Raw genomic sequence first — 57,671 nt, forward strand, 5'->3', positions numbered from 1 at the left:
TTCTTGGTGATAACTCGCGATAGTTCATAACTCATGCTTTTGAATAGCCGAAGTTAATTTCTTTCTACTACTTAACAAAATTTCAAAGAACTTTTTCAAAGACTAGTTTTTACACAGTCTCTCAAGAGGGGAATTGGTTACAACCAGTGCTATAAATAAAGATTCACTTCTGGCAATCATATTGACTATTTCTGGTCGTAAGGAGTTTAATAAGCAGCTTCGTGTACTCCTTTGATGGAACGTCCGCTCGGTTCGTTCATATTTCTGAAGGCGGCATCCCAAGCCAGTGCTTCGGCTGTCGAGCAGGCAACGCTCGGGACGGATGGTACGCTGCGTGCGGCACTCTCACTCGGGAAGTGTTCTTCGAAGATCGTACGGTAATAATATTCTTCCTTGTTTTGCGGCGTGTTGATCGGGAAACGGTCGGCGGCTTGTTTCATCTCTTCGTCGGTGATCAGTTCGGAAGTGATCTTTTTCAATGTGTCGATCCAACTGTAGCCAACGCCGTCGGAGAACTGTTCTTTCTGACGCCAGGCGATCTCTTCGGGTAGCATATCAGCAAAGGCTTCGCGGAGGATCTTCTTCTCTATCGTCTTGCCCGGACACATTTTGGCGGCCGGGTTCAGGCGCATGGCAACATCGAGAAATTCTTTGTCGAGGAAGGGAACACGGCCTTCCACACCCCAGGCACAGAGGCTTTTGTTGGCACGCAAACAATCATATAGATAGAGTTTACTTATCTTACGCAATGTCTCTTCGTGGAATGCCTTGGCATCCGGCGCTTTGTGGAAATACAGATAGCCACCGAACACTTCGTCGGCTCCTTCGCCACTCAAAACCATTTTGATACCCATGCTTTTGATGACGCGGGAAAGGAGATACATCGGGGTAGAAGCACGTACGGTCGTTACATCGTAGGTTTCGATATAATAGATAACGTCGCGGAGAGCGTCCAGACCTTCCTGGATCGTGTAGTTGATCTCGTGGTGGACGGTTCCGATCGCATCGGCTACCTTGCGGGCGGCGATCAGGTCGGGGGCACCTTTCAAGCCGATGGCGAAAGAATGAAGTTGCGGCCACCAGGCATCGGCTTTACCTCCGGTCTCGATACGCTTGGCGGCATATTTCTTGGCGATGGCGGAAGTAATGGACGAATCCAGGCCACCGGAAAGGAGCACGCCATAAGGTACGTCGCTCATCAACTGACGTTGCACGGCAGCTTCGAGAGCGTCATGGAGTTCTTCTATGCTGGCGGGGTTGTCTTTCACGTTTTCGTAATCCATCCAGTCGCGGACATACCATTTCGTAAGGTCCGTATCTTTGCTGTAAAAGTAGTGACCGGGCTTGAACTGGTCGTAGATGGTGGCGAAGCCTTCCAGACCTTTCAGTTCGGAGGAGACGAGAAGATGTCCGTGGTCGTCGTAACCCATATATAAAGGTATGACGCCGATCGGATCGCGGGCAATGAGATAGGTGTCGCTTTCTTCGTCGTAGAGGGCGAAGGCAAAGATTCCGCTTAACCTTTCCACGCAACCGGTACCGTATTTGCGGTAGAGGGCGAGGATGACTTCGCAGTCGGAGCCGGTCATGAATTCATATTCTCCTTTCAACTCTTCACGAATCTCACGGTGGTTGTAGATTTCACCGTTGACGGTAAGGATCAGTTTACCGTCTTTGCTTTTCAGCGGTTGGCCACCGGAAGCCGGGTCGACGATGGAAAGACGTTCGTGGGCGAGGATGGCGGTTTTACCCTGATAAATCCCGCTCCAGTCCGGGCCGCGGTGACGGATACGTTTACTCATTTCAAGCGCCTGTTGTCGGAGGGCGGAGGCTCCTTCACGAATGTTGAAGATTGCTGTAATGCCACACATAATCCTGTTGTTTTATTTTGTTAGATATTTGTCAATTGCTTTTGCAGCCTTGCGTCCCGAGGCCATTGCCCGTACGACCAGGCTGGCTCCGCTGACGGCATCGCCACAGGCGAAGAGGTTACTGCCGGCGATTTGATTTTGACTGTCGACGGCGATATTCTTACGTCCGTCCACTGCCAGTGAGAGTTCTTTTACAAGACCTTCCTGTTCGGGATGGACGAAACCCATTGCGAGGAAAACCAGGTCGGCTTCGATGATCTCTTTCTTTCCCGTCATTTTCATTTCGGGACGGCTTCCGTTTTCCGACGGTATCCATTCCACTTCTTCCACTTCCACCCCTTTCAGTATGTTTTTATCGCCGATAAAGCGGCAGGAAGCCAGGTTCCAGCGACGGATGCAACCTTCTTCGTGGCTGCTGCTGGTTTTCAGTACTTGCGGATACATGGGCCAGGGAGTTGCGGGATTGTGTCCGACAGGCGGCTGGGGCATGATCTCGATCTGGGTGACGCTGGCGGCACCATGGCGGTTGGCTGTCCCGACGCAGTCGCTGCCCGTATCACCACCACCGATTACCAGGACTTTCTTGCCTTTGCAATTGATGATGTTTTTAGGGGGAATGGCGATGCCTTCGAGGAGGCGGTTCTGTTGTCCCAGCAGTTCGAGGGCGAAATGAACGCCTTTCAGGTTACGGCCTTCGATCGGAAGGTCGCGCGGTATTTCCGAACCGATGGCGATGCAGACGGCATCGAAGTCCTTGACAATATCCCGGGCTGTCACTTCTTTGCCGACCATCGTGTTTACACGGAATTTGATTCCTTCTTTCTCCATCAGGCGGATACGGCGGTCGATGATGTTTTTCCCCAGTTTGAAATTGGGAATGCCGAAACGGAGCAGGCCACCCGGTAATTCATCTTTTTCAAAGACTGTCACTTCATAACCTTTACGGTTCAGTTGGTTGGCGGCGGTAAGTCCGGCGGGGCCACTTCCGACTACGGCAACGTGTTTGCCATTGCGCCGGGGTTGTTGCGGCTGGATATAACCTTCGCGGAAGGCGGCTTCGACGATGGCAGCTTCGTTTTCGCGGATGGTGACAGGTTCGTCGCAACTTAGTTTCAGTACACAGCTTTTTTCGCAAAGGGCGGGACAGACGCGGCCGGTGAATTCCGGAAAGTCGCAGGTCTGTTCCAGTACCTGGTAAGCCTCTTTCCATTGCCCTTTGTAGAGGAAGTCCTGCCATTCGGGTTGTTTGTTGCCGATGGGGCATGCCCAGTGGCAGAAAGGTACGCCGCAATCCATGCAACGGGATGCCTGGCGGCGACGGTCGCTGCTGTTGAGTGTTTGTTCTACTTCGCTGAAATCGTCGATACGATCTTCGACAGGCCGATAACCTGCCTCTTGTCTATGTATGGTGAGGAATGCTCTTGGATTTGCCATTGTTGTTTCGATTTTAAGAGTGAAAAGTGATATTTAATAATCCCGCTGCATCTCTGCGATCTTCTGTTGCAACTTCTTCATTTGTTCTTCCTGCAATACTTTCTTGTATTCGATCGGGACGATCTGGATGAATTCGTCTACCTGTTTGTCCCAGTTATCCAGCATCTTGCCGGCCAGGTGGCTGCCTGTATAATGATAATGCTTGCGGATCAGTTCATGCAGTTCTTTGCGGGTGGCACTGTCTTCGATCAGGGAAAGTTCGACCATTTCCATATTGCAATAGTAATCGAAATCGCTGGCCTTGTTCCATACATAAGCCACACCACCGCTCATGCCGGCGGCAAAGTTCCGTCCCGTCCGGCCGAGCACGACGACACGTCCTCCGGTCATATATTCGCAACAGTGGTCTCCGACACCTTCCACAACGGCGATAGCTCCGCTGTTCCGTACACAGAAGCGTTCGCCGACACGGCCATTGATATAGACTTCCCCGCTGGTTGCCCCATATAATAATGTATTACCGGCGATGGTATTATCTTCGGCAACGAAGGTGGAACGTACCGGAGGCATCAGGCTGATGCGGCCACCGCTAAGGCCTTTTCCCAGATAGTCGTTCGCTTCTCCTTCCAGGCGGAAATGAACGCCGTGGGCGAGGAAGGCACCGAAACTCTGTCCGGCTGAGCCTTTGAACTTGATGTTCAGAGTGTGATCCGGCAGGCCGGCATTCCCATAACGTTTGGCAATCTCGCCGGAAAGCATGGCGCCGACGCTCCGGTCGGTATTGGCGATGGCATAATCCAGCGATACTTCCTGCTGGAACTCGATGGCTCCTTTAGCATGAAGAATGATATCCGTATCCTTTACATTCTCTATATGATGCACCTGGTTTGTCGTATGATGAATAGGTGTATGAGCCGCCTGTTCCGGGAGGTGTAACAGATGGGAGAAGTCCAGTAAATCATATTTATGGCACGCAGATGACACAGATATGGGGGATTTACGCAGATTGTTTAAATTTTGATCTGTGGTCATCTGTTCGATCTGCGTCATCTGTGTGCCATGAATTCGTTTATCAACAATAAGATCCGTCCGTCCGATAATATCATCCAGCTTGCTGTAACCCATCTCTGCCAGGTATTCGCGAACTTCTTCAGCCAGGAAGGTGAAGAAATTCACCAGATATTCATGGCGCCCGTGGAAACGTTTGCGCAACTCTTCATCCTGTGTCGCTACGCCGACCGGGCAGGTATTCATATGGCATTTACGCATCATCACACACCCCAGTACGATCAGTGCGGAGGTGGCAAAGCCAAACTCTTCGGCTCCCAACAAGGCCATCAGCACGATGTCGCGTCCGGTTTTCAATTGTCCGTCTGTCTGCAGGCGGACCTGTCCGCGCAGACTGTTCATGACCAGTGTCTGTTGTGTTTCCGACAATCCCAGTTCGGGCGGCAGTCCGGCATAACGGATTGAGCTGACCGGTGAAGCACCTGTTCCGCCTTCGGCTCCAGAGATGACGATGCGGTCTGCTTTCGCTTTGGCTACACCTGCCGCGATGGTTCCGACGCCGCTTTCCGAAACCAGCTTGACACTGATTTCCGCTTTCGGATTGACATTCTTGAGGTCGAAGATCAGTTGTGCCAGATCCTCGATCGAATAGATATCATGGTGAGGAGGAGGAGAGATCAGCGAGATGCCCGGAATGGAATGACGCGTCTTTGCAATGATGTCGTTCACCTTGTACCCCGGCAACTGTCCGCCTTCTCCCGGCTTGGCTCCCTGGGCCACCTTGATTTGTATTTCATCTGCATTTACCAGATATTCCGTTGTTACGCCGAAACGTCCCGATGCCACCTGTTTGATGGAAGAGCGGAGAGATAAACCGTCTTCGCGCGGAGTGAACCGGGCAGGATCTTCGCCACCTTCTCCGGTATTGCTCCGGCCGTGTATCTTGTTCATGGCCATCGCCATCGTTTCATGCGCTTCCTTGCTGATCGAACCGAAGCTCATGGCACCGGTAACGAACCGCTTCATGATTTCTTCCGCCGGTTCCACCTGTTCGATCGGGATGGATTTTTGTTTCCTGAAAGTCAGGAAGTCACGGAGGAAGATGGGAGATTCCTTCTCGTCCACCATCTGCGAATATTCCTTGAATTTCTTGTAACTTCCCAAACGGGTTGCCAGTTGCAGGGTAGAGATGGTTTCCGGGTTCCAGGCATGTTTCTCACCGTCTTTCCGGAAACTGTAAATACCTTTGTGTTCCAACATGCCGTCTACCGGTTGGTCGAATGCCTGGTGGTGCGTAGCGATCGAATCGCGTGCAATCTCGTCCAGGCGGATGCCACCGACGTTGCTGGTCGTACCGCCGAAATAAGTGCGTGCCAGTTCCGCATCCAGACCGACTGCTTCGAACAATTTGGCTCCCCGGTAACTGCGGATAGTACTGATCCCCATCTTGCTCATGACTTTAAACAGTCCTTTACAGATGGATTTTATATAATTCTTACGGGCCGTTTCATAGTTTAATTGTATCTCGTGTTTGTCTTCTAGTTCTTTCAGGATGGCAAAGACCATATAAGGATTGATGGCGCTTGCCCCGTATCCCAGCAACAATGCGGCATGCATTACTTCACGCATCTCACCCGTTTCAACAACCAGGGCTGTTTGTACCCGTTTCTGTACGGAGATCAGATGGTGATGAACCGCACTGACGGCAAGGAGGGAAGGGATCGGTGCCAGCTTTTCATCGACATTTTTATCACTCAGGATGATGTAATTCACTCCGTCGGTAACGGATTGTTCCGCTTTTTTGCACAGTTCGTCAAGGGCCGACTTCAGACCTTCACGTCCTTTGGCTGCTTCAAACAGCATCGGGAGTTTGACGGCGTTGAAACCTTTGTACCGGATATTGCATAGCAAGTCCAGTTGTGTGTTGGTCAGGATCGGATGATTCAACCGTACCATCTTGCAATGGCTTTCGCTAGGCACTAGAATATTGTTACCTACCGCGCCGATATATTCTTCCAGGCTCATCACCAGTTCTTCGCGGATCGGGTCGATCGGCGGATTAGTCACTTGTGCGAACTGCTGGCGGAAATAGTTGTATAATAACTGCGGACGGTCGGAGAGGACAGCCAACGGTGTGTCGTTACCCATGGAACCGACCGGTTCGGCACCTCCGGTACACATCGGGACGATGATCTTTTCTATGTCCTCACGGCTGTAACCGAAAGTACGCAGTAATTTGTCGTAGTTGTCTACCGTATGCGGAACTTTGCGGCCGGATTTCAGTTCGTCCAGTTCCACGCGGTTATTTGCCAGCCATGTCTTATAGGGTTTGGCTTCAGCAAGTTGTTTTTTTAGTTCGCCGTCATAATAGATTTCCCCTTTTTCGGTGTCGACCATTAATATTTTTCCCGGTTGCAGGCGTCCCTTTTCTTTGATCTCATTTGCTTCAAAATCCATAACGCCGACCTCGGAAGCTACCAGCATCATATCGTTTTTAGTGATCAGATAACGAGCCGGACGCAGACCGTTGCGGTCGAGCATTCCGCCGGCAAACCGTCCGTCGCTGAAGAGCAGGGCTGCCGGACCGTCCCAGGGTTCCATCAATATAGAATGATATTCATAGAACGCTTTCAGGTCTTCCGATATCGGATTCTTTTCATTCGAACTTTCGGGCACGAGCATCGCCATGGCATGCGGCAGGCTCAACCCTGATGCCACCAGAAACTCCAGCACATTATCCAGCGAAGCGCTATCGCTCATCCCTGGCTGAATGATCGGACGGATACTCTCAATGCTGCCGATGGTAGGAGAGGTGAGTACACTTTCACGCGCTTCCATCCATCCCCGATTCCCGCGGATCGTATTGATCTCTCCGTTATGAGCCAGCAGGCGGAAAGGTTGTGCCAGGCTCCAGGTCGGAAATGTGTTCGTACTGAAACGGGAGTGAACCAATGCCAGCCCGCTTGTAAAGTAGTTATTTGTCAGGTCCGGGAAGTAGTGACGGAGCTGCATGGATTCCAGCATTCCCTTATATACAATATTCCTGGTAGATAAAGACGTTACATAGAAGTCATTCTTTGCTGCCAGGTCAGAAGCTGCAACCTTGTTTTCTATGCGTTTACGTATCACATACAACTTCAATTCCAACTCTTGCTGATTATCGCAGCCGGTGACGAAAATTTGTTTGATATCCGGCTCCGTTGCCAGTGCGTCTTTTCCCAGTATGTTACTGTTCACAGGAACTTTCCGCAGATGCATCAGGGTAAGACCTTCTTTTTCAATCTCCTCGATCATGATACTGAGGATGGCCGAGCGTTGTGCTTCGTCTTTGGGAAGAAAGACCAGACCTGTTCCGTATTTTCCCTTTTCAGGAACGGGAATCCCTTGCAACAAAATAAATTCGTGAGGGATCTGAAGTAAGATACCAGCACCGTCACCAGTCTTGTTGTCGGCACCTTCTGCACCCCGATGACGCATATTTTCCAATACTTTAAGGGCTGACTCTACAATGTCGTGCGACTTTCCTCCGTGAATGTTAACCAACATTCCGACTCCACACGCGTCATGTTCATTCGCAGGATCATATAATCCCTGCTTTCTGTTCAAATAGATCTGTTCTTTCATTGTTTGTTGACCTTATGTTTGCTTAATACCTATTTTGTTGTCAAATTGTTCGACAAATATAGTTTGTTTCTTGCATAATGATATGTGTGTCCGTGTTAAATACTGACGTTTTTTTTGTTTATTAGAGTGGTTGGTTTCTATTTGACATGATAGTGGCTGTTTTAATGTTAATATGAAATCAGTGGGCGGTTGTTTGGTTGTAAAATGAAAGATGTTATTTCTTTTGATAGTTTGAAATAACTATCATTTTGATAATGTAAACCCTGTATTTTGTTTATCTTTGTTAGAAATAAAATGAAATCTTTGTATGATTGATATTATTTACAATGGGAGAGTTCCGGCTTGCGGTGTCTTTTGTGGAGGCGGCAAATAAAAAAGTCTTCCGGGAATATCGGAAGACTTTTATTAAATGAGCTTTTCGTAAATAGCAGTTTCCTTTATATCTGTAATACCAGAATAAACCGGCATCCCTTTTTATAATCCATATCAATTGAAAGGCTGCCGTTCAGTTTGTTGGCAATCAGGGCACAGATAGGCAAACCTAGTCCGTCACCTTCTGCCAGGTCCTTGACTTCGCTGAATGGTTTGAAGAGGTTTTCTTTTAATTCGTCGGGAATGCCTGTTCCGTTATCTGTAACGATGATGTGGCAGAGGTGCGCTCCCTTTCTCTTGAATTCCAACCATATTTTACCAGTAGTTGTATATAAAGCAGCGTTATTTAGCAGGTGTAATAAAATACGTTCTAGTTGCTCTGCGTTTGTTTTTACTTCCAACTGGGGAGCATCAACAATAACTTCTACATCCGGATGGATTTTATCTTTTACCTTATCCATCGTTTTTTTGCAGAAACTACCCATATTGAACGATTGTACTTCGTAGGGTTCCATTAAAGAACTTTCAAGAGAAGATAATTCCTGGATGTTTACACTGAATTGCTTTAAGGCATTTACACGTGTCAGGATTGCTTCGGCCCGTAATTCTTCTGCCGATACATTGAGCATATCGAGAGTCGGTTTCATTTGCTCCGATATGCTTTGGATAAATTTAGTCTGCTGTTCGCTGTGCTCGTTGGTTGTCTGGATGATGTTTTTCAGTTTTTTGTTGAGCACAATGAAACGTAATAACAGGAATGCTACGAAAAGCAATCCGGCGATAAGGATGACAACCAGTGTGCAAAGACCTACTATCATGTATTGTTTGCCTGATAGTTTGTCATCTTTTTCCTGTATGGTTTTCAGGCTGTCGTCATACTTTAACTGCAATGCTCCCAGTTCATCCTGTGCATTAAGTGCTTTAACGGAATCAGTCCAGACGATATATTTTTCGTAGGTACGCTCCATTAACGGGGCATTATTGGCTGAGCGGGCGATTGTGATCAGGTGCTTGTAACATTCGCTTACCTTGTCGTACTCTTTTTTATCCTTATATTGGTTGATGAGTTTGCTGAAGCTGGCATCTCCTTGTTCGTTTTGTCCGAATGTATAATAATAACTTGCCTGGGTATATAAAAAGTCTTCGGCGAGTTTTTCGCTACCAGCCTGGCTTACCAGATTATCCAATGTGTTGAGTTGAAGCTGTGCCTGTGCCGCGTTTTTGAGTTTTATGTACATCTGCAACCGTTCTTTTGTCAATTGGAAACGTTGGTTGTAGAAGGTCTTTTGCGCTTTCTGTTCTTCGGTTAAAAGAAACTGCGTCATTTGCCGGCAAAGCTCGAATGCTTCCTGATAATAGTTTTCGCGATAGTAAAGATACGTCGCTTTTGTTCCGCAATCAATGGCTTGTGTATAGTCCCCTTCGTTCGAGAAGGCTTTATAAGCTTGCAGATAAAGATAACGGGCTTTGGTAAAGTCCTTTTGTTCCAGGCTACTTTGGGCCTGTTTCATGTAATCATTTGCTTTGTTTTCCGCATGGAGAGACATGCAGAAGCAAATCGCGAGGGTGATGATAAAATACGTGATTCTCATAAACATAATTTTTTATTAGAAGCAAATATATGTATTTATTCAAAATCAAAGCATGACTTATGCTGAAAAAGTTTCAGTATAATCATTGTTATTCGGTAGAATTATGTTTTTACCTCTATTTCATAGATGCGTGATTCGTCTTCCCAAGGATGGTAACCTTGACCTATATATTTGAATCCCAGCTTTTCATAGAATCCGATATGTTCCGTACTGAGGTATAATCTGCTAAAACCGGCTTTAATCGTATCTTCTTTGGCTTTCTCCAATAAAAGTGTACTGTAAAAATGTCCCCGGTGGTTTTCATCTATATATACGGCACAAACCCACGGGTACAAATCCATCCGGCTGATAAAATCATTGGTGATCAGTCCCGCACAACCGATTATTTCATTATCCTTTTCCAATAGATACCATTGAGGGAGTGGATTCGGAGAATCTATACTGTGATTAATAGAATCTTCATAGAGCACGGGGTATACGGAAGGCCATTTGCTTTGAAAATAGTTGATAGCGATATCCTTATAGGCCGGATTTTCTCGTATTGATATAATTTTCATGATGTTGAATTTAAATTAATGATTAAAGACTTTTCCATTGGAGCATGTTATTCTCAAAACTGACGGATAATTTACCGAGATCTTTGAGCCAGGAAAGATAGGAACGGATAGTACTGCCTACCAGTACGTATTGTTCAAAGTTCATAGATAATTCGTATTTATCGAAAAGCATCTGAAGTATGTTTTCGCTATTTTGAGGGGTGGAGCAGATTTCGAGTAGGGTATCGGCAATCTCGTAGATCTTGTTACGGTTGATGGCAACCAGCCCTTTGATGTCTGCCGTCATTTCCGCATGTGACGGAACAATACAGGCCGCCTCGATTTTTTCAACGAAATCAAGTGTTTCCAGATATTGGGCTACATTATAAATGAAAGAAACCTGATATTTGTTGAGGGTATTTTCACTACTGATACAGTCTGCCAGGAAAACAGTATCATCCGGAGTACGGAATCCCGCCATATCAAAAAAATGACCGGGCAGGGGAATGACTTCCAATTCTTGGGGAAAATCCTTGTCCGAAAAAGGTAATGTCTGACTTTCTTTAGCCATCAGAAACTTGTTACGTAAATCCTTACAAGGGTATCCTCCATATAAAAACGATGGCTCCAATATCGGATACTGTGTAAAAGCAGCCTCTATTCCATTTGCAAAGACAGGGCAGCCGACTTGTTGTTGCAAATAGGCATTCCCTCCGATATGGTCAGCATTGGAATGGGTATTGACAATTCCTTTTATCGTCCAGTTTTGTTGTGCAGCAATTTTAATGATTTTCTTGGCGGCTTCTTTGTCGTTGCCACTGTCGATCAGATAAATATCTGTCTCATTTTGCCGATAGATACCGATTTTCGCCGGAGAATTTATGTAGTAGCTTTTTTCGCCAACTTGCTGAAGTTCGTACATGGCTGTAGTCTTTAGATTGATATTGAAAATAACAGTTCAAATATACTATTATTCTAATGAAAAATTGAACTCTTCTGTTTAATTCCTGCTTTTTCATCCGGATGATAAGAACTGTCTCTTTAATGGATGCCAGTAATGTGAATATAGCTATCGACCAGATTGTTTTGATATTTGCAGTCATAACATATAGAATCTTTTCGTATATTTGACAAAACCAATAAATCATCTGTATCATGGACATACAAGTATTTCTCAATAACTATCGCGAAGCCTTCGGAGATAAAGTCGATCTTCCTATTGTCTTTTGGTATTCGGAGCAACCGGTAAACCCGGTCGATAAAATCGGAGGATGTTTATTCAAATGTATGAAAGAGGTTAGAGCCGGACAAACGGTTAGTTTGAGTGTGGAAACTATCGGTTGTGGTGGCGGAAAATTCTATACAGGTTTTACGGAGATGCCTGAACGGATTCCCGGATTTGTGTCTTTAAAAGAAAAATACAAACAAACACCCGAAGGTGTTTCTGAATTTTTGGAAGAGTTGCAGGTTCCGAGAGCAAAGATGAATTATCTGAATTTTGCCCGAATGGATAAAGTCGAGAGCTTTGACAATCTGGAAGGTATCCTGTTTTTGGCGACACCCGATATGCTTTCAGGTTTGGCAACCTGGGCCTTTTTCGATAATAACTCAGAGGATGCCGTTACCTCTCTATTCGGTTCCGGTTGTTGCTCTGTAGTCACACAAGCCATTATTGAGAATGCGAGAGGAGGAAAACGTACCTTCATCGGGTTTTTCGATCCTTCTGTACGCCCTTATTTTGAACCGGATATTTTAAGTTTTATGATACCGATGTCCCGATTTAAAGAAATGTATGATACGATGCGGAGTAGCTGTCTGTTCGACACACATGCCTGGGGAAAAATCAAGGAGAGATTAAATAAAAGATAAAAAACAACACCAAAGAGAATATAAAAAGTTGAATTTTGGCTTTAAAAAGAGATCGTCTCAAAATAAGAATGAGACGGTCTTTTTTTATTTTGTTTACATTGAAATAGTTGTTTTTAGATTACATTGATGTTGCTTATAAGCATTTTTATTGTACAGTCCCAACTAAATTATACTTGTAGTTGGGAAAATCGAAAACCTCCATTCCTTTGAAATTGGCTCCTATCAGGGTAGAGCGATAAAGTTTTTCTACATTAAGAACCTGATATTTATCTTTAGGTATAGTCATTTTCTGATCAATTAAAGTCAGGTATATAACTGTGTAGATCAAAGGTTTGACATATCCGTTGTTTCCTGTTCCTTTGCTTCGTTTCTCGTAAGCTTCGGCAGCTTCTATCGGTACAGGTAAAAATTTGGCTTTGTCAATATTGGTTATCATGAAGTTAAATCCATTGCAGGGAATGAAATTTTTTGTTACACTTGTCTCTTTTAAAGATGTAAAACTGATAGGATAACCTTTTTTATCGAAACTGTACTCCCCATGATAATTATTAACCTTAATAAAATATGTTTTGGAAAAATCGAAGTCGGCCATACTTTTTTCTAACCTGTTTTGGTATTCTTCTTTTATTTTCTCAAACTTGAATTTATCACTCGTACATGCTCGTCCAAGTTCTTTGTCGATAGCGGAAATGTAGTTCAAAACTACATTGTCGTTTACTGGGAGACTGTTTACCCGGACACAGCAGGCGAACATTTGCTCCTGTGTCAGTTCCGTGCTATTTTCAAATAATTTTTTATTAGCTATCCGGCTGACAACTTCTCCATGTTCGATAGATTTATTTATTTCTATATATAGTTTTTTTTTCGGATATTTAGAACTTTCAACAAATAAGATTACTTCCTTATTATAAAAAATCTCAGTAGAGGTCGGATGAATAATTTTTTTGATCGTAACCTGACTGAAAGGTAATTTACCTTCTTCCATGGCGTTATATTCCATTTTGCCATACTTGTTGATCAACCCTTCTTTGATCGTTGTGTATTTGCTGGAGGATATATAGTGGTTTCCCAACGTCAAAGTATCTCCTGGTTTTAAAGTTTGTCCGTCATAACTAACAAATGTATCTTGTGAGAACGTTGGAAAAGCTATTGACAACAGTAGCAATAATGTATATAAAAACTGCTTCATAATTACGTTTAAATTGTTTTAATATTAACTAGATGGGGACAAAGATAAGATTTTTACTATAGAGATGAATAAAAAATAGAGGCTTTGCTGAAATAATGAATCTCAGCGAAGCCTTGTTCTTGATCAATCATATGAATTATCTACTCCATGCTGGTCTTTTCTCCAATATCTTTTCGTATATAGGACAATCGGGAGTATGCGCCCCTTCGAGATAGCCTGTGCTTAACAGAAATTCATTGACGATCTCCCCACCAGTAAATTTGAATGTTTTCTTGAATAGTTTAGTCCATTCATCCTTGGTTTTAGGGTGATGGTGATCCAGCCAGTTTTTAAATGAACCATATTCACTTTTCAGTTCCATAATGGCCTGTGCATTGTGGATGGCGGCTTTTACTTTTAGTCTGTTCCGAATGATACCGGAATCGGCTAAAAGCCTGGCTTCGTCTGTTTCCGTATAGTTTGCGATGGTTTCGATATTGAAATTATCATAGGCTGTACGAAAAGCGGTTTCTTTTTTGAGTATGGTCGACCAGCTTAAACCTGCCTGATTGATTTCCAGAAGGAGCCTGCCGAATAATTCATTATCATCTTCGATAGGGAAACCATATTTTTCATCGTGATATGTCTTGTTAAGATCAATAGCCCAACCAGTAGTGGTCTTTATGTATTCGCAGTATGACATAATAATTTTGTTTGTATTGATTATGGCTGATAAAGATAATCAAATATCTTTGGTTCGAACTATAGGTATGGTTATTTGTTTTTCTTGTAACTTTGTAGTTTTAATAAAAAAGAACCGTTGATGTCCACGAACCATATATTAATCATTGCATTAAGTAACCATCCTGTTTTGGGGCCTTTACTTATTCCTTATTTTGCTAAAACTGTGTCTCAGGATGTGATCAGTGTGGAGGAACAGGCTACCCATGCGGGAAACGATACGGAGTTGTCTGAGATGGAGAAGCGGGTAATTGCTATTGCGCAAAGTTATTCCGAAAAGAACCTGATGCAGGTATATTCCAGGCAACAGACGGTGGCCGGCTTTTTGAGTTCGGTGACGGCGGAGATGTTGAAGAAGCAACTCCGTCCTTTCATTGATAAGAAAATAAGGGAGATGGTCCGGTTGATGCAGGCGAATCATTTGCCGGTATATATGAAAGAACCCGGTGTGAAACTGCTTTATGAACATGACCGGATAGGTTTTTCAGGGAATATTGCGGAGATCTCTTTCCGCTTTGAGATAACAGATCATTTTTTCCGTTATTCAGCCGTCTGTCGTATGGATGGAGAAGAGATTCCTTTACAGAAAAAGAGAAAGTTTATGGTTTTGTCTTCAAAACCGGCTATCCTCTTGTTGGATGATCGGCTCTTAGTTTTCAAGCGGATTGAGGCTTCGAAAGTCACGCCGTTTCTGACCCGGAAATATGTGGAAGTGCCGCTGGCCGATGCTGAAAAGTACCTGGAGATGGTCGCACTTCCTCTGATTTGCGATTATCCTGCCACCTCTTCCGGCTTCGATCTTATTCACGAAATGAGAACCTGTATCCCTGAATTGTCTGTGGAGCGGTCGATTAATGACGAGCCGGCACTTCAGTTGCGTTTCCGGTATGGAGACCGTTATTTCTCGCCGGGAAAGAAAAGTCAGCTGACTTATCCCCGGTTGGAAAAGGTCGACGGAAAACCAGCCATCTATTATTATATACGTGATTTGCAGTTGGAACAAATCTATATCAACTTACTGGAGAAATGGGGCTTCAAACAGATAACGGATGTTCAGTTTGTCAGGGTTGTCGAAACAGGCGGTTATACGTTTATCGACTGGTTGCAACAACATAAGGCAGAGTTGGAGTCTTGCTTTTCTTTTGTGAAGACGGACACGTCTCTCCGGTATTATCTGGGAGAAATTTCGCTGGCACAGGAGATTTCTCCTTCTCCTGACTGGTTCGATATTCGTATTACAGTGCGTATGGAGGATTTTCTGTTCCCTTTTATCCGTTTCAGGAAGCATATTCTGGAAGGGAAAAGGGAGTTTGTGCTGCCGGACGGACAGGTCGCCTTACTTCCTGAAGACTGGTTCGAGAAATATAGCGATCTGTTTACTTTCGGTGATGACAGGCCGGAAGAGATCAGGGTTCGTAAAATGCATCTGGGAGTTGTTTCCGCGTTGGAACAGGAGGATACTGTTTCGAAGGTGTATGTACAGAAAGAATCGGTTGTTGTTCCTCCGAAGATAAAGACTGTTTTGCGTCCGTATCAGCAGGACGGTTTTTCCTGGCTGGTCCATCTGGCTGCCAACGGCTTTGGCGGCTGCCTGGCGGATGATATGGGGTTGGGAAAAACGTTGCAGACGATTACGCTGTTGCAACATATCTATGATCCGGAAGAACCGAAAGCGGTTGTGCTATCTTCTCCCGCTCCGCAAAATATAACGGTTGATAGCAGCGGACAGTTCTCCTTTTTTGGAATGGATATGCCCGGTGAGATACCGTATGAAGAGGTGAAAAAGGAGAAGGAGGAAACGACGGTTCCCGCTTCTTTAGTCGTAGTGCCGACCTCTTTGTTGCCGAACTGGAAACGGGAGATCCGGAAGTTCAGCACATTGAGTGTTTATACTTATATGGGAGATCAAAAGAGGAAAGAACCGTGGAAGAGTTTCGACCGGTATAATATTGTATTGGTTACTTACGGGCTTCTTCGGAGGGATATCGAACTGTTGGAGAAGTATCGTTTTACGTATGTGATACTGGATGAAAGCCAGAATATAAAGAACCCGGCTTCCATGACATACCATTCGGTTGTCCGTCTGCAATGTGAACATCGCCTGGTGCTGACCGGGACACCGATCGAAAACTCGCTGAAAGATCTGTGGGCGCAATTCAACTTTATCAATCCCGGTCTGCTGGGTTCTGCGGACGGATTCCGGAAACATTTTATCCATCCGATAACAAAGGAAGGAAACGAGAATGCCCGCAAACGCTTGCAGCAGATTATCCGTCCGTTCTTTCTGAGGCGTACCAAGCAACAGGTGGCTCCCGAACTTCCCCCGTTGACGGAAGAGGTGGTCTATTGCGAAATGACACCGGAACAACGGGAAGTTTACCAGAAAGAGAAGAATGCGCTGCGGAATACGATTTTGCAGGAGCGCCATAAGAACTCATTTGTCGCATTGAACGGTATAACCCGTTTGCGCCAGTTGGCGAATCATCCGCACATGGTTTTAGCGGACTATGAAGGCGGTTCGGGAAAGATGGAGCAGATGTTGGATGCTTTTGAAACGCTGGTCAGTGAAGGGCATAAGGTGCTGATATTCTCGTCTTTCGTTACACATCTGAAACTGTTGGCGGATGCCTTCACCGAGCGTGAATGGCCGTATGCGATGTTAACGGGAAGTACCCTCGACCGGGAAAGCGAAATTACCCGTTTCTCCGCCCGCAGCGATGTTTCCGCCTTTTTTATTTCCCTGAAAGCCGGTGGGGTAGGACTGAACCTGACGGATGCCGATTATGTTTTCATCCTCGATCCATGGTGGAATCCGGCAGCCGAGTTGCAGGCGGAAAGCCGTGCCCATCGTATCGGACAGGAAAAGCAGGTCTTTGTCTACCGCTTTATTACTGCCGACACGATCGAGGAGAAGATACGCAACCTCCAGGAATCCAAGAGCGAACTGGCTGAAACATTCATCTCGGAAAACGATCCGCTAAAGTCACTGACGGATAAAGAGTGGGAAGAATTGTTGTGAATAAGTTGAGAATGTAACAGAATAATCCGGCTTCTTCTTACAAATTATCTGCATAATCCTTTATTTGGCTTTACATTTGTAATATTGTCGAAACAATACCGAAATATATAATATTTTAACCAAATGCCGGATAAAGTGATTATTTCTATTAATATGTCAATTATTTTGCATTAATATGAACAATGTGTTTGATAAAGTGCGTATCTTTGCAGGTGAAATAAACAAGATATAACCAGATGGAACAACTTAAACATGAGTGTGGAGTCGCCATGGTCCGGTTACTAAAGCCTTTAGAGTATTATCATCAAAAGTATGGTACCTGGATGTACGGTCTGAATAAACTCTACTTACTGATGGAAAAGCAGCATAACCGCGGACAGGAAGGAGCCGGTTTAGCCTGCGTGAAGTTAGAAGCAAGTCCCGGTGAAGAATATATGTTTCGGGAAAGAGCGTTGGGAACAGGAGCTATAACCGAGATATTCGCCGCCGTTCACGATCATTACAAAGATTTGCCACCCGGTAAATTAAACGATCCGCTTTTTGCCAAAGCAAACCTCCCTTTCGCCGGAGAGCTTTATATGGGGCACCTCCGTTACAGCACGACCGGTAAGTCCGGTATTTCCTACGTCCATCCTTTTTTGCGCCGCAACAACTGGAGAGCCAAGAACCTTGCTCTTTGCGGAAACTTCAATCTCACAAACGTAAACGACATTTTCAAAGAAATTACAGCTATCGGACAGCATCCGCGCAAATATGCCGATACCTATATCATGCTCGAACAGATGGGACACCGTCTGGACAGGGAAGTGGAGCGTTTGTATCGGAAATATGAAGAAGAAGGATTGCGGGGTATGGATATTACACATGCGATCGAGGGACATATGGACCTGTCGAATGTGTTGAAACGTTGCGTACCGACCTGGGACGGCGGGTTTGTGATCTGCGGCCTGACCGGTAGCGGCGAGTCGTTCAGCGTACGTGACCCGTGGGGCATCCGTCCGGCTTTCTATTATGCCGACGACGAAATCGTGGTGCTGGCCTCCGAACGTCCGGTGATCCAGACGGCAATGAACGTGCAAGCCGGGGATATAAAGGAGTTGCAGCGCGGCGAAGCGATGTTTATCAGCAAAGACGGCCGTTTTCGTACTTCGCAGATCGTGGAGCCGGAAGAGAATAAAGCCTGTTCGTTCGAACGTATTTACTTCTCCCGGGGCAGCGATGTGGATATTTACCGCGAACGGAAGAAGCTGGGGGAGAATTTGGTACACCCGATATTGAAAGCTGTCGATTACGACATCAAACATACAGTCTTCTCCTTCATCCCCAATACGGCGGAGGTCGCTTATTTCGGAATGCAGGAGGGGTTGAACAACTACCTGAACAAGCTGAAGAAAGAGTGGATTGCCGACCGCAGCCACCTACTTCAGGAAGAAGAACTCGACCAGATACTTTCCATGCGTGTCCGTGCCGAAAAAGTAGCGATTAAAGACATAAAATTGCGTACCTTTATCGCCGAAGGCAACAGCCGTAACGACCTGGCCGCCCATGTGTACGATATAACTTACGGAAGTATCGAACCATTCGTTGATAATCTGGTTGTAATAGATGATAGCATTGTTCGCGGAACAACCCTGAAACAAAGTATTATCGGTATCCTGGACCGCCTGCATCCGCGGAAGATCGTGATCGTGTCTTCCTCTCCGCAGGTACGTTATCCGGATTATTACGGTATCGACATGTCGCGGATGAACGAGTTTATCGCTTTCAAGGCCGCAGTCGCTTTGTTGAAGGAACGGGGCATGGAATCCGTTATCACCGAGGCATACTGGAAAGCCAAGAAGCAACAGGCGAAGGAGGAAGGTACGATCGTCAACTATGTGAAGGAGATTTATGCGCCGTTCACCGACGAGGAAATATCCGCCAAGATGGTCGACCTGCTTACACCGGCCGGTACACGCGCCAAAGTGGAGATCGTTTATCAGACGTTGGAAGGCCTGCACGCTTCTTGTCCGAACCATCCGGGAGACTGGTACTTCTCGGGCGATTATCCGACTCAGGGCGGTGCACGCATGGTGAACAATGCCTTCATACATTATATGGAAGAAGAATATTTAGTCAAATGACACAAGATACAGATTATATGCAAACAGAGAAAACAGCAACTTTGATCTTAGACGACGGGACTGTTTTTCGCGGCTTTTCTTTTGGCTGCGAAAAAGAGGTAACCGGCGAAGTAGTGTTCAACACTGCCATGACAGGTTATCCTGAAAGTTTGACCGACCCTTCCTATGCCGGCCAGTTGATGGTGTTAACTTATCCGTTGGTAGGTAATTACGGCGTACCTCCCCGTACATTCGATGCGGATGGGATTGCAACGTTTATGGAGAGCGAAAAGATTCATGCGGATGCCATTATCGTAAGCGATTACAGTCATGAGTATAGTCATTGGAATGCTGTCGGGAGTTTGGGAAGCTGGTTGAAAGAAGAAGGCATTCCCGGAATTTACGGGATCGATACACGTGCGCTGACCAAGAAACTGCGTGAGCATGGTGTCATGATGGGAAAGATCGTGATCGGTGATGCAAAGACCGACCTTACGAATTTCGGACAATACGGAAATGTGAATTATGTTGACAAAGTGTCTTGTAAAGAAGTCATCATTTATGGGGAAGGCGAAGGAAAGAAACGCGTTGTCCTGGTAGATTGCGGGGTGAAACATAACATCATCCGCTGCCTGCTGAAACGCAATGTAACGGTTATCCGCGTACCCTGGGATTACGATTTCAATACGCTGGAATACGACGGCCTGTTCATCAGCAACGGCCCCGGCGACCCGGATACCTGCGATGCGGCCGTTCAGAATATCCGCAAAGCACTCTCTGGAGACAAACCGATCTGCGGTATCTGCATGGGTAACCAATTGCTGGCAAAAGCCGGAGGCGCCTCCATCTACAAATTGAAATACGGACATCGTAGCCATAACCAGCCGGTCCGCATGGTAGGGACGGAGAAATGCTTCATCACCTCACAGAACCACGGGTATGCGGTGGATAACGATACACTGAGCGCAGACTGGGAACCGCTCTTTATCAATATGAATGATGGCACGAACGAAGGTATCCGGCATAAAACGAAACCTTTCTTCTCCTCACAGTTCCACCCGGAGGCTTGTAGCGGTCCGACGGATACGGAGTTTATGTTCGATAAATTCGTTGAGTTGCTGTAGCAACATACCTTTGCACGGTAAGGCAAAGACCCTTTGCGTGAGCAGGCAAAGCATCTTTGCCAACGGCAGCGACACCTTCTAGGTGGAGGCACTGACAATCCCTCTCCGGAGGCAGCGAGGCAAGCTCGCCAACGTTGGCGAGTCGATGCGCCTAAAATATGTTAACAAGAAAAATAAGGTAGATATGAAAGAAGATATAAAGAAAGTCCTGATACTAGGAAGCGGCGCCCTCAAGATCGGTGAGGCGGGCGAGTTCGACTATTCAGGCAGCCAGGCATTGAAAGCCATCAAGGAAGAGGGCATCCAGACGGTGCTTATCAACCCGAACATTGCAACGGTACAGACTTCGGAAGGGGTTGCGGACACGGTTTATTTCCTGCCCGTCACTCCTTTCTTTGTGGAAAAGGTGATCGAAAAGGAACGCCCCGAAGGTATCCTGCTGGCATTCGGCGGACAGACGGCGCTCAACTGCGGTGTGGCGCTTTATCAGAGCGGCGTGCTGGAAAAATATAATGTCCGTGTGCTGGGTACTCCGGTACAGGCCATCATGGATACGGAAGACCGTGAACTGTTTGTCCGCAAACTGGACGAGATCGATGTAAAGACCATTAAGAGTGAAGCGGTGGAGAACGCTGCCGATGCCCGTCGTGCCGCCGCCGAGCTGGGTTATCCGGTGATCGTGCGTGCCGCTTATGCGTTGGGAGGCCTGGGTTCAGGCTTCTGCGACAATGAAGAAGAACTGGACGTGCTGGTCGAAAAAGCCTTCTCTTTCTCTCCCCAGGTATTGGTGGAGAAGAGCCTGAAAGGGTGGAAGGAAGTGGAATACGAAGTAGTTCGCGACCGCTTCGACAACTGTATCACGGTATGTAACATGGAAAACTTCGACCCGCTGGGCATCCATACCGGCGAGTCTATCGTGATCGCCCCGTCACAGACACTGAGTAACACGGACTATCATAAACTGCGCGAACTGGCGATCCGCATCATCCGCCATATCGGAATCGTGGGCGAATGTAACGTACAGTACGCCTACGACCCCGAGTCGGAAGACTATCGGGTGATCGAGGTCAATGCCCGTCTGAGCCGTTCATCTGCTCTGGCGTCGAAAGCAACCGGTTATCCGTTGGCTTTCGTGGCAGCCAAATTAGGTCTGGGTTACGGCCTGTTCGACCTGAAGAACTCGGTAACGAAAACGACCAGCGCTTTCTTTGAACCGGCACTCGACTATGTGGTATGTAAGATACCGCGTTGGGACTTGGGTAAGTTCCACGGTGTAGCCCGTGAACTGGGTTCAAGCATGAAGTCGGTAGGAGAGGTAATGGCGATCGGACGTACTTTCGAAGAGGCGATCCAGAAAGGTCTCCGCATGATCGGACAGGGTATGCATGGCTTTGTAGAAAACAAAGAACTGGTCATTCCCGATATCGACAAGGCGTTGAACGAGCCGACTGACCGTCGTATCTTTGTCATCAGCAAGGCCTTCCGTGCCGGTTACACGATCGACCAGATCCACGACCTGACAAAGATCGACAAATGGTTCCTTCAAAAACTATATAATATCATCCAGACAGCCGGGGCCCTGGAAAGTTTCAGTAAGATAACCGATATTCCCGATGATCTGTTCCGCCTGGCCAAGGTACAGGGTTTCTCTGACTTCCAGATTGCCCGCGCCATCTTCAAAGATAAAATGGAAGACGGCGAAAGAGCTATCTTGCAGGTTCGCCAGGATCGTAAATACCGCGGTATCCTTCCGGTAGTGAAACAGATTGATACCCTGGCTGCCGAATATCCGGCACAGACCAATTACTTGTATCTGACCTATAGCGGAACGGAAAACGATGTGCAATATCTGGGCGATAAACGTTCGATTGTGGTACTCGGTTCGGGTGCTTACCGTATCGGTAGCTCGGTTGAGTTCGACTGGTGCGGTGTGCAGGCACTGAATACGATCCGCAAGGAGGGCTGGCGCTCGGTGATGATCAACTATAACCCCGAAACGGTTTCGACCGACTACGATATGTGCGACCGTCTCTACTTCGACGAACTGACTTTCGAACGGGTGATGGACATTCTCGAACTGGAGAATCCGCATGGCGTGATTGTCTCTACCGGAGGACAGATACCGAACAACCTGGCGATGCGCCTGGATGAACAGCATGTAAATATCCTCGGAACATCTGCGAAGAGTATCGACAATGCCGAAGACCGCGAGAAGTTCTCCGCCATGCTTGACCGTATCGGAGTAGACCAGCCGCGTTGGAAAGAGCTTTCTTCTATGGATGATATCAATACATTCGTGGAGGAGGTAGGCTTTCCGGTACTGGTTCGTCCGAGTTACGTGCTGAGTGGTGCGGCGATGAATGTCTGCTCCAACCAGGAAGAGCTGGAACGTTTCCTTCAATTGGCGGCCAATGTCAGCAAGAAGCATCCGGTCGTAGTGAGCCAGTTCATCGAACATGCCAAAGAGGTAGAGATGGATGCGGTGGCCGATCACGGCGAGATCGTGATGTATGCCATCAGCGAACATATTGAGTTTGCAGGCGTGCATTCCGGTGACGCGACGATCCAGTTCCCGGCACAGAAGCTGTATGTGGAAACGGTGCGCCGCATCAAACGTATCAGCAAGCAGATTGCGAAGGAACTGAATATCTCCGGCCCGTTCAATATCCAGTATCTGGCGAAGGGCAACGAGATCAAAGTAATCGAATGTAACCTCCGTGCTTCACGTAGTTTCCCCTTCGTGAGCAAGGTATTGAAGATAAACTTCATCGAACTGGCTACCCGCATCATGCTGGGCTTGCCGGTCGAAAAGCCGCATAAGAATGCGTTCGACCTCGATTATGTAGGTATCAAAGCTTCGCAGTTCTCCTTCAACCGCTTGCAGAAAGCCGACCCGGTGCTGGGTGTGGATATGGCATCGACCGGTGAAGTGGGTTGTCTTGGTGATGATCTTTCGGAAGCAGTGCTGACCAGTATGTTGTCGGTCGGACAGCGCATCCCGGCAAAGAATATCCTGCTCTCGACCGGAACACCGAAACAGAAAGTGGCCATGCTGGATGCAGCGAAGATGCTTGCCCGCAAAGGATACAGCCTGTTCGCTACCGGCGGAACACACCGCTTCCTGGAAGAAAACAATATCCCGAGTACCTTGGTCTACTGGCCGAGTGAAGAAGGCAAACAACCGCAGGCACTCACCATGCTCCACGAAAAGAAGATCGACATGGTGGTCAATATCCCGCGTGACCTTTCCGCCGGAGAGTTGGATAACGGCTATAAGATCCGCCGTGCCGCTACCGACCTGAATGTTCCTCTGATCACAAATGCCCGCCTGGCAAGTGCCTTTATCGAAGCATTCTGTACCTTGTCGATAGACGATATAGAGATCAAGAGCTGGCAGGAATATAAGTAAAGAACATAGATTTTACCGATGTAAAGTGTGCCCGGCTAATTCAGTCCGGGCACGCTTTTTTGTTTGCAGGAATAGGGGTTTTTATTAGATTTGTTGTCTTATCAGTAAAAACTAAAAATGAATAGATCATGAAAAGAAATGTGTGTTTACTATTATCATTCCTGATGTTCCTGTTGATGGCGAGTGCATGCGGTGATTCTGAATTTGATAAGGATTACAAAGATTATCAGGATACACTGGCAAAGAAGCAGGCTACTATTGAACAGTTTATCACGAAAAGCAAGAGTGAAAATCCGAATGCTAATTTCGGAATGTATCTGAACGATAAACTGTTGACTGCAACTACTTCTGTCCGAATAGAAAAGCATGTCGTTTATTTTGGAGATTACCAACTTGATCTGAAAGATTTTGTTGCTTGTGAACAAAGTTATATGACATATTCCATTTATTTCTGGAAGTAGATCCGGTTGTTGTCTAAAACCTAAATACCCCTTAGTTGTAATGGCTGAGGGGTATTTTTGTTTTCATTAAATAAAGTTACACAATCAGAGTGGAGAAGTTAAAAAGTAAATTTTACTTTTGTACACAGTTGTGAAACATATTCTAAATCGGAATAGTTATACTCATGTAATAATTCAACCAATATGAAGATAGGACTATTTATCCCGTGTTATATCAACGCGGTGTATCCCGAGGTTGGCGTAGCCTCTTACAAACTCTTAAAGCATTTGGGACTGGATGTCGACTATCCTTTAGACCAGACCTGCTGCGGCCAGCCGATGGCGAATGCGGGTTTCGAAAACGAATCGTTGAAACTGGCCCTGCGTATGGAAGAACTGTTCCAGCAATACGATTATGTGGTCGGTCCCTCGGCCAGTTGCGTAGCTTTCGTGAAAGAAAACCATCCGGGCATACTGAAGTCCGGAGGGCATGCCTGCCTGAACAGCGGAAAGATATACGATATCTGCGAGTTCCTCCACGATATAGTGAAGCCGGAAAAGCTGCCGGCCGTTTTCCCCCACAAGGTGAGTATCCATAACAGTTGCCACGGCGTGCGCGAACTGCATTTGTCTTCTCCGAGCGAAATGAATATTCCTTATTTCTCCAAGCTGCGCGACCTGTTGAAGCTGGTGGAAGGCATTGAGGTGTTGGAGCCGAAACGTATCGACGAATGCTGCGGTTTCGGTGGCATGTTCGCTGTCGAAGAACCGGAAGTCTCGGTTTGCATGGGACACGATAAAGTAAAGGATCATATGAGTACCGGAGCCGAGTTTATCACCGGAGCCGACAATTCCTGTCTGATGCACATGCAAGGTGTGATCGAACGGGAACATCTGCCGATCCAAACGATTCATATTACTCAAATATTAGCCGCAGGATTATGAGCACGAAACATTCTATAGCAGCTGCCCGTTTCATAGCTAACAGGAAACAGGAAGCCTGGCACGACGAAACCCTTTGGATGGTCCGTGCCAAAAGAGACAAAATGAGTCATTCGCTTCCCGAATGGGAACGTTTACGCGAATTGGCCTGCGATATAAAACTCTACTCCAACAGCCATTTGGATACACTGCTGGAAGAGTTTGAGAAGAATGCCACAGCCAATGGGGCAATTGTCCATTGGGCGAAAGATGCGGCGGAGCATAATGAGATCGTTGAAAAGATTCTTCAGCAGCATAATGCCCATACGTTGATCAAGAGCAAATCCATGTTGACGGAAGAATGCGATATGAATAATTACCTGTTCGGGAAAGGGTATGATATCATCGAGAGTGATCTCGGTGAACGTATTCTTCAATGGATGCACCTTCTTCCAAGCCATATCGTGCTGCCTGCCATCCATATCAAACGTGAGGAAGTGGGCGAGATGATGGAGCGCGTGCTGGGTACTGAAAAGGGAAATTTCGATCCTACCTATCTGACGCATGCAGTCCGTAAAAATATGCGCGAAAAGTTCCTGACGGCTGATGTAGCCATGACGGGAGCTAATTTTGCTGTTGCTTCGACCGGTGAGATTGTGGTTTGTACCAATGAAGGAAATGCGGATATGGGGACTTCGTTCCCTAAAGTCCATATTGCCACGTTCGGAATGGAGAAGATCGTCCCCAACCAGGAAGCGTTGGGTGTCTTTACCCGTCTGCTGGCCCGTTCCGGTACAGGGCAACCGATTACTTCTTATACTTCCCATTACCGTAAACCGCAGGATGGCGGTGAGTTCCATCTTATTATTGTAGATAACGGACGCAGCGATATCCTGGCAAAGCCCGACCATATCCGTACATTAAATTGTATCCGTTGCGGGGAATGTATGAATACCTGTCCGGTATATCGGCGGAGTGGCGGGTATTCCTATACCTATTTTATACCTGGCCCGATCGGCATCAATCTGGGTATGTTGAAGAATCCGGAAGAGTACTCCGATAATGTGTCTGCCTGTTCTTTATGCCTGTCTTGTTCGAATGTCTGTCCGGTGAAGATCGACCTGGGTGAACAGATTTATCGCTGGCGTCAGGATCTGGATAAGATCGGTAAGGCCAGTTCGGAAAAGAAAATAATGTCGGGTGGCATGAAGTTCCTGATGGAACGGCCGGGTTTATTTAATACGGCGCTGAAATTTGCTCCGTTGGTGAATAAAATGCCTCGTTTTATGATATACAATGGTTTGAATGCCTGGGGGAAAGGACGTGAGATGCCGGCATTTGCCAAAGAGTCGTTCAATGATATGTGGAAGAAAAATAAAGTAAAATAAGATGAGTACAAAAGATGATATATTATCCCGTATCCGCAGCCATACCGGGACGCGTTACGAGAAACCGGAAATAACGTTGGATGCAATCACTTATGCAGACAAACTCAAACAATTCTCCGACTCGCTGGAAGCAGCCGGCGGTCAGGTTGCCGTATGGCAGTCGGATGACGACATCAATGAATTGATCCGCCGGCATTTCCCGGAGGCAAAACGTATCGGTTCGAATCTGCCCGGAATAACCGTTGCCACCTTCAATCCGGATTCTCTTTCCGATCCCAGGGAATTGAACGATACCGACCTGGCCATTGTGGAAGGCTGTTTCGGGGTGGCGGAGAACGGTGCTGTCTGGATTACGCAGCAGGTGAAGTTCAAAGCACTCTACTTTATTCCGACAGCCCTGGTAATCATTATCAATAAAGATGCTTTAGTCAATAACATGCATGAAGCCTACCGGCAGCTGGAAGGAACCGACTATAAATACGGTTTCTTTGTCTCCGGCCCGTCCAAAACAGCCGACATCGAACAGGCCCTGGTGTTGGGAGCCCATGGACCGATGAAGGTGCTGGTGGTTTTGAAAGAGGGGTGAGTTCGTTATTTATCAAAGGTGAACTATCTTGTCCCCGTGTCAAGCACGGGAACGGGATAGCCCAATCTTTCCATACATTCTTTACTTCGCTTTCTTTACAGCTGCAATTGTAGCTTTGTAATCCGGTTCCTGGCTGATATCTTTCACATACTGTACATAAGTTATTTTGCCATCTTTGCCAATTACTACTACGCCGCGGGCAAGCAACTTATTTTCTTTTATCAGGAAGCCATAATTCATTCCAAACTCGCTTTCCCTGTAATCCGACAAGGTATAAATCCGGTCGATCCCTTCTGCCGCACAAAAACGTTCTAATGCAAAAGGAAGGTCTTTGGATAGTGTCAGGACAACCACATCTTTCCCTAAACCGGAGGCCTCTTCATTAAATCTTCTTGTCTGGGCGGCACAGACTTTGGTGTCGACGGAAGGAAAAACGGATAGAACAACGACTTTCCCTTTGAAATCGGACAATTTCACTTCTTTCATATTGCTGTCTATCCCGGTGAAATCAGGAGCCATCTCTCCGATATAGGCTTTTGTACCCAACAAGGTGACTGGCTTTCCCTTCATTGTAATCCCTTGATTATCTTCGGATGATTGAGCTGTTGCCATACCGGTGGAAATCAATATACACAATATTATGTAAAATAATCTGTTCATAATCTTCTTTTTGTTATGTTTTTATAGAAAATCTATCTAAGCAAATATAAAGAAATCAGAGGGGATAGGATGATATTTTCCAATTCATTTTATCTATCGGCTGATAGATATAGGTGATCGGATATATATTTAACGGATACCGCTGGATAAAAGGATAGAAAAGCTTGGCTTTTAAGTGAATAGTATTATTTTTGTGGAGGACTTAATCCGTATTCACGAACATAATACTCAATATTCTTTTACCATGAGCAACGTAGAAATGATGAATAGAAGAAAATTTATCCGGACAGGTGTTGCCGGAGTAGCCGGATTGTCTCTGGCGCAGGTGGGATGGGCTGATATACAGCGAGTGCTTCCTCCAGATGTGTCGGTCGATAAAGTAAAGCTAGGAAATACCGGGCTGGAAGTCTCACGGATCGCTTTGGGGACCGGGACGAAAGGCTGGAACTATGAATCCAACCAAACCCGTATCGGATTGGATAATTTTGTGAAACTGGCTCATCATGGCTATGAACGCGGACTCCGCTTTTTCGATATGGCCGATATGTACGGTTCACAACCTTTTGTCGGTAAAGCCTTGAAGGAGTTACCCCGTGAAAAGGTCACCCTGATGACAAAGATGTGGACGTATGACGAGGGTTCGGAGAAAAGGGAACCGGTCCGGAAAACACTCGACCGCTTCCGGCAGGAGGCCGGTACCGAGTATTTCGATATCCTGCTGATGCATTGTATGACTGACGGCAATTGGCCGGAAACGCGTAAATTTTATATGGAAGGGCTTGCCAAAGCAAAGGAAGAAGGCATCGTAAAAGCCGTCGGTATTTCTTGTCATAACTGGGATGCAATGGCTGAAGCCGCTCAAAATCCGTGGTGCGACATTATCCTGGGCCGCCTGAACCCATTCCAAAGCCATATGGACGGTACTCCGGAAGATGTAAACGCCCTCCTAGGCAAAGCCCGGGAAAACGGAAAAGGTATTATGGGCATGAAGATTTTCGGCGAAGGAAAACACGTTACTGATGAAGAACGCGAACGTTCGATACATTTTGCCGTCACAGAAAGCAATCTGCATTGTATGACACTCGGCCTGGAATCGATCGCCCAAATGGACGATGCAATCGAAAGGGTGATGAGAAATGTAAAAAACAGCTGATAATTATTCTTTCCAAATGGATAACTACCCGTGACCGGATGGGTAGTTATCCGTTGCTTAGCCGATGCCTGTTCATTTTTCAGTCAAATTTTGTGTGTTTATTCCGGGAAATACCTATCTTTGCCCCATCACATTATAAATACCTCCGATGAAAATATCTAAGTAAGCCGGTTTCAGAACATATAATTTAAAAGGTTCAATCTCTGTTGAGCCGATTTCTGTATAACCATCCCGGCTATTTCATGCGCTTATTCCTGGCGCTTTTTTTATTTCCAATTTTTAGTTTCTAACATTTTTAAAGCAGATAGACTATGTGCATATCAGTACAACAGCTTTGCTATATCCATGCGGATAAAGAACCACTATTCAGAGATATCAGTTTGACGGTAAATAAAGGAGAACAAGTTTCATTGGTCGGAAATAACGGGTCCGGCAAATCTACCTTATTGCGGATTATGGAAGGTAGCTTGAAGCCCTCTTCAGGTGAAGTCGTTTGTTCGTCCAAACCCTATTATGTACCCCAGCATTTCGGGCAATACGATGAATTAACCGTAGTGCAGGCCTTGCAGGTAGAGGCTAAAATCAAGGCATTGCATGCTATCATAGCTGGAGAAGCCTCGGTTGAGAACTTTACGATTCTGGATGATGACTGGAATATCGAAGAACGAAGCCTGGCCGCTCTTTCTTTTTGGGGATTGGAGCACATCCGGCTGGACCAGACGATGAATACGCTGAGTGGTGGCGAAAAGACAAAAGTATATTTGTCGGGCATACAGATACATTCCCCCGAAATTATCCTGATGGACGAACCGACCAATCATCTGGATACCGGAAGCAGGGACAAACTGTATGACTTTATCAGGTCGAGCCGTGCCACTATCCTTATTGTGAGCCATGACAGGACATTGCTTAATTTGTTGCCTTACACTTGTGAACTCGACAGAAGTAAGATCACATTGTATGGTGGCAATTACGACTTTTATAAGGAGCAGAAAGAGATCGCACTGGTAGCCTTACAGAATCAGTTGAGTGAAAAAGAAAAAGAGTTGCGCCAGGCAAAGAAAATAGCCAGGGAAGCGCTTGAAAGAAAAAATAAATCGAGTGTAAGAGGAGAGAAAGCAGCCATGAAGAAAGGTATTCCCCGTATAATAATGGGGGCTATGAAACAGCACGCAGAACAGAGTACGGTTAAGTTGAAGGATGTGCATGATGAGAAAATGAGTTCGCTCAGTTCCTCCATTACGGATATCCAGACCGCTTTGCCGGATATGCGGCAGATGAAAACGGATTTTAATTCACCGAATCTCCATACCGGTAAAATATTGGTGACTGTTAAGGAACTGAACTTCGGCTATGGTCCGAACCGTTTATGGTCCGAACCACTGAACTTGCAGATCAGAAGTGGCGACCGTATCCGGTTCGGCGGTAACAATGGTTCGGGAAAGACAACCTTATTGAAACTGATTCTGGGAGAACTGCAACCAGTAGAAGGTTCTGTCGACCGTGCCGATTTCAAATATGTTTATATCGATCAGGAATATTCGATTGTGTTACCTGAGCTGACTGTGTTTGAGCAATTAGAGAAGTATAATCTGTTTGCCAAACCTGAACATGAGTTAAAAATGATTTTGAGCCGTTTTCTTTTTCCGGTCGGGACCTGGGATAAAAGTTGTTCAAAATTAAGCGGTGGAGAGAAAATGCGGTTGGCTATCTGCTGTCTGATGGTCAGTAATAGTACGCCGGATATCTTTGTTTTGGATGAACCGACGAACAATTTGGATATTCAGAGTGTTAATATAATAACAACAGCAATCAAGGACTATAAAGGTACCGTGCTGTTGGTCTCGCACGATCTTTATTTTGTGAAAGAAATTAAAATAAACAGGTCCGTTGAACTTTTTTCATCAACTCCTGTTATTAAGATATAGTGTTTTTCATGGTATTAGAATTAAGTTAGATTAGGTTATCCGTCTTGTCCGCGAGGATAGGGCGGTTTTTTTTTAGGCAGTCTTTATCAGCTTTTCAAGTGACTTCAGAAATTCACGGGTTGGTTCGATATATCGTTCTACATCGTCGGCTGTCAGATCATAAAGATCGTCATAATCGCCGGATTGTCTCATTTCAAACAGTTTGGAAAAAAGTCGGCCTTGTTCTTTAACGAGCGGACCGTTTGCTATATAATGTAACCCTACAAGATGTATGACCCCTTTGTGGGTATGAGAATAATACCCGTTTTTTATGAGAAGTGCCGATGCCATGTAATAGCAAGCATAATATAAACGGTTTGCTATTATATTCCAATGATTGAGTGGGAGTATATCATCCACTTCTACCAGACAATTATGTGCTTTATGGATGCGATAAATTACAATCGCTTCTCTTTCGTCGTCAGTTAGAGTCATAACACAATCCCTTCTTTTTCTACATTTTTATAAAACGGAGTGAAGCTGCGTTTCAGCCAGTCGTTAATCGTATAAAGTTTGGGACTTATCATTTCGTTAATTTTCCAACCTAGTTCATACAAAGGATAAGAGATGCGGTCGAAATCGTCTGGGTCCAATTTGTTTTTGTCGACTAATATAAGGATGTCCCAATCGGAGTCTGAATGGGCATCATTTCTGGCTCGTGAACCGAAAAGAATTACTTTGGCACCGGGAGCCACTTGAAGAAGTGTCTCTTTAATTTTAGCTAATACAAGTTCTTTCGTATTTTTCATCCGGATGTATATTTAACAGTTCTGTGCAAATATAAGTAATTCGGTTGAATATAGTTGATTCGTCGGTTATATATTTATCCTCCTTTGTATTTCGATGCAGCCAGTATTTCCTGTGCATTATCGTTTTTCATCAATGCTTCGGGAGTTGTATTTGTTTCTTTTATATACTGTTCGATGATTTGCAGTCCGACCCAGCTTCCGATATTTCCGGGAGCATCGCTTGCCAGGAATTGGGCAGGCATGTCTTCGAAATATTTCATGGTGTTCATCTGGTCCGGTGTATATAAATGTTTCCGTTCGACAATGGCTTTCCATATATTGGCTTCATTATTTTTGCACCATTCCCAGGCTTCGTCTGTGTAACCGAACAAAGCGGCCGGACTCATCTCCGGTAATGCTGATAAAACCAGGTATTTTATTTTGCCTTCATAGATCATCCGGTCGAGCAATACATTTTCATTGCCGTTAAATGGGTATTCGGACATCAACCAACCGGCGATGTAATCGGGAACCACATGTGAGGGTTGCATCTTACGGCGTTGATAGTCATAGAAAAAGTCCTGATACAACGGATAATCTTCTCCCATATATTTGTCGATGGAGAGTGATAACAGACTGTCGCCGACCAATACGTTCTGGTTGAATCCGGAAACGTGCATGTACAAAGCCGGAATTTGCATGGTCGGGAATTTTTCATGTATCCAGGCGAATGCGTTGCCGATCGATAGCTCTGTCTCTGTGACCGAATCATATTTTTTGATTGCATCCGCATAAAGATTTTTCAGGGTCGGTTCGGAGTAAAAGTTTTCCAGTTTATTGAAAAAGCCGGGTATCTCCGGCGATTGCATATTCAGGATACCTTTACCCAGAATCTCTGTCATCAGCGGATATTGATTCAATAGCTGTTGGTTGAGCGTCGTATCGTCGGAGTTTATTAGCTGGAACAATGCTTTGTCGAACCGGTTGATCGGCATCGGAGTGGCTGTCGTGATATTGTTTGCATTTGTATTTTGTCCGTTACAGCTACAAAAGCTGATAGTCATAAGGAATGTCAGAAGTATTTTGAAGTTCATCGTTTTTGTCTTTATGTTATGTATTGACTGATTTCTCTGTCTTTTTAATATGTTAAAAAATATTACCCGGTATACTATTTTCAAATATCCGGTATAGTAATCCGAATTAGATGGTATAGTAGTGACAAAATGATAAACGGATAATTAACGGTTATATTGTATGGGAAACTTCTTATTACTACCTTTGCATCCCTTTTTGAATATCCATTATGCAATTTACGAATAAACAAATTTGGCAGATTACCTATCCTGTACTCATCAGTTTGCTGATGGAGCATATGATCGGGTTGACCGATACGGCTTATCTGGGCCGGGTAGGAGAGGTTGAGCTAGGAGCTTCGGCACTGGCGGGAGTTTATTATCTGGTTATTTATATGCTGGGATTCGGTTTTAGCGTCGGAGCACAGGTTCTGATTGCCCGGCGCAACGGAGCACAGGATTATACCCGGATCGGACCGGTTTTCATGCAGGGAGCACTTTTCCTGTTATTGCTTGCTGCCACCTTATTTACGGTTTCCCATTTTTATTCACCGGTGATTCTCCGGAAGCTGATCGGCTCGGATGAAGTTTACCAGGCGACCATGAGCTATATCGACTGGCGTGTCTATGGGTTCTTCTTCTCGTTCATAGCGGTGATGTTCAGGGCGTTTTATGTCGGTATCACCAAGACTAAGATACTGACAGCCAACTCTGTCGTGATGGTGCTGACGAATGTGGTGCTGAATTATATCCTGATATTCGGTAAGTTCGGTTTCCCGGCTTTGGGGATTGCCGGAGCGGCGATCGCCTCTTCTATTTCTGAGGCGGTGTCGGTGTTGTTCTTTATCATTTATACTTGGAAGAAGATCGATTATAAGAAGTATGGAATGTTCAGCTTTACCGGAATTGATTTCCGGATGTTGAAACAAATATTGAATGTATCGATCTGGATAATGGTGCAACATGGTATCGCGTTTGTCGGTTGGTTTATCTTTTTTGTAGTGATGGAGCATCAGGGGGAACGTCCGCTGGCTATAACGAATGTAGTACGGAGTATCTCGTCTTTCCTGTTTATGTTTGTCAATGCGTTTGCTTCCACATCGAGTTCACTGGTGAGTAACCTGATCGGTTCCGGCAAGTCAGACCAGGTGATGGGATTGTGCGGGCAGATGATAAGGCTTTGTTACTTTTTTGTGTTGCCGTTAGGGATATTGATCGCTTTATTTCCGGATTTGGTACTGCGTATTTATACGGATAATCCGGACTTGATACAATGTTCTGTTCCGTCCCTTTGGGTCATGCTTTCTTCCTATATATTGGCGGTTCCTGCTTTTATTTATTTCTTCAGCGTTTCGGGAACAGGGAACACACAGGTTGCATTATGGATCGATATGGCAAGTATTTTTGTATATGTATCTTATACATTCCTGGTTGGTGTCTGGTTGCATGCCGATGTGGCTGTTTGCTGGACAACGGAATATGTTTATAATGGGATGCTGTTTATTGCATTCTTTTATTTGTGGAAAGGAAATTGGAGGAGTAAGAAGCTATAGTTTATAAAGTAAAGAATCCAAGCATTAATAATAAAGTATATATGATAGCAAAGAGCTGATTATTTTGTACTTTTGTTTTAGATATAAGAATCTACATTTAAATAACCGATCCGAATTTTCAGATACAAAACAAAAGAAACATGCAGAGTATATTAATAGTGGAAGATGAAAAGAGAGTAGCCGATTTGTTGAAAATCGGTTTGGAAGAGAACGGTTATCAGGCTTTGGTAGCCTATGACGGTGCCATGGGGTTGCGTCTTTTCCAGTCAAATACTTTCCAACTGGTTATCTCAGATATCATTCTGCCCAAGATGGACGGTTTCGAGTTATGCAGGGAAATCCGCAAGATTGACGATCGGGTTCCGATTCTGATGCTGACTGCTTTGGGAGCGGCTGATGATAAACTGGAAGGCTTCGATGTCGGGGCGGACGATTATATGGTGAAACCTTTTGATTTTAGGGAATTGACAGCTAGGGTCAGGGTCCTGCTGAAAAGGCATGCGGTATTGGGTGAGGTTCTTGTGAAGCAGATTGCTTACGCGGATTTGTCTGTAAACCTGGAGCAGCGGGAAGTTGCACGAAACAACATATCCATCAGACTTTCCCCTAAAGAATACAATCTGCTGGTGTATATGGTGGAGAATGCGGATAGGGTTATCAGTCGCATGGAGATAGCGGAGAAAGTATGGAATACCCATTTTGATACAGGAACCAATTTTATAGATGTGTATATCAACTATTTGCGTAAAAAGATAGACAGGGATTTCGAAGTCAAACTTATCCATACTAAACCGGGAGTTGGTTTTATCTTTACAGACAAGTTATGAAAATAAGAACTGCACTTACTTTAAAGAATACCGGTGTAACAGCCACCGTCTTCTTGCTGTGTATGATCCTGATCTATCTGGTCAGCGAACAGACACGCGACAAAACTTTTTTCAGAGACCTGAAGAGTGAGGGGATCACCAAAGCTCACTTGTTTCTTGCAGATCAGGTAGATGCCCGGATCATGCAGTCTATTTATCTGAACAACAGGAAGTTCATCAACGAAGTGGAGGTGGCTGTTTATACGACCGACTTCCAAATGCTTTATCATGATGCCATACAGAACGATATTATTAAGGAAACGCAGGAAATGATAAACGACATTCTGCGGAAAAAGGAGATAGAATTTCATATCGGTAAGTATCAGGGGGTCGGTATGGTTTATCCGTATAGAGGAAAAGAATATATAGTCACGGCCGCTGCTTATGATGGTTACGGTTATGATAATCTGATCGGATTACAGAAAACGCTGTTTATTCTGTTTATTGTAGGACTATCCCTGCTGTTCATCACCGGTTATTTCCTGGCCAGGGTCTCGTTGCAGCCAATACGCAATATCGTGAATGAGGCAGAAACGATTACCGCTTCACAGATAGACCGGCGTCTTCCGGTGAAGAACGAAAAGGATGAGTTAGGTGAGCTCAGCACGGCCTTCAATGCATTGCTTAACCGGTTGGAAATCTCATTCAATTCGCAAAGGATGTTTGTTAGCAACGTTTCCCATGAACTGCGTACACCGTTGTCTGCCCTCATCGCAGAGTTAGGCCTGTCTCTGCAAAAAGAGCGTACGACAGAGCAGTACCGCTATGCCATGCAAAACATGCTGCAGGATGCCCGGCGGATGACCAGGTTGATCGATGGACTATTGAATCTAGCCAAGGCTGATTATCGGAAAGAAGAAATCAGTATGCGGGATGTTCGGCTGGACGAGTTGTTGCTCGATGTAAGGGAGTTGATATTAAGGGCACATCCGGAATATCATATAGACTTGCTTTTCGGACAGGAGGAGGCGGACGATGACCGTTTAATTACCACGATGGGAAATCCGTATTTGCTGAACATTGCCTTTTCTAATCTTATAGAGAACAACTGTAAATATTCTGGCAATAACACTTCATCTGTCCAGATCTCTTTTTGGGATAGATGGACTATTATTCATCTATCGGATAACGGTATAGGTATGTCGGAGATAGACAAACAGAATCTTTTTACCTTATTTTATAGAGGGGAAGATGAGAAAATAGTGGAGGGGCATGGCATAGGCATGGCATTGTCCCAAAAGATCATCCGTTTACATGGCGGAGAGATAGCTGTACACTCTGAACGTGGAGAAGGTACTACTTTTGTTGTGAAGCTTCCCCACGTCTGATATAACCGGTACTGCTCAAAAGTCTTCCTGAGGAGATATTTGTTTCTCCCATCCGGCACCGAATACACCAGGACGGGAACGCAGACGGGATACAACCAGATCGAGCAGGACTTTGTGATCTCCCAATGTTTCCATATCGCAACACACAATTATCCGATCTTCATCCCCTTTGTAGAAGAGTGAATTCAGCCTTACATCCTGATCAAAGGCCAGCGTATCCATGATGAGCTGTTGTATATTTTCGGACACATCTCTTTGGCATTCGGCATGGACGGAATAATGAAACACTCCGGCCGTTCTTTTTTCAAGGAATGTGCACAATGGGCGGAAAAGACAGTGCGTCACCAATACACATATCACCAGGATAGCCGATTCCTTATAAAACCCTACTCCCGAAAGCGTACCACAGGCTGCAGAACACCAGATCGTGGCTGCCGTATTCAGTCCCCTGACGGTGAAACCATCCTTCAATATAAGTCCTCCACCCAAGAAACCTATTCCCGAAACGATCTGTGCTGCCACACGGGAAGGATCTCCACTACCGGATGTCATAGAATAAGACAACACGGTGAATGCGGCTGCCCCTACAGAAACGAGAATGTTAGTACGCAATCCTGCATTACGTTGGCGATATTGTCGTTCTACACCGATAAGAGTACCCATGAGAAAAGCACATCCTATCCTTGCCAGATAATCAGTAAATAAAATCATTGTTTTTTATCAGCAAAAATACGGGTATCCCGGATAGGGGACTGTTAGAAAACTATTAGAGTGCTATTAGAAAACCATTAGAGTTCGCTCTAATAAAATTCTAATAGCACTCTAATAGTTTTCTAACAGCCATCCAAAAGAACCATCCCTACTTTTGCGGCGCGAAAGGCAAAATAGAATAATTAACACATTAAACAAAAGTAACATGTGGAAGAGAAAAAAAAGTAACGAACAATTCGCCTTTAATGCCGAGAAGGTATTTTTGGCTGCAGCACAGCCGCTTGAATCAGTCTTCAATTATTTCCGGACGACTCAATTCGGATTAAACGAAGACGAAGTAGAGAAAAGACAATCCCTCTTCGGGAAGAATGAGGTTGTACATGAAAGAAAGAAAAAACCACTCATCATGTTTGCCAAGGCATTCATTAACCCCTTTGTTGGTGTACTGACGGCATTGGTTATTATATCCTTTGTGATGGATGTACTAATGGCTGCTCCCGGTGATCAGGATTGGACATCCATCATCATCGTTACGACAATGATCGTTCTGAGTGCCATCCTGCGTTTCACTCAGGAATGGAAAGCCAACCGTTCAAGCGAGGCTTTGCAGAAAATGGTAACAAATACCTGCTATGTGAAACGTGGGGGAGTTCCCGACGGAGAAATCAGTATAGAGGAACTGGTTCCGGGAGATATTGTGATGCTTGCCGCCGGCGACATGATTCCTGCCGATATCCGTATCATCGAATCAAAAGACTTGTTTATCAGTCAGTCTAGTCTGACGGGCGAATCCGACTCAATAGAGAAAACCGCTAAGGTGATGGGTAAGAAATACCATAAGGGAAGCGTAGTGGAACTGGACAATATCTGCTACATGGGTTCCAACGTGGTAAGCGGGTCAGCCAAGGGGATCGTTTTCGAGACGGGAAACAACACTTATCTGGGAACCATTGCTAAGAGCATAGCCGGACACCGCGCAGCCACGGCATTCGACAAGGGTATCACCAAAGTGAGTTTGCTGCTCATCCGTTTCATGTTGATCATGGTTCCGATAGTGTTCCTTGTAAACGGTATCACGAAGGGAGATTGGATGGAAGCATTTATCTTTGCCATTTCCGTGGCAGTTGGGCTGACTCCGGAGATGCTGCCTATGATCGTGACCGCCAACTTGTCAAAGGGGGCTATGGCCATGTCGCGGAAAAAAACAATTGTAAAGGATCTGAATGCCATCCAGAACTTCGGTGCTATGAATATACTCTGTACCGACAAGACCGGTACGCTGACGCAAGATCAAATCGTACTGGAACGCCATGTCAATGCAGACGGCACCGAAGATAAGGAAAACCGTATCCTGAGACACGCCTATTTCAACAGCTATTTCCAGACCGGATTGAAAAATCTGATGGATCGCGCCGTCCTCTCGCACGTTAAGGAACTGGGGCTGGAATCGTTGAGCAGTTCATATAAGAAGGTGGACGAGATTCCGTTCGACTTTACCCGTCGTCGGATGTCGGTTGTAGTGGAGGACAACAATGGAAAACGCCAGATCATCACCAAAGGCGCTGTGGAGGAGATGCTGAGTATCTGTTCCTATGCCGAATTTGGCGGTGAGGTGCGTCCACTCGTCAAAGACATACGGGTGAGAGCGCAAAAATTTGTCGAAGAGATGAACAACCAGGGTATGCGTGTCCTTGCCCTTGCTCATAAGAGCTTTCTGAGCAAGGAGAACAATTTTGCTGTGGAAGATGAACAGGAGATGGTGTTGATAGGTTATTTGGCATTCCTCGATCCACCTAAGGCGTCTGCGGCTCAAGCCATTCGCCAGTTGCACGAACATGGTGTGGAGGTCAAGGTGCTCTCCGGTGACAATGATGCAGTAGTGAAGACTATCTCCCGGCAAGTAGGTATCGAAACCTCGACGGCTGTTACGGGACCCGAATTGGAAAAGATGAGTGAGGAAGACAAGATGAAAGCCGTGGCAATGGGTAACATTTTCTCCAAACTGACACCGATGCAGAAGGTGGAGATTATCCAGCTCTTGCGGAAGCAAAAGAATACGGTCGGTTTCCTGGGAGACGGCATCAACGATGCAGCCGCACTGCGTGAATCAGACATCGGTATCTCCGTAGATTCTGCAGTGGATATTGCCAAGGAAAGCGCCGACATCATCCTGCTCGAAAAGGATCTGATGGTATTGGAGAACGGTGTACTCGAAGGACGCAAGACATTCGGTAACATTATCAAGTACGTGAAGATGACCGCTAGTTCTAACTTCGGCAATATGTTCAGCGTACTGGCCGCCAGTGCATTTCTGCCCTTCCTGCCGATGATGCCTATTCACATATTGATTCAGAATCTGCTCTACGATATTTCCCAGACGACCATTCCGTTCGACCGTATGGATCCGGAATACCTACGTAAACCTCGTATCTGGGATTCTTCTGACTTGAGTCGTTTCATGATCTGGATTGGTCCCATCAGTTCCATCTTTGACATTGCGACTTACATTGTGATGTGGTGGTTCTTCAGTTGTCAGAGTTCCGAAGCTGCATCCTTGTTCCAGTCAGGTTGGTTTATCGAGGGATTGCTGTCACAGACATTGATCGTGCATATGATTCGTACGCGTAAGATCCCGTTTTTCCAGAGCACGGCATCTTGGCCGGTACTGGTAATGACATTCTCAATCATGGCTATCGGTATCTGTGTGCCATTCTCATCGTTTGGTGCTTCCATAGGTCTAACACCGCTTCCATGGACTTATTTCCCCTGGCTCATCGGTATTTTGTTCTCTTACTGTATACTGACACAGGGACTAAAGGTTCTCTATATCCGTGCATTCAAACGTTGGTTATAAAATAAGATGAGGAATATTTATAAACAGAAACGCTGGCTATTTTATTGCCAGTTGCTGAAGTGATTGAATTGAATAAGTAAAAACTCTGCGAGGCATTTGCTTTCATCTGGCAAATGTCCCGCAGACAAAAACAGTGGTTATGAAATTAAAGACAATACTTTTCTTCATGGGTTGCATGATGCCTACTATCGCTTTTACGCAGACCTTCAGTGGTACATATACTACCGAATGGCAGTGGAACATGAAGAAAAAGACCAATTGGGTAAACCTTCTCAGGCTGGACATGACCCTTCCGCTGTGGAAGGATGGCTCTTTGGAGGCTGCCACGATTCATGTTGCAAAGACAAACGAATACATCATTGATGACTGGCAGACCTTCTCTAATATAGAGGAGGAGAATAATTATGCCGCTATCGCCCTGTTGGGATACATGCACACATGGGAGAAAGTCCATCTGTTTGTCGGCGTACGCAATGTGAACGAAGATTTTTTCACGTCCGATGTCACTTCCCTCTTTACAAACAGCTCTTGCGGCATTTTTCCAACGATTTCGGCAAGCTATCCGATTGCCAATTATCCTTTGTCCGGACTGACCGTATATTTTGATGTGAATTTCAGCAGATGGACTTTAAAAAACAGCCTGTACAATGGTGTAGGTTATAATAGTTGGAACCGGCACGACAATCCGTTCCTCATCCGACCGAAACGGGATGGTGTTTTTAATATAGCTCAACTGGAATACGGATATGGGAATGGATCCTACTTTATAGGGGCTGCCGTACACAACAGACAATACCCCGTTGATGAAGAGGGAGAGATGTCTCCAATGGTGGAATCCCTGAAAAAGACCAGTTGTGCCTGGTGGATTTACGGGGAACAGCCTGTGTGGAAAGTCGATGACAAGTATGTTTCCTTGATGGCTCAGTATTCGGAAAACACATGCAGGCAAAACAGTTGTTACCGGTATGCGGAGATAGGTTGTACGTATGCTGGCGTAAATAACCAGTTCGGGGTGTCAGGGCAGTATGCCCGTTTTTTTCAGGGTAAAGAGTGGTCACTGGAATTGACGTGGAACAAGACTATCAATGAATCTCTATTCATCCAGCCAATTTTTCAGTATGTCAGGAACGGGGAAGGAAACTTCACAGTACTTAGTGCACGTGTTCATTACAGTTTCTGACCAGCGATTTCAAAAGTGAGTTTTATCAGATTACAAATTAAAAAAACAGAATAATTATGGTTACAAGTGTTGAAAAAAAGTTGCAGGCCAATGTGCTTGACGATGTAAAGTACAGCAGAAAACAAGTTAGAATGGCTATATTCGGTCTGGTTGTCGGACTCTGGGGGCCTTTTATTGCGGCATTGATCTTGCTGGTTTTATGTGTAAGCGGGATCGTCGGGTAAGGTTGTTTTACCGGGAGGGGATTAACTGTTCACCTCTTGAAGGATGGCGAAAAGCAAACTTACTTATATCTCCTATATAATTGGAGAGTCCTCTACATTTACTTTCTGTTTTGCATATAAAGCGAAACAGAAAGTTTTAAAGTGTGGATTGCGGGAATATATACAGGACAGATATATTATATATTTTATACAAGAAAAATGATAGGAAGATTTATAGCTATTATGCTCTATATAGCGGCATGTTACTTCGTAATGAGGCGGGAAAACAAACGGCATAAAAGAAATAGCAGGCATCTTAAACATCGGAACAGAAAAAATAATCCGAATTTGAGGAAAAGTTACTCTCGCATTATAAAATAACGGATCATCTCTTTATCTGTAAACTATTTACGAATATAGTCAAGGCTTTATTTTGCCATATTTTTTCACAATTTCATATTTGTTATTTAAAGGTATCCTCAGTTCTTGTGGAACTATGTTAATTTAATCCGGATTGTTAATTGTTACAAATATCCGTATTAAATAAAAATTACAAGTTACAAAAATGATATTTAATATAATAAAACTGGCACTATCCCTAATTAAGTTTCAAAAGTCATCTTGAAAACAGATATGTAATCCACGGAATCTTTTTGTGTTAACTGTGTGTTAAATTGTTAATGCGTTGATATACAATGTATGTCTTCTGCCTTGTGTTTCTGATATTAACATAGTTCCACAAGGACTAAGAGTCAGTAACATAAATAAAATAGCTTATGAAGACATAAAATGAACCTATTCAATAGTATCAGTAATTAACATATTTAATTGTTAAACTTAATATCAATATAATGAATAAATCTATATGCAGTAATATAAAAGGAAAAGCTGTATCCCTAACTATTCTATGTGTTTTTAGTTATACAATATCTTTTGCGTCGGTTAATGTAGGAGTAGATAGGGACAAATCGGCTTCAAGTGGGATTATTCCGAATCAGAGTCAGGTAACCTTCAATTTAAAAGGAAAAGTAATTGATGATATGGGAGAGCCTCTTCCCGGTGCAAATATAGTTCTTGTAGGTGGTACGAGAGGTGTGGCCACAGATATCGACGGATCATTTGTGATCAGTGTTTCGGTCGGTGAGAAACTAACTGTTTCTTATCTGGGTATGGAAGATCAGATTGTAACGGTCAAAGATAAGAAGGATCTTGTAATCACGATGAAACCCAAAACGGATGAATTGGAAGAAGTGACTGTCGTTGCTTTTGCTAAACAAAAGAAGGAAAGCGTTATCGGATCCATTACAACCTTGAATCCATCGGAATTGAAAGTTCCTTCCAGCAACCTGACTACGGCAATGGCCGGACGTCTGTCCGGAGTGATTGCCTATCAACGAAGTGGCGAACCGGGAAAAGATAATGCTGAATTTTTTGTTCGTGGTGTGACAACTTTCGGTTATAAAAAAGATCCTCTCATTCTTATTGATAACAATGAGGTTACTACCACAGAATTATCCCGTATTCAACCGGATGATATCGCTTCTTTTTCTATTATGAAGGATGCCACAGCAACAGCTCTTTACGGTTCTCGTGGTGCTAACGGTGTTATCTTGGTAACGACGAAAGAAGGAGCGGAAGGGGCCGCCCAGGTAAGTATCCGGTTGGAAGGTTCCATGTCGCAACCGACAAAAATGGTGGAACTGGCCGATCCGATCACTTATATGCGCCTTCATAATGAAGCCGTATTGACACGTAATCCGATGGGAGCACTACCTTATTCGCAGCAGAAGATAGATAATACGATTGCCGGTGTGAATCCGTATGTTTATCCGGCTACGGACTGGTATAATGAACTATTCAAGAAAAATACATTCAACTACCGTGCCAACTTTAACGTAAGTGGTGGTGGTAAAGTTGCTCGTTATTATATTGCCGGTAGTTATATTTCGGATAAGGGTGTATTGAATGTCGATAAAAAGAGTAGTTTCAATAATAATATCAACCTGAAACGATATATGCTTCGTGCCAATGTAAATATCAATGTTACTAAAACAACAGAAGCTATCGTTCGCTTGAGTGGTGCATTTGATGATTATACCGGACCGATAGATGGTGGTGATCAGCTGTTCTCAAAAGTAATGCGAACTAACCCTGTTTTGTTCGCCCCTTCTTATCCGGCTGATGAAGCAAATCAGTATACCAAACATATATTATTCGGTAATGCAGACAAGGGACAGTATAATAACCCGTATGCCGATATGTTGAAAGGATATAAGGATACGCAAACCTCACAGATGGCGGCTCAGTTTGAATTGAAGCAGAATTTGGATTTTATCACAGAAGGATTGTCTCTTCGTGCTATGTTTAATACAAATCGATATGGTTATTTTGATGTATCTCGTCAATATGTACCGTTCTTCTATAGAATAGGTTCCTATAATAAGTTGGAGGATACCTATATTTTGGCCCCCCTTAACGAACAGGATGGACGTGAAACATTAGACTTTGTTCCCGGTAATAAAGTAGTTAGTTCTACAACTTATTTTGAAACGGCTACTAATTGGAGTCAAACTTATAATGAAAAGCATGCTGTTGGTGCTATGTTGGTTTTCACACTTCGTCAATCCCTAACTTCCGACGCCAATACATTACAACTTTCATTGCCTTCACGCAATGTGAATTTTGCCGGTCGTGCTACTTATGCTTATGATTCGCGTTACTTCCTTGAAGCAAACTTCGGTTATAATGGTTCCGAACGTTTTGCAAAAAAGGAACGTTTTGGTTTCTTTCCTTCAATGGGACTTGGTTGGCTTGTTTCTAGTGAAGCGTTCTGGAATGATGATTTGAAGAAAACGATTAATAAATTGAAACTGAAAGTTACTCACGGGTTATCCGGTAACGATGCGATTGGTAGACCTGAAGATCGTTTTTTCTATATTTCGGAAGTAAATATGAATAGCGATGGTAAGCAATCGTCGTTCGGTACTTATGGAAATTTTGGAGGACGTACGTTGAATGGTGTTTCGATCTCTCGTTACCCGAACGAGGATATAACCTGGGAGACTGCCCGGAAAACAAACCTGGGTGTAGAGTTAGGTCTGTTTGACAAATTGGAATTGCAGGCGGATTATTTTATGGAATCCCGTTGGAATATTTTAATGTCACGTGCTTCTATTCCTACAACTATGGGGCTTCAGGCTGATGTAATGGCTAATGTGGGGAAAGCTAAAAGTAGTGGTATCGATCTGTCGTTGAACTATAACCATATGATTAATAATGATGCCTGGTTGACGGGGATGGCTAATTTCACTTATGCAACCAGTGAGTTTACTGCCTACGAAGAACCTGACTACAGTAGTACCCCCTGGAAGTCGAAACTGGGGACTTCCCTGAATCAGAATTTCGGTTATGTGGCTGAACGTTTATTTGCAGATGAAGAAGATATCCGTAATTCACCGACTCAGTTTGGTAATTATATGGCTGGTGATATCAAATATAAAGATATCAATAACGATGGTAAGATTACCGAATTGGATATGGTACCGATGGGTTATCCGACTAGTCCGGAAATTGTTTATGGTTTCGGTCTGTCCGGAGGATACAAACAATGGGATTTGTCTTTCTTCTTCCAGGGCTTGGCTCGTGAATCATTTTGGATCGACACATCAACGGATAACGGAACTCTACCTTTCCTCAACGGACAGAATGCTTTGTTAAAAGCATATGCAGATGATCACTGGTCTGAAGATAATCGTAACCTGTATGCTTTGTGGCCACGTTTATCTTATGAAGCTGTAGAGAATAATCAGAAACCGTCTACCTGGTTTATGCGTAATGGTTCATTCTTGCGTTTGAAATCATTGGAGTTCGGATATACAGTTCCGACCAATGTACTTAAAAAAGTCTTTGTAAAGAACTTTCGTATCTATTTCAGCGGTACGAACCTGCTTACATTTAGTCCTTTCAAATTGTGGGATCCTGAAATGGGTGGAAATGGTTTAGGATATCCGGTTCAGCGTGTATTCAATTTGGGAGCTCAGATCTCTTTCTAATGAGAGAGGTAACGAAATTTTATCTTAGTGGATTTTATTTATCAATAAATTAGTTTACATGAAAACATTCTATAAAATATTAATGTTTGCAGCATTATTACAGGGATTTACTTCGTGTGACGGTTATCTGGATTTAGTGCCGGATAATGTTGCAACGGTTGAGTCGGCTTTTACGAATCGAGCTGCTGCCGAAAAGTTTTTATATACTTGTTATAGCTATCGCCCGCAGTGGGGTGATTTATTTAATGACCCGGCGATTAACGGTGGTGACGAGACATGGCAGTTCTATCCGATAGCATCACATGTATTTCCAACGTTTACATCTTCTTATTTACAACGCGGATTTCAAAAATTGGATGATCCTTACTTGAATTTTTGGGATGGTCTGCAAGGTGGTAAAGGCTTATTCGTTGGTATCCGTGATTGTAATATTTTTCTGGAGAATATTGCTAATACGGTTGATCTGGAAGAATCAGAACGTATTCGTTGGGTTGCTGAAGTGAAATTTCTAAAGGCATATTATCATTATTATTTGTTGAAATGTTATGGTCCTGTACCTATTATAGACGAAAACTTACCAGTTTCTGCTTCACCAGAACAGGTTGCGGTTTATCGTGATAAAGTGGATGATGTGGTGACTTATGTAAATGATCTGATTTTGGAAGCTTTGCCTGATCTGCCGGATTATAAAGACATGGTTATGAGTATTGAAGGCGGTCGCGTTGATAGACAGATAGCTTTGGCTGTTCGTGCAGAGATGTTGGTAATGGCTGCCAGTCCTTTGTTCAATGGTAATACAGAAATGGCAGGACTGATAGATAATCGCGGGACAGTCTTGTTTAATCAAACGTATGATCCTGAAAAATGGAAAATTGCTGCAGATGCTTGTAAAGAAGCGATAGAAGCTTGTCATGGCGCCGGAAAGAAACTGTATACGGAAATTGAGCCGATCACAGTGACTCAGCCTCCTGTGCTCCAATTACAGACTATGTTGCGTCAGGTCGTTTGCGAACGTTGGAACTGTGAGTTGATATGGGGAGGTACAAACAGTCAATGCAGGGATCGTTCCTATCATTCGACTCCTCGTGTTGTACGTATTGATGCTGGAATAATCAATACGATTAGTGCTCAATGGGCTCCGACAATTAAAACAGTGGAAAGTTTTTATACATCCAATGGTGTACCTATGAATGAAGATAAACAATGGAGCAAAGAGGGATGGTATGACAAACGCCATGAATTACGTTCGGAACCATCTTCCGGAGATGAGAAATATTTTGTAAAAGAAGGACAACGTACTTGTTATATGCATTACAACCGTGAACCTCGTTTTTATGCCAGCATAGGTTTTGATCAGGGAATTTACTACGGAAATGGGAAAAATGACTTTGAGTCATGTAACTATACTAACTTTTTAAATTTGGGGTGGTCCGGTTATCAAGGGGGTAGTTCCTATTCTATAACCGGTTATGCTCCTAAGAAAATGGCTAGTTATAAAAACGGTGTTACTAACAGTACTATTGCAGAACCGGAGTATTATCCTTTTCCTGTTATTCGTTTGGCTGATCTCTATTTGCTTTATGCGGAAGCATTGAATGAATATTCGGGTCCTTCCGCTGAAGTATATGAATACATAGACCGAATCCGTGAACGTGCCGGATTGGAGGGGGTAATAGATTCATGGAGTAAATATTCTACCGACCCATCTAAACCGACGACAAAAGAAGGTTTGCGCAATATTATCCATGATGAAAGAACGGTTGAGTTTGCTTTTGAATCCAAACGTTATTGGGATATTCGTCGTTGGAAACAGATCGATACTTATAATATACAGCCTCAGGGGTGGAATATCTTAGGTGAGACACCTGAAGACTTTTATAAATTGCAGAATGTTGCTGAAGTTCCTGTAAAAGTAACAGTGAAAGATTATTTTATGCCTATTCGGGAGACGAATATTATTACTAATAAAAATCTTGTACAAAATTACGGTTGGTAATAAATTCAATATCTAATACATTATAATAATGATGAATATGAAAAATAAGATTATACTATCTGCCATGACACTAGGTTTGATTACTTGGTCATGCAGTGAATCTCCAATAGGGCAGCAACCTATAGATTCTATTGCTCCGGGGGCTGTCTCGAATGTGAATGTAAAAAATATTCCCGGAGGGGCTATTCTTAGTTATACTTTACCGGATGATGAAGATTTACTTTATGTTAAAGCGGTTTATAACCTGAAGGATGGGATGGCTGAGGCCAAAAGTTCCCTTTATACAGATACAATTAAGGTAGTAGGTTTTGGCGATATGGAACCGCGTGAGGTTTCGCTTATTGCAGTGGATCGGAGTCGTAATGAATCTGCCCCTGTGAAAGTAACGGTGAATCCTGAAGAACCTCCTGTACTGACGATCGGTAAAACACTTGATTTAGTACAGGACTTTGGTGGTGTACAAGGACAATGGACTAATACAAACCGGGATGAGGTGACAGTCCATATTGTACGTAAAGATGAATATGGAGATTATCAACCTTTGGAAACGTTCTATACGACTGTTATAGAGGGTAGTGGAGCTGCTCGTGGGTTGGATACTATTCCAATGGATTTTGGAATCTACGTGAAGGATCGCTGGGGAAATGTCAGTCCGACGCTTTATAAAGAGTTGACACCTATGTTCGAAACTTCATTCGATAAGACTAAATGGTCCGATGCTAAATTACCGAACGATATTGGTGAAGGTGTAGGTTGGGGGATGTCTCGTATATGGGATGGTATTTATGGTCCGGGTGATAATGGATTTAGTTCGCCGGGTGGAACAGGAATTTGGCCTCAATCGATTACTATTGATTTAGGTGCGGTAGGTAAGATCAGTCGTTTATTGCTCTATCAACGTGGAGATGCCTATATTTTTTCTGAAGGAAACCTAAAACAGTTTGAAGTTTATGGTGCTACGGATTTAGATCCTACAGGTAATTGGGATAGTTGGACATTGTTGGGTACTTTCGAATCAGTAAAGCCTTCGGGGCTTCCTTTAGGTCAGCATTCTTCGGAAGATGATGATGTAGCTCTTGTATCCGGCGAGAATTTTATTATGCCCTTGGATGTTCCACCTGTTCGATGGATTCGTATAAAAGTTACCAGGACTTGGGCAGGCGGCGATAATTTCCAGATTGGAGAGCTGTTTGTGTTTGGAGACAACAGATCCGAATTATATCAATAATTATAAAAAGAACAGTTTATGAAATTCAATAAAGTATATTTTGTATTACTGATGCTATTGGCAATTGCCAGCCAATCATGTACGGATATGAATGATCTTACTGACAAGTATCTTGACGAAGGAGAGATCGTTTATGCTGCAAAAGTGGATAGTGTAGGTGTTCGGGCAGGCGAGAACCGGATTCAATTAGACATTTATGTAAAAGCTCAACGTGTAGAAAATTTACGCGTTTATTGGAATAATTATGAAGACTCTGTCGATGTCGAGATCGGTGGAAAGACTGGTGTTTTTCCTGTTATACTCGATGATATGCCGGAAAGCGGATATCTGTTCCAATTAGTCAGTTTTGATAAATTCGGTAATCGTTCGTTAGAGTTTGAAGCTACCGGATCTTCTTATGGAGAGAACTATAAGAATAGTCTTTCTAACCGAAGTTACATTACCGAGTTTACCCGTTATGATATGGAAGGTGATTCGATGGTGATTTATTGGGGAGGAGTAGCTAGAGGGGCTATTGGTATGGATTTGCAATATACCGATACTTCCAATGAAACGGTTCGTATGGAATTGCCGGCTGATGCTACCACAACTACCCTGTATGATTTGAAGGGAAATATAAGTTACAGCTCACGTTTCATACCAGAAGGGAGTGCCATAGATACATTTATTTCTACATCTAGAAACATACCGGTTTATTATGAACGTCCGATAGACAAATCCGGTTGGAAGATTGTTGGTTATAGTTCCGATGCTGCTGCAACAAATGGATGGGGGGCATCGAATACCATCGATGGCGATATCAATACTCCATGGCACACTTCGCATAATCCATACTCTGGCTTTCCTCATTATTTTATAGTAGATATGGGAGAAACGGTGAATATATCAAGTTTTGAAGTCTATCGTCGTATGGACGACTCAGCGGGTGCCCAGCCGACGCATCAGATTTTTTATGCTGAATCATTGAACGATCCGGCAGACAGTAAGGATCCGGGATGGAAGGACTATGGCGTTTACTCTTTAGATAATGTAGTCGATATCCCTCAGTTTTCAAGGGGCGCTAATGTTGTGAAAGCACGCTATTTCATGTATTATGTAGGATCAAACTCTCGCTCATCATATGCTTATATCGGTGAGATCGGAGCTTATTCTCCGGTAGGTGATGGCTTGATTCATTAGGCTTTATTTATTATTCGGCAGTCAACAGTAACTGATTTATGGTTAGTTACTGTTGACGCTGGATTTTTTAGAATAATTTTTTGCTTACCGTTTTATCAGAACCGTCAGTCGCAGCGACAAATCGAAAAAGACCATTTTGGCATTTACATTCTGGGTTATATGCCGTTCGGCTTTTGCCAGCTCTTCCATGATATCGAATACATTCCGTTCATTAACAAAAGGGGCGAATTTTACGGCAAAACCGGATTCGTCCATATTCATATAATTCAGGTCCGGTGACTGGAAACGGTACATAAAGTTTTCACGGATCAGGTGCTGGCAGTATTGCAGGAAGTTCTTTTGGCGTTCGCGTCCGATGCCGGCAAGAACATCGGCCATCGCTTTCATCCCTTTGACGTTACGTGCCCAGGAGTTACGCATCATCGTCTTGAACTGCTCCAGATAGAAACTGTTCTCTTCACTCAAGCTGATCGCTTCTACGGCTTTCAGATAACTCCCGTTTGCCAGGTGGGCCACATGTTTTGCATCGTCCGGAGCCAGTCCGAATCGTGTTATCATAGCAGCTGTTATAGCCTCCGGGTGGATGGAACGGACATTGATTCGCTGTGCACGTGACAGGATTGTTCCTAAGATCTGGTCCGGTATTTCCGATACCATCAGGATGACGGTATTCAAAGGAGGTTCTTCTATTACTTTCAGAAGTTTATTCGCACAGGTCGGATGGAGCTTTTCGGGTAACCAGACCAACAGGATGCGATAAGACGCCTCGTATATTTTCAGATTCAGTTTACGGATGATTTCGTCACTTTCCTTCGAATAGATGATGGCCTGCGAATTGCCGGCATCGATGTAATCCAGCCATCCGTCGATATTGAAATAAGGACGTTCTTTCAGGAAACCGCGCCATTCGGTCAAATAATCGTCGCATACTTCTTTTTTCTTTTCCTTCTTGGCAACAATAGGGAATACAAAATGCAGGTCAGGGTGCGCCAGTTCGTTAAATTTCAGGCAGGACGGACATGTCCCGCAGGCATCAGTCTCGGTCCGGTGCGTACAGTTCAGATAACGGCCATAAGCCAGTGCCAGAGGAAATGCTCCCGCACCTCCCTGTTCCGTGAATAGCTGGGCATGAGGCACAACACCTGTTTGTGCTGAATGGATAAGCTGTTTTTTTATCTCTTCCTGACCGATTATATCTTTGAAGTACATGAATGTTCCTTTTGTATTATCAGAACAAAGGTACAAATAATCGGAAGAAATAAGAAATACTGGCTTCCGTATATATCCGGAGAAGGCTTTTATTTATCTTCTTTCTTTGGAATATAATCTCCCAGATTGATCTTTATGTTAGTACGCTGGCAGGCTCCTAATATGCCGGTGCCGTTATTTACATTGGTATAAACACGAAGCGGTTCGGCCAATCCTATGTTAGATAAGCTGCCGGATAGAGTGCTGGCACTGATTTTTTCCAATGATAACAAATATTGATAATAAGATTCGGAGAGAGAATACAAGTTAATGCTTCTTTCTTTCAAATCCTGAACACTATAATGTGCCTGTATCAGTTCTTTTACCTGGATGGTATATTCTTTTCCATCAATAAGTTCGTCGGTAAATACACGACCGCCCCGTCCGTCTACGCCGTCATAGCCTAACGTCCCGTCGATAGTGGAATTTACACTGTTGAATATGGGGTCGATATATTGAATGTCTCCTTCCACCCATAACTGATAGTAATTCGCTTTACCCGGTGTGTCCCTGAAGGTTATGTAATACTGAAAGGCATAATACTCATTATTATAAGTTATATTGCCAGGGGTATTATTTTGTATGCTGTAAGGATCTCCGGTTTCTTTCCGGCAACTGATCTCTATCTTTTCGATCGGAACCCGTTGAGGAACGACGTCTTCTGCCCATACAGATCCATATTCGGGTGTGGTTGCTACAATTTTGACTTTATCGCCAGCTTGCGGAATAATCGTCGATACGAAAAAGGTATCTGGTGTGTGATATTCGTCGACACTATCCAAAGCCTGCCATCTCATGTCTTCTTTGTAAGTCCCGTTTATATAAAGTTCAACCTTTGCATTTCTTAATTTTATACTTGAAATTTCTGTTTGCCCGTTCCAGCCATTGTATTCAGGTTTGAGATTGTCCAGATCTGAGAAAAAATAGGTGCGGGTAATGCTCGCCCGGATAACGGTATCGGGGGATATAGGGCAGTTAATGACGATTTTAGGGGTAGTACGATATTTCTCCACGTCAATTTCGCGATAACAGGAAGTCAGGATAGATATGAAGCCTGACAGGACAGATAACAGAAGTATTTTTGTTTTCATCTTATTCAGAATTTATAGGTGTATGAAACCGATGGTATGATAGGCAGAATACTCATCGTTTCGAAATAACAATCATAATTATACCAGAAACGCTTTTTTAAGGTAATCGCATTCATATGGCAATATACATTATATATACTGACATTCCAGATTCCCATGCGTCCATTCTTTTTAGGACGATAAATATTGATACCCAGATCAAGCCGATGATAAGCCGGCAGGCGGAAATTATTGCGTTCGGTGAAATATTCAAGTCCTCCCGGTGTATCCATAAACGGAGGAATGGGAGCTACGTCGGAAGGAAAATGTGCCTGTCCGAGGTCTTCGTAATTTTCGAAAGAAGCGGTAAGGCGGTTTCCTGTCATAAATGTCCAGCTACCGGTTAATTCTACTTTGTCGCTTAGTTTCCAGTTGGCCACAACATTCAGTTTGTGACGGTTGTCAAATTTGGCAGGGAAACGTTTACCGTCATTTATTTCAGCAAACTGGCGGTCTGCCCACATCAGTCCGTATCCCAACCATCCTGTGACACGTCCGGTTTCTTTACGGGCAATCAGTTCTACCCCGTACGACCATCCTTTGCCCTGGGCCAGTTTATCTTCCCAACCGATGAATGACGGGAGGAAATTATAGCCGTCTTTATAGTCGAGAATATGATTCATCCATTTATAATAACCTTCTACTGAGAAAGAATAGTCGTTGTGCAGATTGTAATAGGCGCCGGCCGATACCTGGTCGCTGACCAGTGGGCGGAGTTTTTTACTAACCGGCATCCAGGTATCTGTCGGCAGACTCATATAACTTTCGTTTATCTGGTGAATGTACTGGCTCATCCGGGCATAGGATGCTTTCAGGCTTAGATGGGGGTTGACCAGGAAGCGGGAAGATATGCGGGGTTCCAGCGAAGTATAAGTTTTTTGACGGACATTGTAAAGACTGAAACGTATCCCGGCATTCAGGCGGATAAAATGATTGACTGTCCAGTCATCTTCTGCATAAACAGCCAGTTCATTTGCCGATAAGGTCTCTTTCACATCTTTGACTTCCAGTTTCTCATAATCGCCGGTCACTTCATTTTGGGTATATTCCGGGCGGAAATGATGATAGATGTAATTGCTACCGAAACGGACATGATGGGCGGGAGCGGGCAAATAGTCGAAATTCATCCGGAAACCCAGGTCGTTGATACCATTTTCAGTCGATGTATTTCTTTTACTTTTCTTATATTCCTCATCGTCTTTTTTACCTGTTTGGTTTTCCTCTATTCTTCTTATGGAGGAATTATAACGTGTGTAATAAGCCGAAATATTACTGAACATTTTATGATTCATCACATAAGACCATCCGGCGGAGGCAACGGTATTTCCCCAGCGTAATTTCCCGATATCTTTCGATTCGTAGTAGAGATTGTCATCACTCGTTTTATAATCGGTACTTCCTCCTTTTAGAAAATCTTGTCCGAAATAAAGGTTGACATATCCTTGGCTACGGTCATTGAAGTGATGGTTTACCTTCATGTTGAAGTCGGTGAACGCATATCTTCCCGTTCGTTTTTTTCCATCCTTTTTCTCTATCCTGTTCCAGATGGCAAGTGCCGGAGCTGTCAGCACGTCGAACCAGGAGCGGCGCAGAGATGCATTGAATGATGTTTTATCTTTGACGAGCGGACCTTCAAAATTAATGTTTCCGGAAGTGAGGCCCAGCATGGCACTGCCATGATATTCTTTCATGTTCCCATCTTTGGTATGTACGTCGACTACGCTTGAAAGTCTTCCTCCGTAACGGGCGGGAAAAGCTGATTTGTAAAAATCGACATCTTTCAGAGCCTCGGCATTAAAAGCGGAAAAGAGCCCTCCCAGGTGGTTTACCTGGTAAAGGGGAATGCCGTCTATCATATAGAGGTTCTCATCGCCATTGCCACCCCGGACGTACATACCTGCCAAACCTTCCGTTCCTGCCGAAACGCCCGGCTGTGTCTGCAAAGTCTTGATCACGTCCGATTCTCCGAGAAGGGTAGGGATTGATTTTACTGTTTTTTGTGAAATCTTCAATGTCCCCATCTGGGGAGTATGTACCGGATTTTGTGAAGCATTTGTTCCGGTAACGACTATTTCCTGAAGCTCTTTACCGCTTTTGAGCAGTATTTCCATGACCGTATCTTTTTTCAGATCATTAAAATGATATGCGAAACGCTGGTAGCCAATATAAGATGTTTCCAGCTGGATATCACCTTGTTGTACGGTCAGACTGAAAAAACCATGGTTATTGGTTGCTGTCCCTTCCTGGGTTTGGGGATTGTAGACGGAAGCGCCGATAAGGTATTCGGTTGTATATTGATCGCGGATAAAGCCGCTGATCGTAACGAATTTGCTTTTTCTTCGTAAGATAATAAATTTTCCTTTTATAGTATAGGTGACGGAGAGATCCCTGAAAAGCATATCAAGACAGGTACGCAACGGAACCTGATTTACCTGCAATGTTACTTTCGGAATATCTTTGATAACCGAAGATTCGTAAGAAAAGGACATCTCTGATTGCTTTTCGATTATCACAAGTGCTTCTGGTAGAGGAAGGTTGTTGATATTCAATGTGATAGTAGGTGCTTTATCGGCCTCGGCAGCATTTGCCGGATACAGTATACCTAGTGACAACAGCAAGATAAACAATTGGATAAATAATTTCATTCTATTTCATCATAAATGATTAATGTGCCAGGATAAAGAATAATATATAATTTTTCTGTTAAACCAGATGAATAAAATACAGGAGGGACAGATAATCCTTTAATTCTTTGCGTAAAATCTTTAAAGCCTGCTGTATCCGATAATCTATGGTTTTGCTCGATACTCCTACCTGTTCAGCTATATCCTTGTAACTCATGTGTTGGAACCTATGCATGACAAATGCCTGGCGGTAGCTGTCCGGTAATTTATTTATAGCTTTTTTGAGCAATTCCCTTAGTTCTGTAATCTGGTAATAATCGGTCTCCTGTAACATTTCCTGCATCTGCTCGAAGAAGACGGTGTCGGCTTTACTTTTTGCTTGTAGACTGGCTATTTTGTTAATTGCTCTATTATATATTATTTTAAACAGATATTGGCTGAGTGATTTTTCGATAACCAGCTCTTTGCGGGATTCCCATAACCAGAACAGAACATCCTGGACAATCTCCTCAGAATCTTCTAATGAAATAAACTTATGGCAATATGCGCACAACATCGGGTAATATTTCCGAAACAAGAAGGTATATGCTTCCCTGTCTGACTGACGTAATGCTGACAAAAGAAAATTCTCATTCTGGTATTGTTCGTTATGTATACTCCCTTTCATATGTTTTTCTTATCTAAGAGCAAATATCATAATTTTTTTTGAAAAAAGTCGATTTCTGTTTAGGAACTCATCCGATCCCACCTGTCATAATAATAAAAGGTGATTTTAATGAGCGAAAAGAATATAGATATTGTAGAGGAACTTCTTCCCCGTTATTGTGAAGGCAATGTATCTGCGGAGGAAAAGGAGAAAGTTGAAAAATGGATCCGTCAATCTGAAGAGCATTATAAAATAGCCCGGCAGATACAACTGATCTATTTGGCATCGGATACTATCTCTGTCATGGATCGGATAAATACGGACAATGCTTTATCCAAAGTAGACAATCGTATTTTCAGAAGCCAACTAAAGGCGTTGTTTATATGGGGGCAGCGGGTGGCTGCCATATTATTCATCCCGTTGCTGGTTGCTTATCTGTTGCAAGTACTTATTCCTGAAAAACAGGATATCCGTATGTTGGAAGTCCGGACAAATCCGGGTATGACGACCAGCCTGACATTACCGGATGGTACAAAGGTTAATTTGAATTCCGAGTCTTCACTGGTATATCCGGAGAGTTTCGAAGGGGAACTCCGTTCGGTCCGGTTGGAAGGTGAGGCTTTTTTTGAAGTCGTAAAGAATCCGGAAAAGCGGTTTGTTGTAACCACTCCTCACAATGCCAGCGTGGAAGTGTTGGGAACTTCTTTTAATATGGAAGCTTTTAAATGGGATTCTATTGTCTCAACCACATTGATCAGCGGAAAAGTCGCTTTTATTTCCAACTCCGGACAGGTGAATATGAAACCGGGTGAAAAATTGATTTATAATATCCAGACGAATCGGTCGGATATATATCGGACAAGCGGGGAAGCTGAGATATCCTGGAAGGATGGAATGATTATTTTCAAGAAGACTCCTTTTGAAGAAGCATTGCGTATGTTGACAAAGAGGTTTAATGTGGATTTTGTAGTGTCAAATAATAAATATGTAAAAGATTTTTTTACCGGATCATTTACCAATCATCGATTGGAACAGATATTAGACATATTCAATGCTTCTTCCGGAATTAAGTGGCGTTATATTCCGTCGGAAAACAAATTGGATAGAAAAAGTAAAGTAGAAATCTATTAAAAATGAAAGCGTATGGCAAACGGACCTCCTGAAACAAAAACATTCGGATAAATATTGGCGTATTTATCCGAATGAAATGAGTTAACTGAAAGAAACCTGTTTGGCGACAGGTTCGTATCAAATCATTTTTTCCTTAAAAAAGTACACAAAGTTATGCAAAAATTATCTATTACCCAATTTCGGTGGGTGACAATGTCACTTGGGTTAACCTTAAAAAAGATTCCATTGGTTATGAAACTGTTTTTTGTCTTTATGCTAAGTTCAATTAGCTTATTACATGCCTCTGGTAGCTATGCACAAACTGCCCGGATAAGTTTGGAAACGAAAAATCAAACAGTGCAGGAAGTGTTGGAACAGATAGAAGCGAAGAGTAATTTTTCTTTTTTTTATAACAATCGTCATGTCGATTTGAATCGTAAAGTATCGGTATCTGTCGACGATGCTGATATATTTAAAATACTGGATGCCGTTTTTTCCGGGACCAATGTAGGTTATTCAGTAGTAGAGAACCGTATTGTATTATCTGTAAAATCATCAAATCCTGTTATTTCCCAAAAAGGGAATAAAATTACAGGGACAGTTGTCGATGCAGCCGGTATACCTATTATTGGAGCCAATGTAATGGTAAAAGGAACGACAAATGGAGCTGTTACAGATATAAACGGAAAATTCTCATTGAATGTAGAAAAAGGAGATCTGTTGGAAGTGTCTTACATCGGTTATCTTTCTTATGAACAAAAAATCGGTAATGAACAGGCATTGGCTATCACATTAAAGGAAGATACTAAAACATTGGATGAAGTAGTCGTTGTCGGATATGGTACCCAGAAAAGAGGGAACCTGACAGGTTCTATTGCTACGGTTAAAAGTGAAGAAATGACAGTGGCTCCGGTTTCCAGTACTATAAATAGTTTAGGTGGTAGATTGCCTGGGTTGGTATCTCAGCAGACAAGCGGA

Annotated in this window: 40 protein-coding genes (1 of these 40 running past the window's edge); 23 read left to right on the forward strand and 17 right to left on the reverse strand. The window is 44.0% G+C overall.

What is annotated here, in order from left to right; genetic code table 11:
* Positions 1-206: 206 nt before the first annotated feature.
* The 6 genes from asnB to NBH14_RS19955 form a co-directional block, all read right to left on the reverse strand.
* Positions 207-1,871: an asparagine synthase B gene (gene asnB, locus NBH14_RS19930; RefSeq protein ID WP_186959129.1), complete on the reverse strand. Its 1,665-nt coding sequence runs from the start codon at positions 1,869-1,871 to the stop codon at positions 207-209.
* Between the two features lie 12 nt (positions 1,872-1,883).
* Positions 1,884-3,305: a glutamate synthase subunit beta gene (locus NBH14_RS19935; RefSeq protein ID WP_186959130.1), complete on the reverse strand. Its 1,422-nt coding sequence runs from the start codon at positions 3,303-3,305 to the stop codon at positions 1,884-1,886.
* Positions 3,306-3,338: 33 nt separating this feature from the next.
* On the reverse strand, positions 3,339-7,937 hold the full coding sequence (gltB, locus tag NBH14_RS19940; protein ID WP_186959131.1) for a glutamate synthase large subunit: 4,599 nt from the start codon (positions 7,935-7,937) through the stop codon (positions 3,339-3,341).
* A 437-nt stretch (positions 7,938-8,374) separates the two neighbouring features.
* Positions 8,375-9,901: a sensor histidine kinase gene (locus NBH14_RS19945; protein ID WP_186959132.1), complete on the reverse strand. Its 1,527-nt coding sequence runs from the start codon at positions 9,899-9,901 to the stop codon at positions 8,375-8,377.
* 101 nt (positions 9,902-10,002) lie between these two features.
* Positions 10,003-10,458: a GNAT family N-acetyltransferase gene (locus tag NBH14_RS19950; RefSeq protein ID WP_007658393.1), complete on the reverse strand. Its 456-nt coding sequence runs from the start codon at positions 10,456-10,458 to the stop codon at positions 10,003-10,005.
* Between the two features lie 22 nt (positions 10,459-10,480).
* Positions 10,481-11,359 (reverse strand): MBL fold metallo-hydrolase, encoded by an 879-nt coding sequence (locus tag NBH14_RS19955; protein ID WP_186959133.1) that lies wholly within the window; start codon positions 11,357-11,359, stop codon positions 10,481-10,483.
* Positions 11,360-11,592: 233 nt separating this feature from the next.
* Here NBH14_RS19955 and NBH14_RS19960 point away from each other — a divergent pair, with 233 nt between their 5' ends.
* Positions 11,593-12,306: a DUF169 domain-containing protein gene (locus tag NBH14_RS19960; protein ID WP_186959134.1), complete on the forward strand. Its 714-nt coding sequence runs from the start codon at positions 11,593-11,595 to the stop codon at positions 12,304-12,306.
* Between the two features lie 145 nt (positions 12,307-12,451).
* Here the strand turns inward: NBH14_RS19960 and NBH14_RS19965 are convergent, their stop codons facing one another.
* The gene (locus tag NBH14_RS19965) at positions 12,452-13,495 is read right to left on the reverse strand and encodes a DUF4852 domain-containing protein (RefSeq protein WP_186959135.1); all 1,044 of its coding nucleotides are present in this window, start codon (positions 13,493-13,495) and stop codon (positions 12,452-12,454) included.
* Between the two features lie 136 nt (positions 13,496-13,631).
* Positions 13,632-14,177: a DNA-3-methyladenine glycosylase I gene (locus NBH14_RS19970; RefSeq protein ID WP_186959136.1), complete on the reverse strand. Its 546-nt coding sequence runs from the start codon at positions 14,175-14,177 to the stop codon at positions 13,632-13,634.
* 120 nt (positions 14,178-14,297) lie between these two features.
* Between NBH14_RS19970 and NBH14_RS19975 the strand changes: the two genes are divergently transcribed.
* The 8 genes from NBH14_RS19975 (at position 14,298) to NBH14_RS20010 (ending at position 27,204) form a co-directional block, all read left to right on the forward strand.
* A complete protein-coding gene (locus tag NBH14_RS19975) occupies positions 14,298-17,234 on the forward strand; it encodes a DEAD/DEAH box helicase (protein WP_186959137.1) in 2,937 nt (978 codons plus the stop codon).
* Between the two features lie 236 nt (positions 17,235-17,470).
* Positions 17,471-19,357 (forward strand): amidophosphoribosyltransferase, encoded by a 1,887-nt coding sequence (locus tag NBH14_RS19980; protein WP_186959138.1) that lies wholly within the window; start codon positions 17,471-17,473, stop codon positions 19,355-19,357.
* The gene (gene carA / locus NBH14_RS19985) at positions 19,354-20,460 is read left to right on the forward strand and encodes a glutamine-hydrolyzing carbamoyl-phosphate synthase small subunit (protein WP_186959139.1); all 1,107 of its coding nucleotides are present in this window, start codon (positions 19,354-19,356) and stop codon (positions 20,458-20,460) included. The genes NBH14_RS19980 and carA overlap by 4 nt, the downstream gene beginning before the upstream one ends.
* 184 nt (positions 20,461-20,644) lie before the next feature.
* Positions 20,645-23,869 carry a carbamoyl-phosphate synthase (glutamine-hydrolyzing) large subunit gene (carB, locus tag NBH14_RS19990; RefSeq protein WP_048314732.1) on the forward strand — a complete coding sequence of 1,075 codons (3,225 nt, stop codon included), beginning with the start codon at positions 20,645-20,647 and terminating at the stop codon, positions 23,867-23,869.
* A 128-nt stretch (positions 23,870-23,997) separates the two neighbouring features.
* Positions 23,998-24,330, forward strand: coding sequence for a hypothetical protein (locus NBH14_RS19995; RefSeq protein WP_186959140.1), 333 nt, complete (start codon positions 23,998-24,000; stop codon positions 24,328-24,330).
* Between the two features lie 183 nt (positions 24,331-24,513).
* A complete protein-coding gene (locus NBH14_RS20000; protein ID WP_186959141.1) occupies positions 24,514-25,254 on the forward strand; it encodes a (Fe-S)-binding protein in 741 nt (246 codons plus the stop codon).
* Complete coding sequence (locus NBH14_RS20005) at positions 25,251-26,618, forward strand: lactate utilization protein B (protein ID WP_186959142.1); 1,368 nt, start codon at positions 25,251-25,253, stop codon at positions 26,616-26,618. The genes NBH14_RS20000 and NBH14_RS20005 overlap by 4 nt, the downstream gene beginning before the upstream one ends.
* 1 nt (position 26,619) lies before the next feature.
* The gene (locus NBH14_RS20010; RefSeq protein ID WP_186959143.1) at positions 26,620-27,204 is read left to right on the forward strand and encodes a LutC/YkgG family protein; all 585 of its coding nucleotides are present in this window, start codon (positions 26,620-26,622) and stop codon (positions 27,202-27,204) included.
* An 81-nt stretch (positions 27,205-27,285) separates the two neighbouring features.
* Here NBH14_RS20010 and tpx read toward each other — a convergent pair whose 3' ends face one another.
* Positions 27,286-27,864 carry a thiol peroxidase gene (gene tpx / locus NBH14_RS20015; RefSeq protein WP_186959144.1) on the reverse strand — a complete coding sequence of 193 codons (579 nt, stop codon included), beginning with the start codon at positions 27,862-27,864 and terminating at the stop codon, positions 27,286-27,288.
* A 262-nt stretch (positions 27,865-28,126) separates the two neighbouring features.
* Here tpx and NBH14_RS20020 point away from each other — a divergent pair, with 262 nt between their 5' ends.
* On the forward strand, positions 28,127-29,017 hold the full coding sequence (locus tag NBH14_RS20020; RefSeq protein ID WP_186959261.1) for an aldo/keto reductase: 891 nt from the start codon (positions 28,127-28,129) through the stop codon (positions 29,015-29,017).
* Between the two features lie 311 nt (positions 29,018-29,328).
* Positions 29,329-30,945: an ABC-F family ATP-binding cassette domain-containing protein gene (locus NBH14_RS20025; RefSeq protein WP_186959145.1), complete on the forward strand. Its 1,617-nt coding sequence runs from the start codon at positions 29,329-29,331 to the stop codon at positions 30,943-30,945.
* A gap of 72 nt (positions 30,946-31,017) precedes the next feature.
* Here the strand turns inward: NBH14_RS20025 and NBH14_RS20030 are convergent, their stop codons facing one another.
* From NBH14_RS20030 to NBH14_RS20040, 3 genes are all read right to left on the reverse strand, one after another.
* The gene (locus NBH14_RS20030) at positions 31,018-31,419 is read right to left on the reverse strand and encodes a HEPN domain-containing protein (protein ID WP_250817722.1); all 402 of its coding nucleotides are present in this window, start codon (positions 31,417-31,419) and stop codon (positions 31,018-31,020) included.
* Positions 31,416-31,733, reverse strand: coding sequence for a nucleotidyltransferase domain-containing protein (locus NBH14_RS20035; protein WP_186959147.1), 318 nt, complete (start codon positions 31,731-31,733; stop codon positions 31,416-31,418). The genes NBH14_RS20030 and NBH14_RS20035 overlap by 4 nt, the downstream gene beginning before the upstream one ends.
* Positions 31,734-31,807: 74 nt before the next feature.
* Positions 31,808-32,806: a gliding motility protein GldB-related protein gene (locus NBH14_RS20040; protein WP_186959148.1), complete on the reverse strand. Its 999-nt coding sequence runs from the start codon at positions 32,804-32,806 to the stop codon at positions 31,808-31,810.
* A 209-nt stretch (positions 32,807-33,015) separates the two neighbouring features.
* Between NBH14_RS20040 and NBH14_RS20045 the strand changes: the two genes are divergently transcribed.
* The 3 genes from NBH14_RS20045 (at position 33,016) to NBH14_RS20055 (ending at position 36,532) form a co-directional block, all read left to right on the forward strand.
* On the forward strand, positions 33,016-34,338 hold the full coding sequence (locus NBH14_RS20045; RefSeq protein WP_250817723.1) for an MATE family efflux transporter: 1,323 nt from the start codon (positions 33,016-33,018) through the stop codon (positions 34,336-34,338).
* Positions 34,339-34,478: 140 nt separating this feature from the next.
* Entirely contained in the window at positions 34,479-35,165 is a 687-nt protein-coding gene (locus tag NBH14_RS20050) for a response regulator transcription factor (RefSeq protein WP_186959149.1), read from the forward strand.
* Positions 35,162-36,532 carry a HAMP domain-containing sensor histidine kinase gene (locus NBH14_RS20055; RefSeq protein ID WP_186959150.1) on the forward strand — a complete coding sequence of 457 codons (1,371 nt, stop codon included), beginning with the start codon at positions 35,162-35,164 and terminating at the stop codon, positions 36,530-36,532. Before NBH14_RS20050 ends, NBH14_RS20055 begins: the two co-directional genes overlap by 4 nt.
* A gap of 15 nt (positions 36,533-36,547) precedes the next feature.
* Here NBH14_RS20055 and NBH14_RS20060 read toward each other — a convergent pair whose 3' ends face one another.
* Positions 36,548-37,243 (reverse strand): MgtC/SapB family protein, encoded by a 696-nt coding sequence (locus NBH14_RS20060; protein WP_186959151.1) that lies wholly within the window; start codon positions 37,241-37,243, stop codon positions 36,548-36,550.
* A 205-nt stretch (positions 37,244-37,448) separates the two neighbouring features.
* Here NBH14_RS20060 and mgtA point away from each other — a divergent pair, with 205 nt between their 5' ends.
* From mgtA to NBH14_RS20095, 7 genes are all read left to right on the forward strand, one after another.
* Positions 37,449-40,097 carry a magnesium-translocating P-type ATPase gene (mgtA, locus tag NBH14_RS20065; protein WP_186959152.1) on the forward strand — a complete coding sequence of 883 codons (2,649 nt, stop codon included), beginning with the start codon at positions 37,449-37,451 and terminating at the stop codon, positions 40,095-40,097.
* Positions 40,098-40,236: 139 nt separating this feature from the next.
* Positions 40,237-41,277 carry a carbohydrate porin gene (locus NBH14_RS20070; protein WP_186959153.1) on the forward strand — a complete coding sequence of 347 codons (1,041 nt, stop codon included), beginning with the start codon at positions 40,237-40,239 and terminating at the stop codon, positions 41,275-41,277.
* A gap of 56 nt (positions 41,278-41,333) precedes the next feature.
* Positions 41,334-41,501, forward strand: a complete 168-nt coding sequence (locus tag NBH14_RS20075; protein ID WP_186959154.1) for a hypothetical protein — start codon at positions 41,334-41,336, stop codon at positions 41,499-41,501.
* A gap of 830 nt (positions 41,502-42,331) precedes the next feature.
* Complete coding sequence (locus NBH14_RS20080) at positions 42,332-45,532, forward strand: SusC/RagA family TonB-linked outer membrane protein (protein WP_186959155.1); 3,201 nt, start codon at positions 42,332-42,334, stop codon at positions 45,530-45,532.
* A 58-nt stretch (positions 45,533-45,590) separates the two neighbouring features.
* Entirely contained in the window at positions 45,591-47,528 is a 1,938-nt protein-coding gene (locus NBH14_RS20085; RefSeq protein ID WP_186959156.1) for a RagB/SusD family nutrient uptake outer membrane protein, read from the forward strand.
* A gap of 76 nt (positions 47,529-47,604) precedes the next feature.
* Positions 47,605-48,756 carry a DUF5000 domain-containing lipoprotein gene (locus NBH14_RS20090; RefSeq protein ID WP_250817724.1) on the forward strand — a complete coding sequence of 384 codons (1,152 nt, stop codon included), beginning with the start codon at positions 47,605-47,607 and terminating at the stop codon, positions 48,754-48,756.
* An 18-nt stretch (positions 48,757-48,774) separates the two neighbouring features.
* A complete protein-coding gene (locus NBH14_RS20095; RefSeq protein WP_186959158.1) occupies positions 48,775-49,935 on the forward strand; it encodes a DUF4998 domain-containing protein in 1,161 nt (386 codons plus the stop codon).
* A gap of 84 nt (positions 49,936-50,019) precedes the next feature.
* Here NBH14_RS20095 and NBH14_RS20100 read toward each other — a convergent pair whose 3' ends face one another.
* The 4 genes from NBH14_RS20100 to NBH14_RS20115 all read right to left on the reverse strand — a co-directional run bounded on the left by NBH14_RS20100 (position 50,020) and on the right by NBH14_RS20115 (position 55,604).
* Positions 50,020-51,144, reverse strand: coding sequence for a DNA polymerase III subunit (locus NBH14_RS20100; protein ID WP_186959159.1), 1,125 nt, complete (start codon positions 51,142-51,144; stop codon positions 50,020-50,022).
* Between the two features lie 89 nt (positions 51,145-51,233).
* Positions 51,234-52,274 (reverse strand): DUF4249 domain-containing protein, encoded by a 1,041-nt coding sequence (locus NBH14_RS20105; protein ID WP_186959160.1) that lies wholly within the window; start codon positions 52,272-52,274, stop codon positions 51,234-51,236.
* A 5-nt stretch (positions 52,275-52,279) separates the two neighbouring features.
* Positions 52,280-54,958: a TonB-dependent receptor domain-containing protein gene (locus NBH14_RS20110; protein ID WP_186959161.1), complete on the reverse strand. Its 2,679-nt coding sequence runs from the start codon at positions 54,956-54,958 to the stop codon at positions 52,280-52,282.
* 58 nt (positions 54,959-55,016) lie between these two features.
* Complete coding sequence (locus NBH14_RS20115) at positions 55,017-55,604, reverse strand: RNA polymerase sigma-70 factor (RefSeq protein WP_186959162.1); 588 nt, start codon at positions 55,602-55,604, stop codon at positions 55,017-55,019.
* 108 nt (positions 55,605-55,712) lie between these two features.
* On the opposite strand from NBH14_RS20115, the gene NBH14_RS20120 reads away from it, so the two are divergent.
* Complete coding sequence (locus NBH14_RS20120) at positions 55,713-56,714, forward strand: FecR family protein (RefSeq protein ID WP_186959163.1); 1,002 nt, start codon at positions 55,713-55,715, stop codon at positions 56,712-56,714.
* Positions 56,715-56,945: 231 nt separating this feature from the next.
* Positions 56,946-57,671, forward strand: the beginning of a protein-coding gene (locus NBH14_RS20125) for a TonB-dependent receptor (RefSeq protein ID WP_250817725.1). Its footprint extends 2,598 nt past the window's final position; 726 of the gene's 3,324 nt are visible here — the first part of the coding sequence; the start codon lies at positions 56,946-56,948; the stop codon falls past the right edge of the window.

Source organism: Parabacteroides caecihominis, from assembly GCF_023656785.1.
Taxonomy (GTDB): Bacteria; Bacteroidota; Bacteroidia; order Bacteroidales; family Tannerellaceae; genus Parabacteroides; species Parabacteroides segnis.

Bases quoted from the DNA above. Each gene is read 5' to 3' on its own strand.
- NBH14_RS20080 (WP_186959155.1), top strand. From the start codon at position 42,332: ATGAATAAATCTATATGCAGTAATATAAAAGGAAAAGCTGTATCCCTA.
- NBH14_RS20115 (WP_186959162.1), bottom strand. From the start codon at position 55,604: ATGAAAGGGAGTATACATAACGAACAATACCAGAATGAGAATTTTCTT.
- NBH14_RS19970 (WP_186959136.1), bottom strand. From the start codon at position 14,177: ATGTCATACTGCGAATACATAAAGACCACTACTGGTTGGGCTATTGAT.
- NBH14_RS20085 (WP_186959156.1), top strand. From the start codon at position 45,591: ATGAAAACATTCTATAAAATATTAATGTTTGCAGCATTATTACAGGGA.
- NBH14_RS20035 (WP_186959147.1), bottom strand. From the start codon at position 31,733: ATGAAAAATACGAAAGAACTTGTATTAGCTAAAATTAAAGAGACACTT.
- NBH14_RS19980 (WP_186959138.1), top strand. From the start codon at position 17,471: ATGGAACAACTTAAACATGAGTGTGGAGTCGCCATGGTCCGGTTACTA.
- NBH14_RS20055 (WP_186959150.1), top strand. From the start codon at position 35,162: ATGAAAATAAGAACTGCACTTACTTTAAAGAATACCGGTGTAACAGCC.
- NBH14_RS20030 (WP_250817722.1), bottom strand. From the start codon at position 31,419: ATGACTCTAACTGACGACGAAAGAGAAGCGATTGTAATTTATCGCATC.
- asnB (WP_186959129.1), bottom strand. From the start codon at position 1,871: ATGTGTGGCATTACAGCAATCTTCAACATTCGTGAAGGAGCCTCCGCC.
- NBH14_RS20040 (WP_186959148.1), bottom strand. From the start codon at position 32,806: ATGAACTTCAAAATACTTCTGACATTCCTTATGACTATCAGCTTTTGT.
- NBH14_RS20060 (WP_186959151.1), bottom strand. From the start codon at position 37,243: ATGATTTTATTTACTGATTATCTGGCAAGGATAGGATGTGCTTTTCTC.
- NBH14_RS19935 (WP_186959130.1), bottom strand. From the start codon at position 3,305: ATGGCAAATCCAAGAGCATTCCTCACCATACATAGACAAGAGGCAGGT.
- NBH14_RS20025 (WP_186959145.1), top strand. From the start codon at position 29,329: ATGTGCATATCAGTACAACAGCTTTGCTATATCCATGCGGATAAAGAA.
- NBH14_RS19965 (WP_186959135.1), bottom strand. From the start codon at position 13,495: ATGAAGCAGTTTTTATATACATTATTGCTACTGTTGTCAATAGCTTTT.
- NBH14_RS20020 (WP_186959261.1), top strand. From the start codon at position 28,127: ATGAATAGAAGAAAATTTATCCGGACAGGTGTTGCCGGAGTAGCCGGA.
- NBH14_RS20100 (WP_186959159.1), bottom strand. From the start codon at position 51,144: ATGTACTTCAAAGATATAATCGGTCAGGAAGAGATAAAAAAACAGCTT.
- NBH14_RS20095 (WP_186959158.1), top strand. From the start codon at position 48,775: ATGAAATTCAATAAAGTATATTTTGTATTACTGATGCTATTGGCAATT.
- tpx (WP_186959144.1), bottom strand. From the start codon at position 27,864: ATGAACAGATTATTTTACATAATATTGTGTATATTGATTTCCACCGGT.
- NBH14_RS20110 (WP_186959161.1), bottom strand. From the start codon at position 54,958: ATGAAATTATTTATCCAATTGTTTATCTTGCTGTTGTCACTAGGTATA.
- NBH14_RS19960 (WP_186959134.1), top strand. From the start codon at position 11,593: ATGGACATACAAGTATTTCTCAATAACTATCGCGAAGCCTTCGGAGAT.
- NBH14_RS20120 (WP_186959163.1), top strand. From the start codon at position 55,713: ATGAGCGAAAAGAATATAGATATTGTAGAGGAACTTCTTCCCCGTTAT.
- mgtA (WP_186959152.1), top strand. From the start codon at position 37,449: ATGTGGAAGAGAAAAAAAAGTAACGAACAATTCGCCTTTAATGCCGAG.
- NBH14_RS20010 (WP_186959143.1), top strand. From the start codon at position 26,620: ATGAGTACAAAAGATGATATATTATCCCGTATCCGCAGCCATACCGGG.
- NBH14_RS20070 (WP_186959153.1), top strand. From the start codon at position 40,237: ATGAAATTAAAGACAATACTTTTCTTCATGGGTTGCATGATGCCTACT.
- carB (WP_048314732.1), top strand. From the start codon at position 20,645: ATGAAAGAAGATATAAAGAAAGTCCTGATACTAGGAAGCGGCGCCCTC.
- NBH14_RS20050 (WP_186959149.1), top strand. From the start codon at position 34,479: ATGCAGAGTATATTAATAGTGGAAGATGAAAAGAGAGTAGCCGATTTG.
- NBH14_RS20045 (WP_250817723.1), top strand. From the start codon at position 33,016: ATGCAATTTACGAATAAACAAATTTGGCAGATTACCTATCCTGTACTC.
- NBH14_RS20075 (WP_186959154.1), top strand. From the start codon at position 41,334: ATGGTTACAAGTGTTGAAAAAAAGTTGCAGGCCAATGTGCTTGACGAT.
- NBH14_RS19995 (WP_186959140.1), top strand. From the start codon at position 23,998: ATGAAAAGAAATGTGTGTTTACTATTATCATTCCTGATGTTCCTGTTG.
- NBH14_RS19955 (WP_186959133.1), bottom strand. From the start codon at position 11,359: ATGTACGAACTTCAGCAAGTTGGCGAAAAAAGCTACTACATAAATTCT.
- NBH14_RS19945 (WP_186959132.1), bottom strand. From the start codon at position 9,901: ATGAGAATCACGTATTTTATCATCACCCTCGCGATTTGCTTCTGCATG.
- NBH14_RS19950 (WP_007658393.1), bottom strand. From the start codon at position 10,458: ATGAAAATTATATCAATACGAGAAAATCCGGCCTATAAGGATATCGCT.
- NBH14_RS19975 (WP_186959137.1), top strand. From the start codon at position 14,298: ATGTCCACGAACCATATATTAATCATTGCATTAAGTAACCATCCTGTT.
- NBH14_RS20005 (WP_186959142.1), top strand. From the start codon at position 25,251: ATGAGCACGAAACATTCTATAGCAGCTGCCCGTTTCATAGCTAACAGG.
- NBH14_RS20000 (WP_186959141.1), top strand. From the start codon at position 24,514: ATGAAGATAGGACTATTTATCCCGTGTTATATCAACGCGGTGTATCCC.
- gltB (WP_186959131.1), bottom strand. From the start codon at position 7,937: ATGAAAGAACAGATCTATTTGAACAGAAAGCAGGGATTATATGATCCT.
- carA (WP_186959139.1), top strand. From the start codon at position 19,354: ATGACACAAGATACAGATTATATGCAAACAGAGAAAACAGCAACTTTG.
- NBH14_RS20105 (WP_186959160.1), bottom strand. From the start codon at position 52,274: ATGAAAACAAAAATACTTCTGTTATCTGTCCTGTCAGGCTTCATATCT.